Source organism: Shewanella sp. 10N.286.51.B8, assembly GCF_041469325.1.
GTDB lineage: Bacteria > Pseudomonadota > Gammaproteobacteria > Enterobacterales > Shewanellaceae > Shewanella.
In genome coordinates, this window is the sequence record NZ_JBFRKG010000010.1 from 57,672 (window position 1) to 115,342 (window position 57,671).

A 57,671-nucleotide genomic window follows, 5' to 3' on the forward strand; every position below is an offset into this window, starting at 1 on the left:
GGTATTTGATGAGATTGCTTGGTCCACAAACTTCTGCATCAAAGCGACTAACTGTAAGTAACCCTCATTATTTGGCATATTCCAAAGTAATTCATACTTATCTTTAAGTTCATCAAAGTCAGGTACAACTTGCTTTAATTGACCATCTTTACTGGCTTTAACACTGATCAGGCCACGTGGTGGTTCAATGCCATTGGTTGCATTAGAAATTTGCGATGATGTTTCAGACGGCATTAATGCCGAAAGAGTGGAGTTACGCAGGCCGTGCTGTTTAATATCGGCACGTAAACCTTCCCAATCCATGTGTAATGGCTCGTCACAAATTTTATCCAAGTCACGTTTATAGGTATCAATGGGTAAAATACCTTGAGCGTACGTTGTTTCATTGAACAAAGGACATGCGCCTTGCTCTTTTGCTAAATTGTTTGATGCTTTCAATAAGTAAAATTGAATTGCTTCAAAGGTTTTATGGGTCAAGTTATTACCTGAGCCATCAGAATATTTCATGCCATTCTTAGCAAGGTAATTAGCGAAGTTAATCACACCTATGCCTAGAGTACGACGATTCATAGAACCAAGTTGCGCTGAAATGATTGGGTAATCTTGATAATCAAGCAAGTTATCTAATGCACGTACTGCTAAGTCAGCTAATGGTTCTAGCTCTGATAAATCTTTGATAGCACCAAGGTTTAATGCTGATAATGTACAAAGGGCAATCTCACCATTTGGATCATCAATATTCTTCAACGGTTTAGTTGGCAAGGCGATTTCTAAACAAAGGTTTGATTGCTTAATTGGCGCAACTTGCGGATCAAATGGGCTGTGAGTATTGCAGTGATCAACATTTTGAATGTAGATTCGGCCTGTTGATGCACGCTCTTGCATCATCAATGAAAATAATTCAACTGCTTTAATCTCTTTACGACGAATGCTTAAGTCAGCTTCATACTGAAGGTATAGACGTTCAAATTCGTCTTGATCAGCGAAGAAAGCGTCGTATAAACCTGGCACATCAGATGGGCTGAATAGGCTGATGTTTTGACCTTTGATTAAACGTTGGTACATCAATTTGTTTAGCTGTACACCGTAATCAAGATGGCGAACACGGTTGTCTTCAACACCACGGTTATTTTTAAGTACCAGTAACGATTCAACTTCTAAATGCCATAACGGGTAGAATAGGGTAGCTGCACCACCACGTACGCCGCCTTGAGAGCACGATTTAACCGCTGTTTGAAAGTATTTGTAAAATGGTAAGCAACCGGTATGGAATGCTTCACCACCGCGAATAGGGCTACCTAATGCACGGATACGACCGGCATTGATCCCAATACCTGCGCGTTGACTAACGTATTTTACAATTGAAGATGCGGTCGCATTGATAGAGTCAAGGCTGTCGTCACATTCAATTAAAACACATGAGCTAAATTGACGTGTCGGAGTACGTACACCTGCCATGATTGGGGTTGGTAAAGAAATCTTAAATGTTGAAGCCGCGTCATAAAAACGTTTGATGTAATCTAAACGGGTGTCTTTTGGGTAACGCGCAAATAAACAAGCTGCCACTAAAATATACAGGAACTGAGCACTTTCATAAATTTCGTTAGTGACGCGGTTTTGAACTAGGTATTTGCCTTCAAGCTGTTTAACTGCAGCATAAGAAAAGTTCATATCGCGCCAGTGGTCAATATAACCATCTAAAATGGTTAATTCTTCTGACGTGTAATCTTCTAAAATATGCTTATCGTATTTGCCAAGTTCAACCAAGCGAGTGACTTGATCAACTAACTTCGGTGGCTCAAATTGGCCAAAAGCTTTTTTACGTAAATGAAAAACAGCAAGTCTTGCAGCGAGGAATTGATAATCAGGCGCTTCTGGTGAGATTAAGTCTGCTGCTGCTTTAATAATGGTTTCGTGGATTGCTTCAGTTGGAATACCGTCAAAGAATTGTAGATGAGAACGTAATTCAACTTCTGAGACTGAAACGTTTTTCAATCCTTTAGCTGCCCACTCGATAACGCGATGAATTTTGTCTAAATCGATTGTTTCGCGTTCGCCACTGCGTTTTGTGACTGTCATATTGCTGTTCATTAAAAAAGCCTTGATTGTAAAATAGTTTGCGTGATTTAAATTTTGGATCTTTTTTAATCGTCTCGTTTACGATCGCCATTAAATCACAATACGTTCCCTTGTAAGTTGATCATCCATAAGCACTAACAACGTAATATATCCAAGAAATACGAGTGTTATTTGAAGACCCAAAGCAGAAAAAGCCTTGTGTCTTGTTCTGATGTCACACACAAGATATGGTGTTTAATTAAAACTTACATACAAGATAGTGAGGTTTGGGGCGATTTGCAAGCAGCAATTTAGTGAATAAGTTGTGGATATCTTATGTATAGTGGCCAATGTTAGTGAAGGCTAACCTGCTAGGTCAAAATACACGATATTTTGTTGGTTAAGATTAATATTTAGCCGAAAAAAAACGTGAGCTCGATCGCTACAATATTCGGCGATCGATTGTTTTGTTAACAAAATTATTTGCTATTTATATTTAAGATTTGTTAAGGAAAGCCTGATGTAAGTCGGCAACCTTGCTGAACTGAAAATCACTCGGCCATTCATTGGGTTTATCTTGCTCTGACAAATAACCCCATAATGCGATAGCGCCTTTCATCCCAGCATTACGGGCGGCAATTAAATCCCTTTCAGCATCACCTATATATAGGATGTCCTGTGGCAGGCAATTAATTTGCTGGGCAGCAAGTAACATTGGCGCGGTATGTGGTTTGGAGTGCTGGGTGGAGTCACCACTGATAATCGCAGTGAGTTTGTGCTCGATGTTTAAGGCCTTAACCAATGGCCGAGTAAAACGGGCTTGTTTATTAGTAACAACACCATAAGGGATGTCACGTTGCTCTAATAACAACAGAAAATCATCAAAACCGCTAAATAATGATGCTTTTTCACCATTGACCCGTTGGTAATGCACTAACAAAGCTTGCTGAACTTCGATTTGTAACTCATGGGAAAGCTCAGGTATACCGGCTTTTACAAGCGCCAAACTACCATGGGAGGCAGCAGAGCGTAAGTTATCAATACTTTTACTAGCGATACCGCGCTCTTGCAAACTTAAATTTAATGCATGGACAAGATCTGGGGCTGTATCAGCTAATGTACCGTCTAAATCAAAGAGTACACCTTTAATCTTGTTCATAGTTATCCTAAGCGTGCTGAAGTTATTAGCGATTACTTAATCCGATTATGAATTAAGTGAAGGATTAAAGTAGTAATGTCATTGATTCACTGCAGTATTACTACTTTAATATTGTTCTACTATTTATGGCTGGCTATTAAAGATGACGATGTGATACTAATCAGCTTTTTGGGTGGCGATCATATAATTAACGTCAACTTTATTCGTGTACTTATATACACCCGTTAAAGGATTAAAGCTTATCCCAAGAGCATCACGGCAATGAAGCTCTGTTTGGTCAACCAAATTGATTAACTCAGACGGTTTAATGAACTTACTGTGGTCATGCGTGCCAACTGGCAGCATCTTTAAAACATATTCAGCGCCAACAATTGCTTGAATATATGACATCAGGTTACGGTTAATGGTTGAAAAGAACACATAACCGTTAGGTTTAATCATATCGCAGCATGCTTTAATCACTGATAATGGGTCAGGGACGTGCTCTAACATCTCCATGCATGTGACCACATCATAATAGCCTTGATGTTGCTGTGCATGTTCTTCTGCGGTCATGGTTTGATATTGGATATCGATGCCAGTTTCTAATGCATGCAGTTTAGCCACTTCAATTTGCGCTTCACCCATGTCTAAACCTGTTACATTGGCACCAATTTTAGCCATGCTTTCTGACAAAATACCACCACCACAACCGATATCTAATACTTGCTTACCAAAAATACCACCACTGGTTTGATCGATATAATTAAGGCGTAATGGGTTAAGTTGATGCAAAGGCTTGAAACTGCCATTAGGATCCCACCAAGACTGGGCCATTTGGGCAAATTTTTCTATTTCTTGATGATCTACATTTTGCGGCGTGGTTTGTTCTTGGTTAGACATGTCGAGAACCCATTAATTATTAGTATTTATTGCAGGTATTATAACCATTGGATTGAATAAACATAGTGAGATGAAGCAAGATTTCACTTTGGTTGACGGAATATTGCTCAATGTCTGCCCATAAAAACGACATCAGTATTTTATGGGGCAATTTATCAAAATGAAATACGCAAATAATGTAATAGAGATAGTTGAATTTAAAGATTTTTTGACAGCTTTTATCCTCGCGTTAATATTTCCTTGTTCTAGGGTCTAGCCTCTTTAAATATCTGTGTTAGAATGCCAAATCACGTTTTTGAGCTACACAATAAAATGGAATAATTATTGTGCGCTAATTTTAGGGGAACGAGCAGTTTATGACTGATCTGGCATCATCAATTTCGCCAATTAACATCGAAGACGAACTAAAGAATTCATATTTAGATTATGCAATGAGTGTAATCGTAGGTCGTGCATTACCTGACGTTCGTGATGGGTTAAAACCTGTTCACCGTCGTGTGTTATTTGCCATGAACGAGTTGAAAAACGACTTCAATAAGCCTTATAAAAAATCAGCTCGTGTTGTTGGTGACGTAATTGGTAAATATCACCCACATGGTGACACGGCCGTGTACGATACGATTGTTCGTATGGCACAACCATTCTCAATGCGTTACACGCTCGTTGACGGCCAAGGTAACTTTGGTTCTGTTGATGGCGATTCAGCAGCGGCGATGCGTTATACCGAAATTCGTATGCGTAAGTTGGCACATTCTTTATTAGCTGACTTAGAAAAAGAAACCGTAGATTTTGTACCTAACTATGATGGTACTGAATTTATCCCAGCGGTTTTACCTACTCGTGTACCAACATTATTAATTAATGGTTCGTCTGGTATTGCGGTTGGTATGGCAACAAATATCCCGCCACATAACATTTCAGAAGTGATTAAAGGCTGTTTAGCATTAATTGAAGAACCTGAGTTATCTATTGAGCAATTAATGGATTACATCCCAGGTCCTGATTTCCCGACAGCAGCCAGCATTAATGGTCGTAAAGGGATCATTGACGCGTATAAGACCGGTCGTGGCCGTGCGATTATGCGCTCAAAAGCTGAAATTGAAGACAATAATGGCCGTGAGCGTATTATTGTTACTGAAATCCCATATCAGGTTAACAAAGCCCGCTTGATCGAAAAGATTGCTGAGCTTGTTAAAGATAAAAAGATTGAAGGTATTACTGGTCTACGTGATGAATCTGATAAAGACGGTATGCGCATCGTTATCGAGATCAAACGTGGCGAAGTCGGTGAAGTTGTTTTAAACAACTTATATGCGCAAACTCAAATGCAATGTTCTTTTGGTATTAACATGGTGGCATTGACCAATGGTCAGCCTAAACTGTTTAACCTGAAAGAAATGCTAGAGTGCTTCATTCTTCACCGTCGTGAAGTGGTGACGCGCCGTACTGTATTTGAATTACGTAAAGCCCGTGAACGTGCTCATATTCTTGAAGCATTGGCTATTGCATTAGCTAACATCGATCCAATCATTGCACTAATTAAAGAATCGCCAACCCCTGCGGAAGCGAAAGTAAAATTAGTGGCACAAGGTTGGGATCTTGGTAACGTTCAAGGCATGCTTGAAAAAGCCGGTGATGATGCTGCTCGACCTGAATGGTTAGAGCCAGAGTATGGTATCCGTGAAGGCAAGTACTTCCTGACTGAGCAACAAGCACAAGCTATTCTTGAGCTACGTTTACATCGCCTAACAGGTTTAGAGCACGAGAAGATTCTTTCAGAATACGAAGAGTTACTTGAGTTCATTGCAAGCTTATTATTCATTCTTCGTAGTCCTGAGCGCTTGATGGAAGTGATCAAAGAAGAATTAGAAGAAATGCTTGAGCAATACGGCGACCCACGTCGTACTGTTATTAACCAAAACGAAGTTGATATGAGTCTAGAAGACTTAATCAATGAAGAAGATGTAGTCGTAACACTTTCTCATATGGGTTACGCCAAGTACCAACCGTTAACTGACTATCAAGCTCAGCGCCGCGGTGGTAAAGGTAAAGCTGCTACTAAAGTAAAAGATGAAGATTTCGTCGAAAAACTATTAGTTGCCAATACCCATGATACGATTTTATGTTTCTCTGATTTTGGTAAAATGTATTGGTTGAAAGTTTATCAACTACCACTGGCAAGCCGTACCGCTCGTGGTCGCCCAATCATTAACTTATTACCATTGTCAGATGGTGAGCGTATTACTGCAATTCTACCTGTTCGTGAATATGCAGATGACAAATATATTGTTATGGCTACCGCTCACGGCACCGTGAAGAAAACCGCATTAACGGCTTACAGTAACCCACGTGCGAACGGTATTATTGCCGTTAACCTTAAAGACGACGATCAACTAATTGGTGTTGATATTACTGACGGTAGCAACGACATCATGTTGTTCTCAAACGAAGGTAAAGTGGTTCGCTTTAACGAAAAAGTACGTGATTCAGAAACCGGTGAAGTGAAGAAAGATCCTGAAACTGGTGAAGACATGATTGCGATTCGTCCAATGGGCCGTACAGCAACAGGTGTTCGTGGTATCAAACTTGAAGATGGTCAGAAAGTTGTTTCGATGATCATTCCGAAAGTAGAAGGTGATATTCTAACTGTCACTGAAAACGGTTATGGTAAACGTACTGATTTAGCTGAATATCCAGCTAAGAGCCGTGGCACTAAAGGTGTGGTTTCAATCAAAGTAAGTGAACGTAATGGTGCTGTAGTAGGCGCAGTTCAAGTTACTGAAACTGACGAAATTATGCTAATTAGTGATAAAGGCACCTTGGTTCGTACACCATCTGCTGGCGTGTCGTTGATTGGTCGTAACACCCAAGGCGTAACGATTATCCGCACTGCAGAAGATGAGAAAGTCGTTGGCTTGCAGCGTATCGAAGAAATTCAAATGGATGAATCTGAACTTGATGCTGAAGCAGAAGGTCAAACAGTAGAAGGCGAAGTAGTTGCAACTACTTCTGATGCTGAAAACCCTGCAACAGATACACCTGCACAAGATGACGAATAAGTTATTCTAGTGACAAAAAAGGATGCCAATTGGCATCCTTTTTTATTGCTTGTCATTTATAGATGATAATGACGTCCGAATTAGTTTTGCTGTTTAAATACATCATGCCAAAAAGCAGAACTCAATTTAGCAATAACTCTCGACTCACCATTCAATAGCATTACCATGCCGATATTCAGCTCGGGAGAATAGGAAATTTCAGCAACATAACCCGCTACCCAACCAGCGTGATAAATTAATGGCCGGCCTTCAAACTCATATACCCGCCATCCTTTGCCGTAATAAGCATTATCAAGGTAGGTACGCCAATCTCGGCGGCGAAGCTCCTTGGTTGTTTTAACGCCTGGCGTCGTCACATCATTAATCACAGCGCTTGAAAGTACAGCAGGTTTCTCGCCTAAGTTGGCGATTAACCACTTGGACATATCAGTAATGCTCGCATTGACGCCTGCCGCTGGAGCCAGTTCATAGTAGTTTGGTTTTACTGATACTTTTTTAAAGCCTGATTTAGTCTTAATGTGTGGCTCTGCGCGATTTTTTTCCGCCATAAATGCTGTATAGCCTGTTGAGGCGTTATTCATCTCTAGTGGCTTAAAGATGCGTTTTTCAATGTAGTTCTCGTAGCTTAGGCCACTTTTTTGCTCAATGGCAGATTCGATAAATGAAAAGGCTACATTCTGGTAGCTATAGCAAACGCCAGGCCTGCACATTGGGGTTATTTCTGAAAACTTATTTAGAATTTTATCCTTGCTTACATTGGCATTGACTAAGTTATCGTAGCTATTTGGCATTAAGCCTGTGCTTTGACCGATAATATGGCCTAGGTTAATTTTCTGACTGGCTTTAGGATCAGCTAATACAAAGCTTGGAAGATAAGCATTTATCGGTTGTTGCCAGTCAAGTTTATTTTCCTGGACTAACATACTGGCCAGAGTACCTGCAAAGGTTTTAGATACAGATGCAAGTCGAAACACCGTATTGGCATTTACATTTAAAGCGCTACCTTTGCTGCGTTTACCGTAATAACTGAGCTTTAGAATCTTGTCGCCTTCGACAATAACAAACGCACCGCCCGGGACTTTGTTCTTTTTAAGTTGCTGATGAAATTTTTGCTTAAATTTATCAGATACGCCGTTATAAATTGAAGCATGTGTTGGCTTACTGACAAGGACAGTGCTTATTGCTAAAGAAAGCGTGCCTACGATAAAAGCCGATTTTGAAAACATGTAAATATCCATGACCGCGTTACGGTATTTATTATTCTAGTTAACACTGACACAAGGCCAATCTCCAAAGAGACTATAACCTAATGCTTTAGTATGACTATTGTTGTGTAATTTTTCTCACTTTACTAGTGATAAATAGCACTTAGTTTTTAAAATAGCGTTGTCGTTTATTGTCATTAACTAGCAATAAAGCTCGACAGAATGAGCATTGATGATTAATTTTCATTTTAGCTGCCAAACAGTTGCGATATACTGCTGAGAATTCGATACATTATGAATGTGTTAACTAAAAACGATATAAGGACAATGCTGTGAGCGCTATTTATAATTTCTGTGCTGGACCTGCCATGTTACCTCAAGCTGTGATGCAAAAAGCGCAGCAAGAATTAATTAACTGGAATGGCTTGGGTGTGTCCGTAATGGAAATTAGTCATCGTAGTAAAGAGTTTATGGCGTTAACCCAACATGCCGAGAAAACCTTACGTACCTTGATGGATATTCCAAAAAACTATCACGTTTTGTTTATGCATGGCGGCGGACGAGGTCAATTTACCAATGTTGTTAATAATTTCTTAGGTGACAACGGTAAAGCCTTGTATTTAGTTAATGGCCAATGGTCAACGGCTGCGGTAAAAGAAGCGATAAAACTGGTTGGTGAAAACAACATTGATCAAGTCAATATCATTGAAAATATCGATGGTTTAAATCAGGTGGTGCTGCCTGACTTTAGCGCGCATAGTGACGATTATCGTTATTTGCACTTTTGCGCCAATGAAACCGTTGATGGCATCGAAATTTTTGATGAAATTGAGTGTCCTTGGCCAGTCGTGGTTGATTTGTCTTCAACCATTATGTCGCGAAAAATCGATGTCAGTAAGTATGGTTTGATTTACGCTGGCGCTCAAAAAAATATCGGCCCTTCAGGCTTGTCTATCGTGATTGTCAGAGATGATATGTTGCAGCTACCCAGTTTGCCGCAGTCATCGATTATGGATTACCGTATCGCACAAGCCAATGACTCGATGTTCAATACGCCACCCACGTTCGCCTGGTACTTAGCTGCCGAAGTGTTTGACTGGTTAACATCAGTAGGCGGCGTAGCTGCAATGGAAGCATTAAATCAGCAAAAAGCGCAAATGATGTATGACTGTATTGATAACAACCCGTTTTATACCAACGGTGTTTGTAAGCAAAACCGTTCACGGATGAATGTGACATTCCAATTAAGCGATAGTAGCTTAGATAGTGAGTTTTTAGCCCAAGCTGAGCAAGCAGGCTTGGTCGCCTTAAAAGGTCATAGAGTAGTAGGCGGCATGCGTGCCAGTATTTACAATGCTATGCCGTTAGCGGGTGTGCAGGCGCTGGTTGACTTTATGCAAGCTTTTGCTAAGCAGCATAGCTAAAGCGATACCAAGTTACATTGTTGAGCTTTAGTTCTACAGAATAAAAAGCGAATAATGAGCAGTCATTATTCGCTTTTTTAAACGCAATTATTGGCTTACAACCAGATAGTTAAAGAATTATTGCGATTGATTTTGCAAGGTAATCAACATTTGTTTCGCTTATACCCGCAATACTCATACGGCTTGAGCCGACCATATAAATGCTATGTTCTTTTTTAAGGGTTTCAACTTGCTCAGCATTAATCCCTAAGAAAGAGAACATGCCTTTTTGGTTAGCAATAAAGCTGAAATCTTGTTTAACCCCTTGTTCTATTAATTTGTTGACCAACATTTGTCGATTGCCATTAATGCGGTTGCGCATAACGGTTAACTCATCTAACCATTGCTGCTTTAATTGTGCGTCACCTAAAATGGTTTCAACAAGGGCAGCGCCATGAGCTGGCGGCATTGAGTAAATACAACGCACTACATACAAGAGTACAGAAAAAGCAATATTCGCCTTAGTGCTATCTTTAGCCATAATGCTACAAGCACCAATTCGTTCACGGTATAAACCAAAGTTTTTAGAACATGAACTACATAAGATCATTTCTTCAACTTGAGCGGCCATTTGACGAACGCCGTAAGCATCTTCATCAACGCCATCACCAAACCCTTGATATGCCATATCAATTAATGGGGTAAAACCTTGCTTAGCGGTAATGCTGATGACTTCATCCCACTGGGCATTGGTTAAATCCATGCCGCTTGGGTTATGACAACATGCATGTAGTAGTACCACATCGTTACTACCGATCTTATTTAATGCCGCTTTCATTTCATCAAATTTTAGAGTTTTCGCATCGTAATCATAATATGGGTAAGTTTTTACAGTGATGCCAGCGGCTTCAAATAAGCCAGTATGGTTAACCCAGGTTGGATCGCTCACCCATAACACGGCATTAGGATTACAGCTTTTAATAAATTCAGCAGCAACGCGCAGGGCACCTGTGCCACCAGGCGTTGATACCGTTCGGATACGGTCAGCAATTAATGCACTGTGAGCTTCGCCAAATGCTAGTTCTGTCATCAAAGTATTAAACTGAGGAGAACCAGTAGGGCCAATATAAACCTTAGTCGTTTCAGACTCAGTGCGCAGTCGCTCTGCTGTCTTTACACAATCAAGAATAGGCGTATTGCCGATTGGGTCTTTGTAAACACCAACCCCGAGGTCAATCTTCTGTGGGTGAGTGTCTTGGCGGTACTGAGTAAGTAAACCAAGAATGGGATCTGCAGGCATTGCAGTTAACGCGTTAAACATGGCCATTGACCTTATAGTATTAAAAATAAAAGTAGGGTTTTGTTTAGCATAACGTGGTTTAAATACTGATTGAAATGGCTATTTCTAGAAACTACCTAAAATAAAGATTTTACTTAGTTTAAAGTTTACACTTTTACCAAAAAAGTCATTTATTTGCTTAATGAAGTTGGCTGTTTGGGTCATATAAATGGCCGAGTTGCGCTTTTTTTACGCAAATAATTCAAGTTCAGCGTAAAACTGTCATTTAATTTCAGTTATCCCTTGAATCATTGGCTGCAATCAGTAAATTTGTATTCAAGAATAATTTATTAAGTTTATACCATCTAATTCGTATAGATAAATTGACAAAGACGTCATTTTCTCTTTAGCCCATACACATTTATTCTTCCGTAGCAGGGAGAAGACATTTAAGAAGAACTTGTAATGAAACAATTGCGTCTTGATCCGATCCAAAAAGTAAATGGCGTTGTCAATATTCCTGGCTCTAAGAGTATTTCGAATAGAGCGCTGTTATTAGCAACCTTAGCCGAAGGCAGAACCACGCTAACAAATCTGCTTGATTCAGATGATATTCGCTATATGTTGGCATCATTAAAGCAATTAGGCGTTGATTACCAATTATCTGAAAATAACACCGTATGTGAGCTACAAGGCTTAGGTAAGCCTATTACGGCAGAACAAGCGCAAAGCTTATTTTTAGGTAATGCGGGGACAGCAATGCGGCCTTTATGCGCGGCATTAACACTGGGCAGTGGCGAGTTCACCTTAACGGGCGAACCTCGTATGGAAGAGCGTCCTATTGGCGATCTTGTTGATGCACTACGTCAACTCGGTGCTGAAGTGAGCTATCTTAAAAATGATGGTTTTCCACCGCTGACGATTAATGCCAATGGTTTAAATGGCGGTGATGTTGAGATAGCGGGGGATTTATCCAGTCAGTTCCTCACAGCTTTGTTAATGGTAGCACCATTAACCAAAGACACGGTTAATATCACCATTAAAGGTGAGTTAGTGTCTAAACCATATATTGATATCACTATCGCACTAATGGCCCGTTTTGGTGTTGAAGTGATCAATCATGACTACCGCCGTTTTGAAATACCTACAGGTCAGAAATATGTTTCCCCAGGTAAAGTGCTAGTTGAAGGCGATGCATCCTCTGCTTCATACTTTCTTGCTGCTGGCGCAATTCAAGGCGGTGAAGTCAAAGTGACCGGTGTCGGTAAACTCAGTATTCAAGGCGATGTTAAATTTGCTGATGTACTCGAAAAAATGGGCGCAGACATCGAGTGGGGCGACGATTTTATTATCGCGCGCCAAGCAAAATTAACCGCGGTTGATTTAGACATGAATCACATTCCAGATGCGGCAATGACCATTGCAACTGCGGCATTATTTGCCGAAGGCACCACACGTATCACAAACATTTACAACTGGCGCATTAAAGAAACCGATCGTCTTGCAGCAATGGCCACTGAATTACGTAAAGTCGGTGCAACCGTTGACGAGGGTCATGACTATATTACCGTTACGCCACCAGCTGTTTTAAATACAGCAGCAATTGACACTTACAACGATCACCGAATGGCGATGTGTTTTTCAATGCTGGCTTTTGCTGATTGCGGTATTACCATTAATGATCCAGATTGCACCTCTAAAACCTTCCCAGCCTATTTTACTGAATTTGCACGTATCGGTGAGTAAAGCGCTTGGTTTAAGTCTTAAATATGACGGCAGTCAATATACTGCCGTCATTTGATCTTGGATTGAATATCGTAAATTTTCTCCAGTATTTTGCTGTAAATTGTTGTACAATGCCGCCCGCTCATTTTGATGAACCTTTTTATATTCATGGAAGATTGTTTTTTTCGGAGGAATTTATGTCTGAACGTGCTCCAGTAGTCACAATCGACGGACCAAGCGGTGCAGGAAAAGGGACCATATGCCAACTCGTCGCTGAGCGACTTGAATGGCACTTACTAGATAGCGGCGCTATCTATCGTGTTTTAGCCCTTGCAGCCATTCATCACGATGTTGAATTAGAAAATGAAGAGGCGATCACCTTACTTGCTTCTCATTTAGACGTGCAGTTCTTAGCGGGCAGTGACCTTGTAAAAGTCATTTTAGAAGGTGAAGACGTTTCAACCAGTATTCGTACTCAAGAATGTGGTAATGCAGCATCTAAAATCGCTGCTTTACCTCGCGTAAGAGAAGCATTACTGAGACGACAACGCGCTTTTTGTACTGAACCGGGTTTAGTCGCCGATGGGCGTGACATGGGAACAGTGGTTTTTCCTAACGCACCCGCAAAAATATTCCTAACTGCATCCGCAGAGGAAAGGGCGCAGCGACGCTATAAACAGTTGCAGGACAAAGGCTTCGATGTTAATATCGATCGCCTTTTATCTGAAATCATTGAGCGTGATGAGCGCGATATTAATCGCTCTGTCTCACCTTTAGTGCCTGCAGATGACGCGCTAGTTATTGATACTAGTGGCATAGGTATTAATGAAGTGCTTGAGCTTGTGCTTGAACACATCAATAAAAACTTAAGGTAATTTCTTAATTCTGAGAATTTATCAAACAACATTTATATCACGGAAGATGTAAATCAATTAATTGACTCCACATCTAGGATGGATGGTGGTTTATAAAAGAAAGTAATCATAAAATGACTGAATCTTTTGCTGATCTATTTGAACAATCCCTAAATGAACTTGAGTTCCGTCCTGGTTCTATCGTACGTGGCGTAGTAGTACGCATCGAAAACGGTACTGTACTTGTTGACGCTGGTCTTAAGTCTGAAAGCCCTATCTCTGCTGACGAATTCAAAAACGCTCAAGGTGTTTTAGAAATCGCTGTTGGCGATGAAGTTGATGTTGCACTTGACTCTGTTGAAGACGGTTTCGGTGAAACTCAATTATCTCGTGAAAAAGCTAAGCGTCACGAAGCTTGGATTGTTCTAGAAAAAGCGTATGAAGATGCTGAAACTGTAATCGGTATCATCAATGGTAAAGTTAAAGGTGGTTTCACTGTTGAATTAAACGGTATCCGTGCCTTCTTACCAGGTTCTCTAGTAGACGTTCGCCCAGTTCGCGATACTGCTCACCTAGAGTACAAAGAATTAGAATTCAAAGTTATCAAACTTGACCAGAAGCGTAACAACGTTGTTGTTTCACGTCGTGCTGTTATCGAATCAGAAAGCAGTGCCGAGCGTGATGCTCTTCTTGAGAACCTTCAAGAAGGTCAAGCAGTTAAAGGTATCGTTAAGAACCTTACTGACTACGGTGCATTCGTAGACTTAGGTGGCGTTGACGGTCTTCTACATATCACTGATATGGCTTGGAAGCGCGTTAAGCACCCATCTGAAATCGTTAATGTTGGTGACGAAATCAACGTTAAAGTTCTTAAGTATGACCGTGAGCGTACACGCGTATCACTAGGTCTTAAGCAACTTGGCGAAGATCCATGGTTAGAAATCAGCAAGCGCTACCCAGAAAGCACACGCTTAACTGGTCGCGTAACTAACCTAACTGACTACGGTTGTTTCGTTGAAATCGAAGAAGGCGTTGAAGGTCTTGTTCACGTTTCTGAAATGGATTGGACTAATAAGAACATTCACCCATCTAAAGTTGTTAACTTAGGTGATGAAGTTGAAGTTCTAGTATTAGACATCGATGAAGAACGTCGTCGTATTTCTCTAGGTCTTAAGCAATGTAAGACTAATCCATGGGATGATTTCGCTACTCGTTTCAACAAGGGCGATAAAGTTTCTGGTAAGATCAAGTCTATCACTGACTTCGGTATCTTCATTGGTCTTGACGGTGGCATCGATGGTCTTGTTCACCTTTCTGACATTTCTTGGAACGGAACTGGCGAAGACGCTGTTTCTGAGTACAAGAAAGGCGACGAAATCCATGCAGTAGTACTTTCAGTTGACCCTGAGCGCGAGCGTATCAGCTTAGGCGTTAAGCAAACTGAAGACGATCCTTTCAATGCCTACTTGGCAGATAAGAAGAAAGGTACTATTGTAAATGGTGTAGTTACTGCTGTTGACGCTAAAGGCGTTACAATTGAACTAGCTGAAACTGTTGAAGGTTACCTTCGCGTTGCAGATATCTCTCGCGAGCGTATCGAAGACGCATCTACAGTATTCGCTGTAGGTGACAAAGTTGAATCTAAGTTCATGGGCGTAGATCGCAAGAATCGTTCTATCAGCTTATCTATCAAAGCGAAAGATGAAGCAGATGAGAAAGAAGCTATGGCAACTATTAACAAGCAAGAAGATGCTGTTATTAGTAATGCAATGGCTGAAGCGTTCAAGGCAGCTCGTAAGTAATATATCGCCTGTTGTTTGGGGAGTTCGCTCCCCATTAGGCGACTGTTTTGGCTTGATTATAGAGGGTAAAGGATGACTAAATCCGAACTGATCGAAAAGCTTGCCACTGGGCAGTCGCAGTTGTCGGCTAAAGAAGTGGAAAGTGCTATTAAAGAAATGTTGGAGCAAATGGCAACAACATTAGAAGGCGGGGATCGTATTGAAATCCGTGGCTTTGGTAGTTTTTCTCTTCATTATCGTGCACCACGTGTTGGTCGTAATCCAAAAACTGGAACCTCAGTTGACTTGGAAGGCAAATATGTACCGCACTTTAAGCCAGGCAAAGAACTGCGTGAACGTGTCGATGCGGTTAATGTTTAATTAACGCTTGATTAAAAAGCCTCCTTTTGGAGGCTTTTTTGTATCTATTGCACTGCAAAGCTGGTTACTTTAGCAAATATCTTGGATAATCAATTATATTGCGACGTTGAATGGAGACTCACGTGAAATCATTTATTGCCATTGTTATTGTTGGTTTATTCTTTGTCCTAGCTTTACTTTTTGGTGCTAAGAATGAACAAATTGTCACTGTAAGTTATTTTATTGCAGAAGGTCAGTATCGTTTACCCGTCGTACTCGCTGTTGTTTTTTTCAGTGGTTTTGTCATAAGCTGGTTATTTGCTGCTTATTATATTTTAAAATTCAAAATCATATTAAGAAAAAACAAAAAGCAAATTGCCCAATTAACAGAGCAACTGTTAGAACAACAATCTCAACCAATGTCACAGGATACTGTAGCGTAATATGCTTGAAATCCTCTTTCTGTTATTACCTATCGCGGCCGGCTATGGCTGGTATATGGGTCGAAGAAGTATAAGACAGAATCAAAAACAACAAAGTAAAAAACTAAGCCGTGATTATTTTACAGGGCTTAATTTTTTGTTGTCTAATGAATCAGATAAAGCGGTTGATTTGTTCATTACCATGCTAGATGTTGACGATGAAACCATAGATACCCATTTATCTTTAGGTTCATTATTTAGAAAGCGCGGTGAAGTAGACCGCTCCATTAGAATACATCAAAACCTCATCGCTAGACCAAGCCTGACCACAGAGCAACGCGATATTGCCATGATGGAGTTAGGTAAAGACTATTTAGCCGCTGGCTTTTACGATAGAGCTGAAGAAATCTTTATTAATCTTGTTAGTCAAGATGATCACAGCGAAGAAGCTGAAACTGCATTAATATCAATTTATCAAGTCACTAAAGAATGGCAAAACGCCATTAATATTACTAAACGCCTAAGTCGCAAACGCCAGCAAGTTTTAAAACATGTAACCGCTCATTTTTATTGTCAACTCGCTGATGAAGAATCTGGAAACGCTGAAAAAATCAAATATCTCCAACAAGCCATTAAATTAGATGATAAATGTGGCCGTGCCTGGTTAACGCTAGCGAAGATATATCTTGATGCTAACCAAGTAAGCCTATGTAAAAAAAGCTTAGTCGAGTTAAAACTTGCCGATATAGAGTTATTTGCTGATGCCATTGGTATTGCTAAGCAAGTCTACCGCGACAGTAACGATCTTGAAGGTTACCAAACCTTGCTTCAGCAAGCTTTACAAGAAGGCGCTAGCGCGTCAGTAATTATTGCGTTAGCTCAGCATAAAATTCAGCAAGGCTTTAGTGAAAATGCCGAAAAAATGGTGCTCGATCATTTGTATCGACATCCAACAATGAAAGGTTTCCAACATTTAATGCAATTGCATATCAAGCAAGCTGAAGATGGCCAAGCGAAACAAAGTCTTTCAATGCTTGAAAAGTTAGTAGAACAACAAATTAAATTTCGTCCTAGTTATCGTTGTAGCTCATGCGGTTTCCCTGCACACAGCCTTTACTGGCATTGTCCATCATGTAAAGAGTGGGGAAGTATAAAACGCGTAAAAGGGCTAGATGGCGAATAACTGATTTTTTATATTACTGGAGTGAACATGGCAGATAAACCGATTGTAGTGGCCTTAGATTATGACAATAAAAATGAGGCGCTTGCTTTAATCGATAAACTTGATCCTACTATGTGTCGTTTAAAAGTAGGCAAAGAGATGTTTACTTTATTCGGCCCACAACTGGTTAAAGATATCCATGACCGTGATTTTGATTTATTTCTGGATTTAAAATTCCATGATATCCCTAACACTGTGGCTAAAGCGGTATCAGCAGCTGCCGATCTCGGTGTTTGGATGACCAATGTCCATGCAAGCGGCGGTTTAGCCATGATGCAAGCTGCTAAAACGGCATTAGGGAATTATGGTAAAGATGCGCCATTATTAATCGCCGTGACAGTGCTGACTTCTATGAGTGATGAAGACCTCGCGCTATTAGGGATCAATGTGCCAGCTTCAGAACATGTTAAACGCCTAGCAGCGTTAACACAGCAAGCAGGCCTAGATGGTGTAGTGTGCTCAGCTCAAGAAGCAACTATGCTAAAACAAACATTTGGGGCTCAGTTTAATTTAGTCACTCCCGGCATTCGCCCCGTTGGCGCTGATGTTGGTGATCAGCACCGTGTTATGACGCCACCAAAAGCAATTGCGGCTGGTTCAGATTATTTAGTAATCGGTAGACCCATTACTAAAGCGACAGATCCATTAGCGTCGTTACAGGCAATCGTTAACTCGCTTAAATAGCAGTTAATAGCGAACATTTTCGCCAGCACTAGCCTATAGCAGCGCAACTTTTAAACTGATTAATAACACACATGCAGGAGCATAAAATGTTTAATTATCAAGGAAAGAATGTCGTTGTTGTAGGTGGCACCAGTGGTATCAATTTAGGTATAGCGTGTGCTTTTGCTAAAGTGGGGGCCAATGTGGCTGTTGCCAGTCGTAACATGGATAAAGTCAATACTGCGCTAGCTTTACTGCAGCAAACCAATCCCAAAGGTAAGCATATTGGGGTCAGTTTTGATGTCAGAGATTCAGACGCAGTTGCATCTGGTTTCAATAGCATCGCTGATCAATATAACACTATTGATATACTCATCAGCGGCGCTGCGGGTAATTTCCCTTCAAGGGCAAAAGATCTCTCCGTTAATGGTTTTAAATCAGTGATGGATATTGATTTATTAGGTAGCTTTCAAGTCATTAAGCAAGCTTACCCTTTGTTGACTAAAGGCAATGCGAGCGTGATACAAATCTCTGCACCTCAGGCTTACGTGCCAATGGCTTTGCAAGTGCACGTATGCGCTGCTAAAGCCGGCGTTGATATGTTAACTCGCACTTTAGCAATGGAGTGGGGCGTTGAAGGGATACGGGTAAACTCGATTGTACCTGGCCCAATCGAAGAGACAGAAGGTTTTGATCGCTTAGCGCCCAGTAAAGCTTTAAAATCAATGATAGCAGACAGTGTGCCATTAAAGCGCAATGGTCAAAAACAAGATATTGCCAATGCAGCGTTATTTTTAGCTTCTGACATGGCCAGCTACATCACAGGCACCATTTTGCCCGTCGATGGCGGTTGGTCTTTAGGTGGCGCAGGCGCTGCAATGGATGCATTAGCAAAACATTTACCACAGTAATATGAACAATTTATATAGGTGATTTAAATGGCAAACGCATTACAAGAGCAGCTGCTAAAAGCAGGACTTGCCAGTAAGCAAAAAGCGCGCGATGTGAAAACACAAAAGCGTAAACAAAAGAAAGCGAAAATTGATGATGGCAGTGCAGCGTTAAAGCAACAAATTGCCCAGCAAAAACTTGAACAAGCAGCGAAGGACAAAGCCTTAAACGAGCAGCGCTTTGCTGAAGCGTCAGAAAAAGGTCAGGTACGTGGTTTAATCACTGAATTTACTAAGTTTGCGATTAAAGCACCTGCAGGCGGCGAGATAAAATTTAACTTTACAGTTGAGAATAAAATTTTATCTGTTTATGTGGATGAAAAACTACAAGGCCAATTACAAACGGGTGTTGTTGGTATCGTGCGTTTTGAAGACAAAAGTTATATTGTGCCCCATAAACTTGCTGAACGAGTTAACTTGTTGGTACCTGAGTGGTGTGGGTATTTATGGCAAGAATCTGCTGATAATCAAGTTGAACAGGCCAGTGAAGAAAACGATCCTTATGCTGATTACGCTATTCCTGATGATTTAATGTGGTAAGGTTTTTTAACCCAAGCTAATGCTTGGGATAAAACAGAAATAAATGCCTCATGAAGAGGCATTTTTTATTGCAGATATTTACATAGCTGTAGAATAAATTTTGAGGTGATGTTTGTTAAAAACAGCCCGCTATTTTCGAAATGGAGCCGATTACCGCTCTGGTGAACAAGCTAATTTTATTGATATCAAACAGTGTTTTGGCCTCAATCATATCAGTGTGGGTAAATGGGTAACCAAAGAAGAATCTGATCTTGCCGCTAATTTAGTATTTGATTCAATGGCAGATTTATCGCAAATACTGCAAGTACCCACAGAGCTTATTGGCCTTCGTAAAACGCTAAATTTGTTATTCGGTCGTGGTGGTCAAAAAGGTGTGCAGGCCCATTATTCTCCGCTAACTCGCGAGTTAGCTCTTGCTAAAAATGCGGGCGCGGGGGCTTTAGCCCATGAGTTTTGGCATGCATTTGATCATTATATTGTCGATAAGGCTTTTGATGTATCACCCCGGTTTTCATTTAAAAAATATCAATGCGCCAGTGACTTGTGGCTAAATGATTCACCATTAAAGTCTCATAAGCTTAATGACAATTTATCTGCTTTGTTTAAAGTGGTGTTGTTGTCTGATGATGGCGAACAGCCCAGTGAGTATGTCACTAATGCAATCAAACTTGATAAGCAGCAAGGCTATTATTATTTTTCTAAGCCCACAGAACTGATGGCACGGGCATTTGAATCGGCGATTGAAGCTTGTAGTGATATACAAAACAATTACTTAGTCTCTGGTACATTAAAAAAGGATTTGGCGACACAATTGATGTATCCAGCAGCGCAGCACAGATCGCAAATATTCTCAGCGATGATCGATTATTTTGCTTTATTAGGCGCAGCCTTTGAGCGCAAGCTTAATAATTAAATCGCTTATTTGTAAGATCCAAATCTTTGCCTATAAATTGTACTCTTTGTAGGCGTTCTTTATACTAAGTTACTTATTTATCAGTATTTAATATGCTTTTATGTTTGTTCTATCACTAGAAATTAATCAATAACAATACTAGATTCATCTTGTATTTAGTGCGGTTTTTGTATAAATTGAAACAACTGTTTTAATTATCTGTTTAAGAGCATTCTATGAACCCTTACCAAGCCCCTTTAAAGGACATGCAGTTTTTGTTAGAAAACGTATTCGATGCGACGAATACTTGGCAGTCGATGCCAAATATCGCTGAGATGGTTGATATGGACACTGCTGTTGCTATTTTAGATGAAGCAAGCAAGATTAGTCGTGATTTGATTCATCCTATAAATAGAAGTGGTGATGAGCAAGGGGTTAGGCACCAAGATGATAAGGTCATCACACCAGATGGCTTTAAAGAAGTTTACCAGCAGTTTTCAGAAGGCGGTTGGGTAGGTTTATGTGGCGAACCTGATTTTGGTGGCATGGGAATGCCAAAAATGTTAGGTGTTTTGGTTGATGAAATGAATTACAGCGCATGTAACTCATTTACCCTGTATAGCTCATTAACTGCTGGTGCTGCGCTGTGTATTAATGCACACGCGACAGATGAATTAAAAGCTAAATATTTACCTAACTTGTATTCAGGTCAGTGGTCTGGTGCCATGGACATGACAGAGCCGCAAGCAGGTTCTGATTTACGCAATATTCGCACCAAAGCCGAACCACAAGATGATGGTAGTTACTCGATTACTGGTAGCAAAATTTTCATCACAGGTGGTGACCATGATCTTACTGAAAACGTTATCCACTTAGTGTTAGCGAAACTTCCTAACTCTAAAGGTATTTCATTATTTCTAGTACCAAAAATCACGGTTAACGATGATGGTAGCTTAGGTGGGGCTAATGGTGTGACGGTCGGCTCTATTGAACACAAAATGGGCTTAAAAGCATCAGCGACGTGTGTAATGAACTATGATGGTGCCAAAGGCTTCCTCGTTGGACGTCCTGATCGCGGCCTGGTTTGCATGTTTACCATGATGAATTACGAACGTTTAGCTATTGGTATCCAAGGCCTTGGTAGTGCTCAAGGCGCTTATCAGATGGCTGCTGATTATGCTAAAGAACGTGTGCAAGGTATTGCAGCAGGTGGTTCGCCAACAGGCAGTGCGGCTGACCCCATTATTGTTCATGGCGATGTGCGCCGCATGTTATTAACCATCAAGTCGGTTACCGATGCTGGCCGTGCGTTATCAGTATTTACCGGTAAACAATTGGATTTAGCAAAGCATGCTGAAGGTGATGTTCAGGCAAAAGCAGCCAAGTATGTGGGCTTACTGACACCGGTTTCAAAAGCGTTTCTAACTGACCGCGGATTAGACGCCACTATCATGGCGCAACAAGTATTTGGTGGGCATGGTTATATTCGTGAAACTGGTATTGAACAGTTTGTGCGTGATACCCGTATTGCACAAATTTATGAAGGTACGAACGGTATCCAAGCAATTGATTTCTTAGGCCGTAAAGTCACTGGTGATAACCTTGCTACTTTGAATGCGTTTGTGGCAGATATCAATGCTGATTTAGCGGGCTTTGAGCATGTTTCTGAAGCTGACAGAAAAGCTATCAGTTCACGCTTTGATAATTTGCTGACATTAGCAAACTACATCAATGACAACAAGCTTACTCAAGCAGCATTAATCAACGCCAGTGCGGTAGATTTCTTAGATGCCTTTGGTTATATCCTATATGGCTATTACTCATTACTCATGGCAGAGCGTGCAGTTGGTCATGATGACAGCAGCTTTAGTGAGCAAAAGCGTTATGTGGCTAAATTCTATATGGATAAAATTTTGCCAAAAGCAGATTTTCATATTGCTCAAGTCAGTCAAGGTGATGATGCAATAATGGCTATGCCAGCAGAGTTATTTTAAACACCAATTGGTTCAATTTTCTGCTTGAGAAAGAGAGTTAAAGCGCATAGTTTACAATGCGCTTTTTTATGGCTGTAAATCATATAATCTTCGCAGTAATAGCGCGCTAAAAGGGGCTAGTCTTGTTTGTTTTGCATCAGGAGTGAGTCCATTTTCTATAATCACAAAGGCATAGTGTTTACCATTTTTTGCCTGAATAAATCCCGCTAAGTTTTCAACCCCTAGCATGGTGCCTGTTTTTGCTGATATTGCTGCTTTCAAAGGCGGTTTATTGAAATGTTGTTGGTACTTTAAGGTGCCGCTTTTACCAGATATAGGTAAAAACTCAGTTAGGTATTGAAAACGTGTATCGCTGTCGATGAGTTGCAGCACAGATAACATTTGTGCTGAAGTCAGTAAGTTATAACGAGACAAGCCTGAGCCATCAACGAGATTGGCATCATTAAATGGTAAGTTCAATTCGATTAAAATCGATTGTAATGCTTTAGCGCCCATAGTAAAGCCGTTAATATCAAGACCCTCTATGTTATCGCTGTTAAACGTTTGCCGGTAAAAATCTTGGCCAATGTTTTTTAATAAGCTATCGGCAATTAAATTATCTGACTTTTCCAGCATGATCTTTAATAATTTGGGTAACTTTTCAGACTGATGCGTGGCTAACAACTGCGCGCTAGGCGGGATGCTTTGCTTACTTATGATCAAATTAGCGTAATTGACTTGCTTGTCATTGAGTATGGCTTTGATCACATCTTTGGCATAGCGAGACGGATCATTAACAGCAACGGCTAAACTTATAGTTTGATTGCCTGGGTAACAACCTGAAATTCGATAGCGATTGCCGTCAAAGCGTTGCATGTGTAACTCGCAAAATTGCGCCTTAGCTTGAGTAACGTCTATATTAGGTTTAAAAACCGCCTTGGTGCTGATTTCAACTGGGTATTGTGCATCTATTATGATTTCAGATGCGTTATCTGCTAGTGGACTTAGGCTTGCTCTGACACAGTTTTTATCAATAATAAAATCGGACACTGGCGCTGCGTAACAAATACCGAGGTCATCCCATACCCAGCCAGGTGCTCTAAGACTTTCACTGGTCGGTGATACTAAGATCACATTGCCATTTATATGTTGTATATCCTTAGTTTTAAGTGTGGTGAGTAGTTGTTTTAGTTGTTCACGAGTAAAGCTAGGATCACCACTAAATTTAATATACACATCACCATTGAGTTGCTGCTGTACTACAACTCCATCAATATATACTTGGGTTTCATAATAAAAATCAGTACCTAATTGCTTTGTAGCTGCAACGGCAGTAAGTAGCTTTTGGATGCTCGCGGGTTGCATTAATGTCTGCTCATTAATGCTGTAAACACTGCTGTTTTTTTCAATATCCCATATGTTTATAGCCAGTTGTGATTGAGGAGGCGCAATATGTTGCATCACATTGGCTAAGTATTCATCGGCCCACACAGGTAAGCTAAATAAAGAAACAATTAATATACGTATTAGTAAATACATAACTAGCCAGTAGTAAAAGTTTGAGTCTCTCTAAAATACGTGATCTAACGGATTATTACAGTAATGAAGCGATAAAAATTGATGTTAGACCTTAGCGTCAGTTTTTGTGTTTGTTTTTTGCTCAACATGATTGATTTTTATTTATTCAAATAAGATAGCGTAGGTTGTTTTTTCTACAGGCCTTAACAATCACTTTAAAAGTTTGATCCAAAATCGTTCACTTGAGCCTCATAAACCCATCAAATAGGGCTATAACATCAGAAAAGCCTTGCTCATAAGCCGCTAAGTCGGTAATTTCTATCTCCTAATATTTTTTGTTATTCAGTTAAAACGATGACAAAGTATAAATTTTAAAGTGACAGTATTTATTATTCAAAATTAGAAACAAACGATAAATACTTACCTAGTCAATTTATATCGACGTTAATAGCATTTAACTGTTTAAGTTCAAGGAGGTTGCCTTGCTGGATAAGCTTGGTGGTATCGCATTACAAAATGAATCGTTAAAGTGGTTATTAACCCCGGTTCAATTTAAACAAGAATTGTTAACTCGCATCGCGAATGCTACGAATGTGATATATATTGCTGCGCTTTATTTAGAAGATGATGAAGCGGGCCGAGAAGTTCTTGAGGCGTTACTTGCAGCTAAAGCTGCTAACCCAGAGTTAAAAATAGTTGTCCTAGTGGACTACCATAGAGCTAGGCGTGGCCTAATTGGCCATAAAGGTGATAGTGGTAATTACATCATGTACCGCAAAGCCATGGCTGCTGCGAAGGCACCTTTTGACATCTTAGGTGTACCAGTTAAGTCTCGCGAGTTTTTAGGGGTATTACACCTTAAAGGCTTCATCATTGATGATGCAGTAATATTCAGCGGCGCTAGCATTAATAACATTTACTTTAAACAAAACGATAAGTACCGTTTTGATCGTTATCATGTGCTGGAATCTGCTGAGCTTGCTCGCAGTATGGGTGAGTTCATTGAGCAACATCTAATTAGCGATCCGGCTGTTTGTCCGTTGACTCAAGACAGCAGCGACGAAAAATGCCCTGATAAAAATGACATGCGCACCTTTAAAACTCGCTTATCACGTTCAGATTATCAGTTTGAAAGTACCCGTATTGGCAATCGTGTTACGCCGCTTGTAGGCTTAGGCCGCAAGAAGAATAAGTTAAACGAAGTGGTGATAAAATTGGTTGATGAATCAACCGAGTCACTGTTTATCTGTACGCCGTATTTTAACCCACCAAACTCTTTAGTGAGAGCGTTGACGCGTCATTTACGTAATGGAAAGAGTATTGATATCGTGGTGGGTGATAAAACCGCCAATGATTTTTATATCCCACCAGAGAAAGATTTTTCTACCATTGGTGCATTGCCTTACATGTACGAACAAACCTTACGTAAGTTTGTAAAACGTCAGCAATGGGCGATTGAAAACGGTCAGTTACGGATCCACTTATGGAAAGACGGTATCAATAGTTATCATTTAAAAGGGATTAGTGCTGATGGCAAAAAGCATCTCATCACTGGTTCTAATTTAAACCCAAGAGCGTGGGCGTTGGATTTAGAAAATGGTTTGTTATTGCATGATGACAGTGGTGTGTGGAAGCAAAGTTTTGAGGCGGAACAAGAATTTATTCTGCAGCATACCGAAAAACTGTTCCATTATAGTCAAATTGAAACCGTGCAAAAGTATCCGGCTCCTGTGAAAAAGATTATGACCAGGATAAAGCGCTTAAAAGCTGACCTTTTACTAAAAAGAATTCTATAGTAACTTCATCACCCAATTGGGTGATGAATTTTTTTGAACGTTATAAACTATAACGTGTAACCGAGAATAATCCCATGTTGGCGTTACCTCCTGAGCAGCAACACGCAGTTCATCGTTTGTATCAATACCGAAAATCTATTTCAACTAAACCATTTGCTGCCAGAGGGAAAAAACTCATTCGCTGCCAGTGGTGTTTATTAGGAGAAATTTTCTGTACCTGTCAACATAGACAATATATCAATACTGAAGCCCACTTCATGCTAGTCATGTATGATGATGAAGTGCTAAAGCCAACCAACAGTGGCCGTTTAATTGCTGATTTAGTCCCTAATACTAGCGCTTATTTATGGTCTCGTACTGAGCCCAATAAACAAATGATTGAAGCGATCAACGACCCCAAATATCAGCCAATGCTGATATTTCCTGAGCAGTATGCCCAAGAAGGGCAAATGGTGGTTAGTCATCCTAGTCAATGTGACAATGCCGCCACTGGTAAAATACCGCTGTTAATTTTATTAGATGGTAGCTGGCGTCAAGCGATCAAAATGTTTCGTAAAAGCCCTTATTTACATAGATTGCCATTGTTTTCTTTTAGTCCTGAAACCTTAGCTAATTACGAATTAAGAAAAGGCAGCCATGATTTTCAGCTATCAACTGCTGAAGTGGCAGCTCTGGCCCTTGAAGCCATCGACGAGCCATTAAACTCCAAAGCATTGAGCTCGTGGTTTAATTTATTTGTTGAGTCGTCGTTACTGGGTAGAAATCGTCGTTTAAAAGAAGATATCATTCCGATTGAAAGTTATATTCAGCAGTTTGAACAAGCAATGCTAAACGCAGCGGCTAAATAGCGTTTAAATACCATCATAAAAGCAGCGGATGCGAGTGTTACTCTATGTTAGAAAGTAAGTTGATTGTGTTATATCGTCTAGAGCCCGGTTGTTTGGGCCCCGATGGTATGGAGCACATACAAATATTTTGTGATTTAGCACAGCAAATGCTGGCAAGCCTTGATACTGCAACATGTCAATGGTTTTTAGAGCCACGTTACAACAAACAACTCGATGAAATGGCGTACTGTCTAGCCAATAACATGTTATCTCGTGAGCAAGCCACTAAATTTATGGTTCGCTTTGGCGATGATTTAGAGCAAGCTCAAGAAGCCTTCGAAGACAAATTAACCTTGTTAATCAATCAATACCTATCACGTAAAGGCTAACCGACCTTGTTTATTTCAACTTTATGCTCCGATATTACTGTTTATTCTTTTGATGAATAAAGCCGTGTTCACCTCGGGTAAGTATTTTATAAGTTATTGTTTTATAAGCTTCAGAGTTTCAATTTTATTCGTGTTAGCGTATAATTGCCTTCGCTTTAATCATCAATCTAGGCTCCAGTATGCAAACTCCATCGTTTGATAGTCCTTCGCCATTACTACATGACAACGCCGATTTAATTCAAAAGCTCGAGCAGCAATTTGGATTTAATCAGTTTAGAGAAGGGCAAATTGATGTAATTAAACATATTTTGTCAGGAGCATCTTCTTTAGCCATTTTTCCTACAGGCTCAGGTAAATCACTGTGCTATCAATTTAGCGCCTTACAACTGGCTAATGTCACCTTAGTGGTATCGCCATTGCTTGCGTTAATGAAAGATCAAATCGCTTTTTTAAATGCTAAGGGAATAAATGCCGCCAGCATAGATTCAAGCTTAACCTTTGAGCAAACACAGCAGGTTATGCGTGATGTTCGCCGCGGGCATACAAAAATTTTAATGGTGTCAGTTGAGCGTTTTAAAAATGAACGTTTTAGGCAGTTTCTTAGCAGTATTGATATTTCATTATTAGTCGTTGATGAAGCTCATTGTATCTCTGAATGGGGCCATAACTTCAGGCCTGATTATTTAAAAATCCCATCTTATGTGCAGCAATTTAGTATTGCCCAAGTGTTGTTATTAACCGCCACAGCCACTGAAAAGGTAAAGCTGGATATGGCCAACCGTTTTGCTATTTTGCCTGAGCAAGTGGTACAAACGGGTTTTTATCGCAGTAATTTAGATATCAGTATCAAACCTGTTGTTGAAGCCGCTAAGCAATTGGAATTAGTCAACACAGTATCGCAATGCACAGGTGCTGGGATTATCTACGTGACCTTGCAAAAAACGGCAGAAGATATCGCGGCTTTTTTAAGTGCTAACAATATTCAAGCCACCACTTATCATGCAGGACTTGATTCAGAGCTCAGAAATCGCATCCAACAGCAATTTATGGACGGCCAAATCAACGTAATTGTTGCCACAATTGCCTTTGGTATGGGAATAGATAAAAGCAATATCCGTTTTGTGGTTCATTACGATTTACCGAAATCTATCGAAAACTACAGCCAAGAAATCGGCCGTGCAGGCCGAGATGGGCAATTGTCTCATTGTATTACGCTAGCTAACAAAGATGGCTTAAATACCATTGAAAACTTTGTTTATGGCGATACGCCAGAACCCTCAGCGATTACCAACTTAATAGAACATATTAGCGCTGAAGTTGAACATGGCCGCTGGGAAATGCAAGAGTATGCGATTTCAACTAGCTGTAACATTAAACAGTTGCCGTTAAAAACCCTGTTAGTTCAACTTGAATTAGCCAACGTGGTGCAACCAAGCTTTGCTTATTTTGCTGAGTTTAAGTATCAATTTTTGATTGATAAACAGCAGTTGCTGGCCAGTTTTGATCCCCAGCGCCAAGCGTTTCTGCAGCAAATATTTGAGCATACTCGTTTTAAGAAAATATGGGGTCAACTAGATTTCGATAGCTTATATCAGCAATATGGTGCAGACAGGCAACGGGTAGTTTCGGCGTTAGACTACCTAGCAGACAAACAATATATCCAGTTAGAAACCAAAAAAATAACCCAAGTGTTTAATGTTGATATCAATGCTTTAAGTAATCCAAACCTTATTGTAAGTTTGTCTGATTACTTCCAAAGTAACGAAGTCAAAGAGATAAAACGTTTAAATCAGCTTATTAGTTTTTTTGAATCAACTGAGTGTATTACTGCTAAATTGGCGCGTTATTTTGATGATCAGCAAGCACCTAGTCATTGTGGTCATTGTAGTGTCTGTCGTGGGCAGATAGCATTGTTGCCGCAACAGGCATTAGCGCCAATCACTCAATTAGCGTCATTGCAGCAGTATCTTAATGAGTTTTGCACTCATATGAACGCAAAAGGCATTATGCCGATATCTGTAGCGGTTCAAACTAAATTTTTAGCAGGTATTAGTGTGCCGATTTTTACCCGCAACAAAGTAAAGCAACTGTCAGGTTTTGGTTATTGCAGTCAGTATCGATATCAAGACATCGTTGATTATATCAATCACATAAACGGTAATAACTCAGATATGGGACCAGGTTAATATGAAGAAGAAAGCCGTAGATGCATTACTTAAAAAGCATGAAAAACTTAACCATATTGAAGGGGTTAAAGTTGTTTCCCATACTCAGCGTGAAAAAGAAGAGTGGGTTTACCATACCTTGATGTTAGCGGGTTACGATGTAGCATTTAAATTTAAGCGTACTAAAAAATATAAGAGCTTGCAGGATCAACTTGTGAGTTTAGTGTATTACCCTGAAGAGCATACTGTGGCTGGATTTAGCGTAGAGATTATGCAGGTTGTTCGGGTTAAACGTTGTTAAATTATTACCTTGGATCCAGTTAAATATTAAACAGCGTTAGCAGATGCATCATGGTTATTTGGGTTCTCTGCTGACGCTTTGTTATAACGCTGTTTAGCCATGGTCCCACACATTAATTTGAATAGTGGTAATCACCTTTAGCTTGCCAAATACGGTATCTTAACGTTGCATCTTCAGGTAGGTAAAATATTTTTGGTAAACGGCTATCATAATTGATGCTCAAGCTTTGTCCCATTGGCACAAATTTAGCCGTTTTAGGTTCATTACACATCATCATCGTACTTGGCCCTACCGTTATACTATCGACGCTATAAAACGGATATCCCCAGCCTGATAAATTCTGCTCGACCAATTTGCCACTTAGTCTATGGTGATTACAATCTACCAGCTTATTTTGGCCAATTTGAATTTCAATTTTATAACTCGCCTCATCATCACGCTGTGCTAATTCGAGTATATGTTGCACTTGCTTAGTCGCTGGCTTTGGAAACATCTTTATATTGTCAATTAGCTGATAATTTTCATGAGTATTTTTATGCATGGTTATCATTGCGGGTTGACTAAATTGGTTAGGCACAGGGCTAGTGGCATAAGCGGGTACTATTACTGTCGCCGATACGCTTAATAACGTTGCCATAGGTAGTTTATTTAATTGGTTTTTTAGTAAAATTTTCATATGGTTTCTCTTATGTAAAATGTTATTGTTATGCTTGTTATTGTTTTAAACGTATCAAATGCGTAAAAGGGTTATATTTTTTAAATTTAATTTTTTAGCATTTAAGTATAGCGTTACCTTTGCTGGGCTTACATTGACTTATATAAATCATAGGACGTGAAATTGAAGACGAGTTTAGAAAATTCTGCACAAATACTAAGAATGGCAGTGCCGCAAATGTCCGCGCTGCATATACCGGTTACCCCAGAAAATTATGCCATTTGGTATCAGTATTATGCGGAAACAAATTTAGACTTAAAACGTGCGATCGATGGTTTAATTGCCAATAAAGTTGAGTTTACCGCCGCGGTCAATCAAGGCCTTTATAACAACTTTATTCAAGAGCAGTCTCCAGAAGTCATTGATAATGTTCAAATTGAAACCAAATTACTCATCAATAGCTTATACAGTAAGATCCGTCAGCTTTCTTCTGGTACTAGTGACTTTTCATCGAGCTTACATTCTTTAAACGAGGAACTGCAGTCAAATCCAAGTCCACAATTACTTAACGAGTTAATCGTCAATATTAGTTTTGAAGTGGAGAAGGTGCTATTAAACAACGATTTAATGAAAGCCGACATAGACTCTCTGGGTAATGAATTAACGACTTTAAAAGATGAAATGACCAGTTTAAGTAAAGTGGCAATGACCGATGAATTAACCTCGTTAAATAATCGCCGTGCCTATGAGGTGTTTGCTTTAGAGCAAGTCAGTTTGTTTAGCCATAGCAATATACCTTGTTGCCTATTAATGATAGATATCGATTTCTTTAAAAAATTCAATGATACTTATGGTCATCTAGTTGGCGATAAAGTGCTGGCATTTGTGGCTTTTGCATTAAAACAAACGGTAAAAGGTAATGATTTCGTTGCCCGCTATGGCGGTGAAGAGTTTGTGATTTTATTGCCTAATACTGAGCTACAAGATGCCTTAACGGTGGCTGAGCAAATTAAAAATCGTATTGCAGATAAGCAGCTCACCATTGGTAAAGAAAAAAAGCAGCATTTAGGCAATATCACAGTATCGATAGGGGCTGCTGAAATCCACCCTGGAGATGATAGTGATACCTGGTTAAGTCGCGCTGATGAAATGCTGTATCAAGCGAAATCATCAGGTCGCAACTGTGTTAAAGGCTAATGTTTATCGGCAGAGTCTATACCCGCTTTAGCTTGCGGGTTAGCTTCACATTGGGGCAAGTCCATATGCATCTTAATCAGGTGCTCATCCATATCAAAAGATACCGTAAAGCCAAGCCCTTTGGCGAGGTTTGCCATACTGCGGTTTTCAAACATGGTAAAGCCCGCTAACACAGGAGTATTAGTGGTTTTATAATAGTTAATCAGTTTTTCTAATAGCATTTTACCTAAACCAATTCCTTGATAGTCGCCGCGCACCGCCATAGCAAATTCTGCTTCTGTATTATCAGGATCAGTCGATGCTCGCACCGCACCTAAGGTGATTGCCTCACCATTTTCATCTTCTGCAGTGGCGATAAATGCCATTTCTCTGGCGTAATCTATTTGTGTTAAAACCGCCATTTCCTCATGGGTCATTTTCGAACGAACGCCAAAGTAGCGTTTATAGCGATCTTCATCACTGAGTGAGTTATCAAAGGCTAAATGCTTTGGCTCATCCTCAGGAAGAATGGGCCTGAGCATGACCTTCAAGCCATTTTTCAAGGTGGCCTTTTGTTCTAACTCTTTTGGGTATGGCATGATCGCTAAGCGCGCTTTGGGATCAATATCTGTACAATTGAGCTTCATGTTAACGTCAAGCAGGGTAATGATTTCACCTGCGGCGAGCACTGGGTTAAGGTCTAAAGAAGCGATTTCAGGGCAATCGATAATCAGGTGCGATATTTGGGTTAGCATCACACACAGTGCGTTCATGTCTAAACCAAGGGGTAAATGTCTGTCTCTAAGTTTGTGAGTTTTCAACGCCTGAATGACCATATAGCGCGCCAGTGCCATATTAAGTGGCGGTAGGGCAACTGCAGCATCACGTGTCGGGTCCCATTCTGAGCCGCCTTCACCAAGGCAAATTGCAGGGCCAAAAACAGGATCATTAATCACAGAGACCCGCACTTCTTGAGCGCCAGCGGTTAATGCCATTTTTTGCACTATCATGCCATTGATTTCAGCGTCAGGGTTGGTGTCCTTAACTCTGGAAGTAATGGATAGCGCTGCCTGATACACTTCTTCAGCATTATTGAGGTTTAGTACCACACCGTGCACATCAGATTTGTACATCAAGTCAGGGGATTGGACTTTTAGTGCCACAGGAAAGCCCAACTTGGTGGCGATATTAACGGCTTGCTCTGCGCTACTGGCAAACTCTGTATCTATGGTATTTAAACCGTAAGCTTTTAAAATGTCACTGGCTTCATGGGTTTCGAGAATAAAACGATTATTGGCTTGGGCTTTTTGTAATAAATTCCGCGCTGTATTAGTGTCAGTGGGAATATTATCGGGAATAGATTGCGGCACTTCTTGCAATAGTTTTTGATTACGGCGGTATTCGACCATATGCATAAAGGCTTTTACTGCGCCTTCAGGGGTTCGATAAGTCGGAATCCCGGCTTTACTAAATCGCTTTCTTGCGGTGTAGGCTGAATCCTCACCACTCCAATTGGTTAAAATATTTAACTTGTTTCGATTTGGATGGCCCTTGATGACATCAATTAAACTCTGGGCGATTTGGTCACTTTCTTCTAATGCTGATGGTGAATGCAGCACTAAAATAGCGTCCATTTCTTGGCTATCCATCAATATAGTTAGTGCTTGGCTATAACGTTTACTGTCAGCATCACCGACAATATCTATTGGATTTTGACCAGACCAGGTTGTTGGCAATATGCGATTTAATTGAGTGATGGTGTCATCTGACAACTGTGCCAGTTTACCGCCTTTAATAATGAGTTCATCAGCGGCCAATACTGCAGGGCCGCCGCCATTACTGATTATGGCGACTCGCTCACCTTTTAATGGCGTGGAGTGGGCCAAACTTTCAACTGCGGCAAACAGTTCAATTAAGTCATGCACCCGCAACATACCACCACGCTTAAAGGCGGCATCGTAGACGGCATCATTGCCGCCTTTACCGCCTGTGTGCAACATAGCGGCCTTAACGCCTTCAGCACTGCGACCCGATTTAATCACAAATATGGGTTTATTACGGGCTGCTGCGCGCGCTGCGGATAAAAAATGACGCTTTTCACTAATAGAATCAATATAAAGCATAATGGCGCTGGTGCGGCTATCACGACCTAAATAATCGAGCAATTCATCAAAATTTATATCAGATGCATCACCTAAAGATATAAACGATGAAAAGCCGATGTCTTTATTATTAGCCCAATCCAGCACCGTAGTACAAATGGCGGCAGATTGTGACACAAACGCAATTTTGCCTTTTTTAGCGCCGGTATGCGCTAGGCTCGCATTAAGACCAATGGTGGGAATAATCATCCCTAAACTATTTGATCCCAATATTCGCATGCCGTAACGTTTTGCATTTTGCAGCGTTTGAGTTAACAGGCTAACACCATGTTCATCAAACTCATCAGCCATGCCTGAGGCCATAATTATCGCGATTTTACAGCCAAACTGCGCCAATGTTTCGACGATATCAGGTACGCGACTGGCGCGAGTACATATCACGGCTAAATCGGGTTTAATGGGCAGCGATTCAATATTGGGATAAGCCAATACGCCCATAACGGCGGAATATTTAGGGGTTACGGGCATAATGGGCCCTGAAAAGCCGCTGGCCAATAAGTTTTTCATCAACACGCGCCCCGCGCGCTTTTCACTATTTGAGGCTCCAATAACGGCGATGGAAGTGGGTTTAAATAATGTGTGAATACTTCTTTGGCTCATAATACCCTCAGCATAATCATTAACGCGTGGTAATTGCTTGTAATAAGACGTTTTTACATATCTCTGATAGCCATACTATTTTAGCTTCATGGCGCCGCGATGAGCTACAAATAATCGCCATGTCTATGGCGACTTCTTTTTTGTGCAATTCAGCATCGATTTTAAAATTATAGGAGTAATGATCGGCCAGTAATTGGCGATGTAAACTATAGTTGTCGGTAATGATTGTCGGATTATGGTTTTCATTTAATTCACGAAAATATTCAACATGTTCATTTAAATCATCAACTAATAGCTTTACAAATTCCCCTTGCTCATTGCCCACTTTAGTAACATAACCAGAAGCCACTTTTTTCTGATACAGCTGCTGCGGTCTGTCTCGCAATGATTGCACGCCGATATCAATGGAGCCATCGATCAAGCCATCATTACTGGATTTTCGCCATTGTCTTAACTCTATGGTGGCATTGGTTTGTTTGCGTAATTCATTGATTAGGCTTTTACCCATTAATACCATCAAGGGTTCGCCTAAGTGCACCGAAATGAACTGCAGGTTTTTAGGGTCAAAGTATTCTGGTTCTAGGGCTAAGCTAATTTGCTCGATAGAACTTTGGATTTGCGGGGCGATTTTATCGGCATAACTGGTGGGTTGTAGGCCATTAGCGGTGCGAATAAATAACGGGTCGCTTAGTTCTTCACGTAATTGAGCCAATACTTTTGAGACAAATGATTGTGAGCGGCCCAGTTGCTTGGCGGCTTTTTGGGTCGAGCCTGATCTATACAGGGTGACAAACACATTCAGTGCATTCAAATCCATGAGATACCGATAAATAAGTGCAATTTAACAATATATTACACTATAAATTCGAAGCGTACATTGGGACTAAAGTAAATAGTTCATTTGGAATATCGGTTATTCCGTTATCACAGTGAGTTATTGCTAGTATTCAGCTCATATACAGCGAGACATTGTTACTCTCCCTGTTAAATATCTCATGTTTTTAGGATCTTTATGACTGAATTACCTGATATCGACACGGTTCAACCATCATTGAGCAATAAGTTATCTTTCTATGTGCGAAAAATGACCACATTTATTTTATCGTTATCGGTTATCGGACTTTTAAGTTATGGCTTCTCATTACTCACTCAAATACACGGTAAGCAATTACCTGAAGGCTACTTTGTTAATGGCTACCCCAGCATTTTAACCCTATTAGATTCTGAATTTTTTATGGGCTTTGTGTTTGTGGTCACCATTTTGATCATTTGCTATGTACTGCTGTTATTTTGGAAATTACATGAAGTTGCAGTTCATAAGGCAGAAGCCATGTCGAGTGCCCATACCCAAATTGTGTTTGCTTTATCTTTATGTGGTTTGTTTATTGATAAGACCTGGTGGGTACTGGCGATAATCATTGCTTTTGGGCGCTGGGATGTCCTATCTAAACGGTTATCAAGCATCATTAGTAATGGCATCAAAGGAGTTAAATCATGAAAGAGATCATGTTGCCTTATGTGTTAATTATATGGCTCTTAGTCAAATTAGGGGTCATTCAATGGAACCTTACTAATGCGGTACGCACCATTGGTTTAGGAATGTTTATTGCTTTTTCATTGTTTACTGGCCATCGCTTTTGGTCACCCGCTGATTTAACCGATAGCTCAACCATTAAAGCGCCTCATGCAGTGCTAAGTCCACTCATTGGTCAGGAAGTTGAAAACGTCTATGTGACTCATAACCAAATCGTTAAAAAAGGGGACTTGATTTACACCTTAGTATCAGTGGATAGCACGGAACAAATCAAAGCCCTTGAAGCCAGTAAAAATGCAGTACAAGCGCAGCACGCTGCCGCAATCCAACAAATTAACGCTTTAAATGTCAGTATCAATAATGATGAGCGTAATTTAGCGCGTCTAACGGCCTTAAAAGAGCATGCAAGTCAGGTGGACCGCGATAATTTACAAGCGCAGATTGATGCCAATCGTGCCCAAGTGGCTGCCAATATTGCCCAGTTGGGCGCGCAAACAGCGCAAATGCAAGCTATTGAGGCTGATATTGAATCGGCTAAATGGACAGATTCACGTCGTGAAATACGGGCTCAATATGATGGGCAGCTTGCCATTACCAATGTAACTGAAGGCACCCGCTTGGGTAATATGCACTTGTTTGATACCAGTAAGAAATTTTTAGAAATGCGCATCGCCGATCAATCATATCGCTATATAAAACCTGGGCAGTTTGCCGAGTTCTATGTGGATGCTTATCCGGGAGAAATCTTTAGAGGCAGAGTGCACAGCATTACTTCAGGTACGGGCGAAGCCATGATTAACCCCATGAGTGGCAGTCAACATGTGCGCCAGCATGTGGGTAACAATGGCGGCTCTCATGGTCGTACAGTCGTTATTGAGTTTGAAGAACCTGAAGGTTATTCATTACCGATTGGGGCAACCGGCTCAGCTTGGATTTCTGCTGAGAAACCCCATCCAGCATTGGGCTTTATGGATATCATTGGCGCGGCGACTGTTAGGCTTAAAGCGTTAAAGTCGTACCTTAATGCGCTTTAGTGAATGCGTTCTAGTGAATGTGCTTTCGTTGCGAGTCATTGGTATTAGCATTAGCAGAGTGAGTAATATGACTCGCTCTTAATTGCTTATTACCACAGGGTTTACTCATCCTAACTGAATTGATTCAAGCTAATTACTTTAACCTTTAGACAATGCCACTTGTGTTTCATTACAGCTTTCAAGGGCACTATTTTGCTCAAAGTTTTGGTTGAGCTGGTCGTTATAGTAGTCGCTAAATTCGCGCATAAGCCCTAGTGCCAATATTGCTATTGTCATTACTTGGTAGAGTATTCCTGACCATGACATCAAATATATTGAAAGCATCAGGTTTAATCCATTACTGGCAACCATAGCTAACCTTAGTTGACTGCCCGCTAAGAAGAATAAACTAAAGCTCATTACGACTGCAGCGATAACCGCGCACCATTCACTCCAATGCTCAGCCCATAGAAAACCCTGCGTCATGGCAATAATACTAAAGCTGAGTGACATGGCTAAAGGTGATGTTAACCAGGCAGTCGATGCAAGATTTTGCTGGTTATTGCTATTCAAACTTTGACATAAACGAAAGCGAATAACATTAACTAGTTGGTTGGCCATGCCGAGAAAGCTGCCTAATAAGCCTAAATGGATTGCGGTAAGTACTGACGCTATCATATTGCCATGAATAAATTTGCAGTCTTGTTGTTGGCTATTTGCCCACCAGCCAATGGCCATTGAGACAAAGCCAATAAGCTGAAAGTAAAATAGGGGTTCGGCAATAAACTGAAAATCAAATGCGGAAAAATCTAACACAGGCAAGCACAATCCAAGAAAATTAAGGATGCGTATTGTCGTTTTTTTCAGCAATAACACAATGGCTAAAATCGCATAATAGCCTCGCTCATGTGATTAGATATAAAACTGTGAACTGGAGAGTGTTTTTTGAACAGCTAGAGTTGGCTAAGTTGTATTTTTGTTGAGCTTAAGATCGATTAATGTACTGTTTGGGTTTGATATTAGTTGTCCATTTTACGCTAATTTAAAGCCACAACTAAACCTGAACCAAGTCAGAATAAAAACCAGCACACGCAAATCAATTTATCACCAATTTAGCCACAGTGGATTTGCGGAATATCTTGCCAACAGCTGGTGTATTGCGGGGTTAATAGCTCACGGCGCATATGCCATTTACCTCCAATACCTTGGGCGGCGACAAATATTGCATCACTACCGTAGCGTTGATTTAACTTATCAAAAACCTGCATCAAGGCAGGATCTTTTACTGGGGCAAACAAGTCTGTTTGCAAATGTTTGACCGGTGATAAATCTAACAATCCAATCCCGATTTTATAGTAGCGAGTATTGGGGTTATAAAGCTTACGGGCAATTTCTGCTGCGTAACTGATGATTTCACGGTTGTCATTAGTTGGATATGCACAGCGGTAATGATATTTAAAGCCATTAGGCTGTTCATCATAAGGGGAGTTACTGGCAAAGATCAGTATGGTGCTAGCCACAGAGCCTTGCTTTCTGGCTTTGGCTGCCGCGATACCAGCATGCTTACTGAGCGCCTGTAATAATGAGTCTATATCGCTAATACGTTCACCGACACTACGAGTTGAAAAGATCTGCTGTTTATCTGCTCTGGCGCTATCCCAGCCTTTACAAGCCTCGCCATTGAGCTCTCTGACTGTACGCTCGATTTCAATACTAAATTGGCTACGAGCAATGCCTGGTTGTAATTTAGCCAGATCCAGTGCGGTGGTGATCCCCATGGCATGTAATTTGTTACCGATCCGCGAACCGATCCCCCACACATCGGTGACTTTCATTGTCGCTAAAATGGCATTTCTTTGCTCAATGGATTGGATATAACATACCCCGTTATAGCCCTGGAGCTTTTTAGCGGCATGATTGGCCACTTTGGCAAGGGTTAAGGTGGCAGCAATACCGACACACACAGGTAAACGGGTTTCTTTCCATACCGCGCGGCGGATCATAGCGGCATGGCTTAATAAACACGGGATCGCAGGGTAACAATGTTTAAATGACAGAAATGACTCATCAATAGAGTAAATATGTTGCTCAGGTGCAAAGCGGCCAATCACTTCCATCATAGAGTGAGACAAAGAGGCATAAAGCTCATAATTGGAGGAAAGCGCAATCACGCCTGCTTTTTCACAAAAATCGCGCACTTCAAAGTAAGGACCAAATTTACCCACTCCTAATGCTTTTGCCTGGCGGTTAGCCGCCACAATGCAACCATCGTTATTGGACAGCACCACGATAGGACGGCCACGCCACTCTGGGCGAAACACTTGCTCGGCGCTGCAATAAAAAGAGTTGGCATCAACGAGTGCATACATAATTTAACTGTCCGTTAGTCGTTAGTTTAATCCGCTAACATTAGTTATTAACTAATATAGGGCTTTGGCGATGACAACGGATTGAACGGATCACCACGCCTTCAACACTGAAGTTGTCATACTCTTGTATCGTGACACTCTGGTGAAGATCATTTGCCGATAATAATAATCGCCGCTTGATATCAATGAGCTTACAGACAAAGTTGCCGTTATAGTTTGCCACTATCACATCATGGTTTTCGACACTGACATGGCGATCCACAATGAGAATATCCTTATCAAAAATGCCGATTTTCTCCATAGAGTCGCCGCTAGCTTGGCCAATAAAAGTGGCACTGGGATGTTCAATCAATAGCTCATCTAAACTTAATGGCAGTTGCCGATATTCAGCAGCAGGACTTTCAAAACCAGTAATACCGGCACAAGCAAAAATAGGAATAACCTTCATAACAATCGACACTCAACAGTACTGTATGTTTATACAGTATTATAGCTGTCCCCGTAAAATTGGCAATAAATTCCGTAAGGTTGTCGAATAAGTGTGCGAATTGTTGGTTATTTAATCTGCTATGGGTCATTGAGGGAATGCTTTGCTGAGTGAGCTGAACTAAACAGCATTGCTAAGTACTAAATTATGAGCAAGGTAAGCGTGAGTGTTTAAGATTGAGTGGCGACTATTATCGAGCTGCTGTCGAACCATTAGCCGAAAATAACCTAATAAGCATTCTTTAAGGAAAAACGTTAAAAGTTAATTGTTTGTTCAGCTTACGTTTAGCTTACGTAGGTAAAATAGAGGCAAGTTTAAAGCTTATTATCAGTATCAGAATTCAGTTGTTCATCAACGGGAGTAAACATAATGAAAAAAGTATTTATCATTTCAATGTTAGCAATATTATCTTTTGACGCGAGCGCTAGCCCATCGACTCAAAAGCCCGTTGTCATTCAAATTCAGGATTCATTCACGCAAATCAATAGTGCTTTAAGCTGCTCAATTGTATATGCCCACACTCCGATGACTTCACAGGCCGATTATTATAAAGGAGTAGTCTACGAACGCTATTCAGATCTTGTTGAACAACTCGTGTTATCAGGCCAGTCAGAAGAGGGCGCAAGACAAACAGCGATTGAAAAAATTGTCATGCAAACACAAACCATTGAACAACAAATCAATGATACTAAAAGCGGTGGAAAAACAGAGTTAAAACAACTGCTGCAACAAACGGCTAAAAAGAATGATTGTGTCCACTACGCAAATAATTAAGATGTACGGTCACAATTAAGATGTACGGGCATAGTTAATATTCATAAAGCGATTAATATTTACCACGAATAAAGCAGACATTTTACCGTGGCAGGAACTTCTAGTTCTGAACAGAGTAGTGGTCTGCTAAACTGCCTTTGTCATTTCTAATCAATTAAAATTTTTTATGCAAAGTAAGCCACTTCGTCAAGCCAAAACAATCGAGAATGTTTTCAACAGTGCCTATTGGCACCTTGGTCAGCAAGATTTTACTATCAATGAAATTCGCACCAAGCTTGAGCGTAAAACCGATAACCAGCAATGGATTGACACTGTTCTCGCTAGACTCATTGAAAGTGGCTATTTGAAAAAAGATTTTGATTTTGCCGTTCGCTATTGCGAACTGGCCTTTAGTCATGAGACGGGTAAAGGCGCTATCAAACGTAAATTACAATTAAGAGGCGTATCAGTTGCTGAAATTGATACCGCAATTGAACAAGTCATGCATGAGCAAAATGTCGATTCATTTGAAATGGCGACAGCGCGATTGCAAAACAAATTTGAACACTTTCATGGCACTAATAAAGAAAAAGTTTATTCACAGATGACCACCAAAGGGTTTTCTCGCGCTGAAATTGATTACGCACTATCACAACACCCTCAAGTTGACACCCTGCGCAGTAAATTAGCCATAAAAGCAGACAAGGCTGACCTGAAGTCTGAAATTATCAAGTTGTATAATAAAGGCAAAGGCAAAACGCTGATCTTGCAAGAATTAAAACAGCGGCTTCTTGATGTCAGTGATTTCGAAGAGCTGATATACCAACTAAGCCTAACAGAAGAGTTAGACTTTTATCTCAGTTGTAAAAGTCAGCTGGCTAAAAAGCGTTATGATTTATCCGACTATAAAGAAAAGTCCAAAGCCTATGCTTACTTATCTCGAAAAGGCTTTGATAGTGATGAAATAAAAGAGGCCATGACTTTAGATGATGATGCATAGCTTCTGTCTATTTAAACTATTTGGAGTTTTAAAGCTACTTACTAGCTTGTCGTTGTGCTAATTCAATCTGTTGCCAAATACTCTCTGCTGCAGAGGAAAGGCTAGCGTAACTTTTTATATCCCCCTTTCTTTGTGCCTGCATGGCTTGTTCTTGCGTTAAATCATATTGCTTGCGTAAGTTTTTAATGGGATCTCGTTTGAATATGCCAAACATAGGTGAATCCTGTTAGAAAGAAGATGCATAGTTATACGCCTCAACGAGGAAATAGTTTATAAAAGTGCAATTTTAATGGTCGTAAGTTTATATATTGGCTGTTAAATTAAATTGCTGTTGGTCATGCTTGCTAACAGTGTTTGAGCCCCTAGGTTCGCTTTTTATTCGGCACATCAAAAAGTCGTGAAAAAAATTCAACCTAAGAATCATTGCAGTAAAGAGATTTTTTAATAAGTTTACGTTTTTAAGTTGTTAAGGTTAAATTTTTTGATATGAATATAATGAGTAAATTAAAACAAGAATGGTTTTTAGTCGCTATGGTTGCAGCGATTGCATTGGCTATGGTGTCAGCTGATGTGGGCAAGTCTGGCGGGATATTACAGCTTGATCAAGTAACGGCTATTGGTATTGCCATGGTGTTTTTTTTACATGGGCTTAACCTGTCACCTAAGGCAATAAAAGCGGGCGTTACTAACTGGCGACTACACCTTTATATTCAATCGGCCACTTTTATTGCTTACCCGATCCTGTGGCTACTTTTTGGGGATTCACTTTTAGCCTTTATGCCTGCAGCGCTAGCGTTTGGTTTTTGCTATTTATTCGTATTGCCAAGTACCATATCTTCTTCAGTAGCAATGACAAGCGTAGCCAAAGGCAACATACCTGCGGCAATTTTCAATGCATCGCTTTCAAGTATTATAGGCGTTTTTATAACGCCATTATTTATTCAGCTGTTTATGAATCTCGATGGCGCTGAATTAAACCTGATGGATTCGGTGTTTTCTATCGCCAAACTATTATTAATTCCAATGATTGTTGGCCAGCTTTTAAGGCCGTTATTACTGCGCTTTATAGAGAAACATAAATCCGTGATAAACAAAGTAGACAAAATCGTCATCATCTTGATTGTTTACAATGCCTTTTGTGATTCGGTTATTAATGGTATTTGGAGTGAATTTTCAGCTTGGTTACTGCTGTATTGTATTGCCATTTGTACCCTAGTGCTGTTGTTTATGGTGCATGGGATCCAATGGGGCGCTAAGCGATGTCAATTTAATAAGGAAGATGAAATCGCCGCGGTGTTTTGCGGCACTAAAAAAACCTTGGCAGCTGGTGTACCGATGGCGCAGGTTATTTTTGGATCTGATCCCGCATTGGGAATGATTTTGTTACCCATCATGCTGTATCACCCAATACAGATTTTTTATTGTGCACTGTTAGCTAATCGCTATGCAAAGCGATTAGCAAAATAATGTAACTGATTAAATTCAATGCATAAGGATGGGTAATGACAATTTTAAAACTAATTAGCTGCACTGTAGATGATGATAATGTTGCCGCTTTTACAGCAAGCCAATGTGCTTGGCAGCAATTAGAAAATTGTAGCGGATTTTTAGCACAAGCGGGTGGCTGGCGCGCTGATTTAAATAAACTACCTTTGCAAAATTATGCTGCACCGTTGCATGATAAAAACATAAATACCGCCGTGGTTTTCGGGTTTTGGCAGTCAGTTGAAGATGTTACTGCCTTCATGCAAACTACGCACGATCAAATATTTACCACTAATCATCAGGGTAAAACCTACCAAACCTGCCAGGTTAAGTATTTTGAAATGTTGCCAACATCGTCAAACTTAGTTGTGGCTCACCTCAACTCAGAGATTATCAGCATTAGTCATTATGTGGCTGATTTAGCGCAAATGGCGCAACTGCAGCAACTTTACTTTGACAACTACTCATCAAAGGGGTTGATTGATTGCCAGCTTTTAAGGCTTAGTCGCTCACTTAAGTCACAAGCTAGTGCCCAAGAAGATACAAACGTAGAAGTAAAAGTTGAGTTCATGCTGGTTTGCTGGTGGAGCAATTAACAAAAAGTTGTTTTTATGCAAAATAAAATCCAGCCAAAGCAAGAACAACAAGGGCAGTTAACAGCGTTATCTGAACAGGTTATTAAGCTAGAGGCGAAATGGAATGTGCAAGCAAGAGCTATTGAAATAGCTAAGGATATAGCAGACTGATATTCAACAGCCTGCTTAATTTTAATAAAAAGTCACCGGTAAATAAAAAGTCTATTTGTATTCAATAATACGAGCGATATAGCTAAATTTACCAGAGTCATTGCGATAGTTTCGGTACAAATCAACTGAGAATGCCTTTGGTTTATCTTGATCAATTTTTACGGCAATTTTATCACTTAACTTATCTATATTAGATTCATTAAAAACATAGAATTTGTTCACTTTTTCAAGCCCAAGCTGTTTAGCTTTGTGGCTTGTGGTATAAATTTCGCTATAAACGTCTTTGACAAATCCTTGATAGGTAACGCGTTCAAAATTAGCATTTTTATCAACAGTGATAAGAATATCAGTTTGCTCATCTAATGTTATTAACTGCTCCATTGCTGAGTCTAATTTATGATGGGCTGCTTCTTTCAATGTCTCTGCAGAAACACCTGCAGATAGTGAAATAAGTAATGCTGCAACCAATGTCTTTTTCATTCTATTACCCTAAATTTTTAATTCGTAAAATATGTTTAAAATCACCTAAAATTAGGCCGATAACTACTGTTTTAAGTTTTTACGATGATTTGTTTAAATACATCATAATCAATCATTAACGCTGTGCTGAATGCCATATGAAGGATTGAATCCTACATATATAGGCTGTGTTTAATGAGCTGGTTGATATTTAGACCATAGGAATTAAACGTTAATGATGTTGGAGCTGAAATAACCATGAATGTTGACTTAATTTTAAAGCTTTGAAAGCAAGCATGATGAAGCTAAGGTTTTACTATTTAACCTATAAAAACAATGCTATCGTGTCAAAATGAGGTGATATTAGATATTGGAGTAGTAGTTAAATGGATTCAAAAATTAAGCTCGTTGCTTTTAGCGTGTTGTGTTTGAACCTTGGCGGTTGTGATCTCATCGACGGTATTTTACATCCCGGAGACGATGATGAAGACTCAAAAATAGATAAAAACTTTAGCAGTAATGCTCAACAACTAGGTTTATCAGAGACAACGGTTAAACGTTTATGTAATGCTACCGACAACATAAGCATTCATTGTGTCAGCAATTACAATGACGAAAGTGCCCTTGAACTAAGAGTAGAATACACGTTTAATGATGTGTTATTAAAAAATAGTTATGCCAAAAGTACCAATGCTAGCCGAGTAATTTTTCATTTGCCTGCTGATGGTGCGATAGCAAAAATCGAGTTTGAAAATAGTCGAATTTATGATTTTGATAGTGGTTATAGCTACACATGGTCTGAGCCTGAAGATTATAAAATCGCAAACTTAGCAGACTCAAGTGAAGATTCAGTACTTGCCTTAGACAATGCCACAAGTATAGAAGAAGTTTCAGATTCAGAGCTATCGATTTTGTCTAATGCCGCATTCTCTAATGATGAGTATTCACTAACGGAAGCACAAGATATCGTAATCAAATCTAAAACGATGTTGTTTCCAACTTTAAATGTTGATGTAACGAGCACAGGTATTGTAGAACCTATAGATGCTTCTTTTGCCATGTTTACCGCTGGACACTCTGCAATTTTATCAAGTTACTCTTCTGCGTTATCGACCGCAATTGAACAAAGCTGGAATTAAACGAGTTATTTGAAGCGATTATTGGCAATTGTATTAGGACCTTATGCGTTTAGATAAATTTGTATTAAGAAGTACTGCACTGACTAAAACTCAGGTGATAACCGCAATTGAAGCAGGGCAAGTTTGTGTCAATCATGGGGTTATCAAGGATGTAAAACACCAAGTCCATGAGAATAACCTCATACAGTTAAATAGTCAGACGTTAACTCCAAGGCCATTTCGATATCTACTTTTGCATAAATCGGCAGACAAGATTTGTTCAAATGTCGATGGACATTATCCTTCATTGTTTAACGATATTGATATCGATAATAAAGACGAATTACATATTGTTGGCAGGCTTGATGCAGATACAACGGGCTTAGTGCTCATTACTGATGATGGCAGATGGTCTTTTAATATTACTCGCCCTGAAATGAGCTGCGCGAAACTATACCGGGTACATTTAGCTAAATCGCTATCAACTCAAGCGATTAAACAGTTAGAGCAGGGGATTTTACTGGACGGTGAAACCAAACCGACATTGCCAGCTAAAATCACAACAGTAAACGAAAGCCAGGTACTACTAAGTATTACTGAAGGTCGCTACCATCAAGTTAAACGTATGTTTTTTGCTGTGGGCAATAAAGTAACCCAGCTTCATCGTGAGCAAATAGGTGAGATAAAATTAAATACTTCCAGTAATCAATGGCGTTACCTTACTGAAGCTGAGGTCAATTCATTCAATAGCTGATGGATGTTTCATCAGCTTGGCTTGTCAATGATAAAACATCACTAAATTGAGTCTTTAAATGACAATTGCGATAGTGAATAACACTTCGTTAAGCTATTATCCGCTGTATATTTAGGTTTAACACTCTATGCTTTACCAAAACGTAAAACATAACCTCAAAAGCCACTTCAAACTTGCCATTACTTATAAGCTGTAAATTATGACTATTGATATCACGACCATTGTTGATCCAGAAATCACCTGTTCAAGTTGCCAAGCATGCTGCTGCAAACTTGAAGTGATGATTATTTCTGACACCGGTGTACCAGAGCAATACATCAGTGAAGACAGCTGGGGTAGCCAAACCATGAAACGATTAGATGATGGATGGTGCGCTGCAGTAGATAGAGAAACGTTAATGTGTACTATTTATGAAAATAGACCGTGGATTTGCCGTGAGTTTGAAATGGGGTCTTATGAGTGTGAACAAGAAAGAACCCATATTGTTAAGCTAGACAAATAACTTAATTATAGCTTACGAGGCGGTCACAGCCTCAATGAGTGGGGTTGATTATATAAAAAGACAATACTTTTCAATGAGTAACCCGAAGTTCTTCTATGTTTCTAACTTGCCTTAAAAATGATATAACCCTTAACAACAATCACAGATTTTATTGTTACAGCTGCTAGATTTTTACAAGTGTTAAAGTCAGTTCTTAAAATAAACCTCTATCAATCAGGTGCTCATTAAAAGCTAACAAAAGCTTTAATTATGCGTAAAAGCTGCTAAATTTAATTATACTCACAATAAACTAAGGGGTTTATTATGTCATCTGTAAAAACACATGGATTGAGTATTGGTATAGAACGGGTTAACGACGATGTGTACTTATCATTAAAGGCGACTGGCACTTTAACTCATAACGACTATTTAGTCATAACGCCATTACTCGATGCGGCGTTAGCTGAGGTAAAACACCCGAAAGTAAACGTGTTTATTGATGGAACTGAACTTGATGGCTGGGAACTTCGAGCAGCCTGGGATGATTTAAAACTTGGCCTGCAACATAATAATGAATTTAAAAAAGTGGCTATTTGGGGTAATAAAAATTGGCAAAATTATAGTGCTAAAGTTGCAGCTTGGTTTATGAGTGGTGAGGTACAGTTTTTTGAAGAAAAAGCAAAGGCGTTAGCATGGTTAGAAAAATAAATGTTTAATAACATGCAGTTATTAATAATGATTATTTAAAATTCGTTAATTAATTTAAAGAATACTCGGGTATGTTTGCTGCCTGTAAAATACTAAAAATATAGAAATTAGTTTATCTACCTGTTTTGTTTAAGTGGTCTATACTCATAGTAAGAAATGGACATTCGATGGGTGAAATCTGAGTGAAAAAGCACATTAACTCAATTTTAGTAGTAGATGACCAGCCAATAGTTAGACGAATTTTCACAAGAAGTCTAGAACAACTAGGGACTTATGAAATTATCGAGGCGGCTGATGGATTAGAAGCATTTAATTTAATCAAACAAAAACATTTTGATTTGATATTTTGTGACTTAAATATGCCCGTAAAAGACGGATTATATTTACTTCAACGACTCATAGAAATTCAATATACCAGTGCTATTGTATTATTCAGCGGAGAAGGTGAAACTTTACTTAATTCTGCTAAAGTATTAGCCACTTATTATCATCTTAATATTCTTGGTGTAGTTCGTAAACCCATCACCGCAACAATGCTGAGTGAGTTTTTGGTTAAAGCCACTAATGCTGATAGCATGCCTCAAACACAAGTCATAGCAACCCTCACATCTAAACAATTAGAGTATCACTTAAATAAAGGTAATGTTCGCGCTTACTTACAACCACAATATAATCTTGACACCATGCAAATTTGTGGCTTTGAAGCATTAGCTAGAATAGTTGATGGTGATAAAGTGATTTCGCCTTCTCAATTTATACATGCAGCAGAAGAAAATAAATTTATTCTAAGTATTACCAAAGCTGTTGTTGAAGATGCCATAAAAAACTTTGCTAAATTGGATGTAAAATATCGTTCGTTGAGTTTATCAATTAACATCTCAGGTAAAGTGCTTGATGAAGAGGACTTACCTTTTTGGTTAGAAGAAGTAACCAGTAAAAATAAAATATCTTGCAATTCGATTACTTGCGAGCTAACTGAAACTGCAATCCCTTCAAACCCATCAGTGATGATTGTAGCTTTACTGAGATTACGCATGATGAAATTTAAACTATCAATCGATGACTTTGGTACAGGCTTTGCCTCACTAGAACAATTACATATGTTACCTTTTCATGAACTGAAAATAGACAGATGCTTTGTTGAAAATATTGTTACAAATACTAAGTCTCAAGCTTTGTTTACACGAAGTATTTTACTTGCCAATGATCTTAAAATGACAGCGATTGCAGAAGGTGTTGAATCAAAAGAAACTGTAGATGTAATTAAGAAACTGGGGTGCAATATTGCTCAAGGATTCTATTTCTGTAAACCTTTTCCAGCCAATAAAATAATAACGGTTATTAATAAGGAGGGGCTTGATTACGGGGTAAAATTTCAAAGGGAATTAACATGTGAACGGACTTAAAAGGGTTGGTTCCATTTTTATAATATATGGGGTTTTGTTACTTGCTGCTATTGTTGTTTTAGCTGGCCATATGATAACACTCACTTTTTTCGCTACATGTTGGCTGCTAATCCTTTATCTACATTTAAGTAAATTGAATAAGCATGAGCTAGCTATTATCGAAACTCCAACTACCCATTGTAGGAAAGAAGTCATTCCTGAAAAACCGAATAACGACCTAATAGAGAAAATATTTTATGTTTTTAATAAAAATGTTTTATCACAATTAAGTAAAGACGGTTATATTCTAATAGACAAAGACGGTGTTATTTTGAATGTTAGTGAACGAGTGGAAAGGATTTTGGTCTGTTGTAAAGACGACATAATAACAAGCCATTTATCACTATTTTTGTTTTTTACGGAACCTACTCATCAAAAATCAACTGACACTATGATTGAGCGGATTAAAAAATTAGTGAGTAAACCTGAAAAGTTATATTTTTTAAATAAAGTTGGATTATATATCCCTATAGAAATTTCAATTAGTAAACTACCACATGAAAATGAAACATTGTACCTCGCACTAATAAGAGATATCACCGCGGAACAAGAACAATTACAACGCGAAATAGATTTGTATGTAAAACTATTTAATAAAGAAATGATTTACAAATCAGCTTTTAATCAAGCTGCAATTGGTATCGCAAGAGTAAATGTTGATTCATACATTGTTGAAGTTAACCCAATGCTATGCAAAATTTTTGGTTACAGCGAGAAAGAGTTTTGTAAGTTATCAATAAAAGACTTGACTGTTGATACTGATATAGAAAAATCAGAGATGCTAATTAGGCAACTGCTTCGTAAAGAAATTTATTTTTTTAACCTAGATAAACAGTATGTTAGGAAAGATAAAAGTGAGTTTTGGGCTAACATATCAGTATCATTAGTGTGTGATAATGTCACAAACCAACCTATTTATATGATCGCTGTAATTGAAGATATATCAGATAGAAAAAATATAGAAACAGCGCTAATAAATATAAGTAAAGAAAGAGAAGAGCTATTAGCCGGACTCACTATCGCATCAGAGGCAGGAGGTGTAAATAATTGGTCGTTAGATTTAGTTACGAATAAATTAAAGTGGGATGAAGGTACGCGACTGCTATATGGGATCAATTTAGACCAACAGCTTGTTTACCAAGATTGGCTTAATGCTGTTCACCCAGAAGACGTTGAAGAAATTAAACATCATATCTTAGCTGCTATTCATAACATCTGCTCTTTTAAAATTGAGTTTAGAGTTTTTAACCTTGAAACCAATGAGTTAGTTTGGGTTCGGTGCGCGGCGAATGTATCTTGTAATGAAAATAATAAACCCACAATGATGTTTGGCATCAATATTGATATTACCCATGAAAAATTAATTCAAATCGAGTTAGAAAAAGAAACCCAAGCGGCAAAACATGCTAACGAAGCCAAATCTAGATTTCTAGCAACTATGAGTCATGAGATCAGAACACCAATGAATGGTGTAATCGGTATGATTGATTTACTCAGACAAACTCACTTAGATACAGAACAAAAGCGTATGACGGCAACCATAAAGGATTCTTCGTTTTCGTTATTAGATATTATTAATGACATTTTAGATTTTTCAAAAATTGAATCGGGACAAATTGAACTAGAACTGACATCAGTAAGCATTCTTTCTTTAATAGAAAGAGCTGTAGATGCACTCTGTATCAATGCAAATAATAAAAATATACAGCTATATATTTGTCCTGATTTAAAAATCCCAGATAAAGTTAAAATTGATGCCGTACGCTTCAGACAGATAATTCTTAACTTGGTAGGCAATGCGATAAAATTTTCAAGCTTAGAAAGAAAAGGTGTTGTGATTATAAAAACAAGATTTGATTGGATTAGTGTTTCTTTGGTTGTTGATGTCATAGATAACGGTATTGGGATCTCAGAGTTACAACAAAAAAAATTATTTACACCTTTTATTCAAGCTGACACATCGACTACAAGAAAATTTGGTGGCACAGGTTTAGGGTTAAGTATTTGTAAATCATTTAGTGAATTAATGAGTGGTGAAATTAAATTAACAAGTCAATTAGGAAAGGGCAGTTGTTTTAGACTGTCAATCCCTATAACTAAAAATAAAAATACGAAATATGAATTTGAACATTTAGATTTTAGTGAATACCGTTTTTATATTATTCATGAATCAAAAGAACTTTCGAAGTGTTGTCAGGACATTATAGCCCAATTAAACCCTTTACATGTCAGCCAAGTTGGAATTGATAAGCTAGAGAATTTGTGCTCCATAAAAGATGAACAAGTTGTAGTGATTACATCTGCAGTCGATAAAACTAATATTTTAGAATCAACAAGCTTAAAAACAATAATTTTAAATCCACATCAGATAAAAAATAATGGCTACATTGATCCACTGACCTATGTCGTCAAGTGTGAGCCGTTAAAACCCAGCGACTTAATCCATGGTTTAGCTATTTTATGTGAACTTGAAAGCCCAACACTAGATCTAAACAAAGAAATAGAGGAAAACCATAGGGTAGAGGTAGCGCTTAAAGTAGATAAAAAGCGAAATCGTAATCTGATTTTACTCGCAGAAGATGAGCCAACGAATAGATTAGTATTAAGTAATCAATTGGAAAGTCTAGGATATGAACATGAAATAGCAGTAGATGGAAATGCTGCATATAAATTATGGATAACAGGCAGGTTCAACTTAATACTTACTGATTGTCATATGCCTAATATGGATGGATTTGCGCTAACAAAAAAAATCCGTAAAGAAGAAAGTCGCAAAGGGCTAAGCCCAACGACGATTATTGCAGTAACTGCCAATGGGCTTGTAGGTGAATTTGAAAATTGTATTAGGGCAGGGATGAATGATTATATTGCTAAGCCTGTTGAATTAAAAATGCTAAAAATTGCCCTAAGTAAATATATGAGTCGGAAAAAAAACACACAAGCTATAGGGGAGGTTGTAGATTGTACTGAGCGTCATAAGGCTAATGATAGTATTGATTTTAAGCACTTAATTAAAATTATCGGTACCAATGATAAAACAATAACTGACGAAATTTTATTAATGTATTGGAATAGTGTTACCCAAGACACTAAAAAATTGATTGAAGCAGTAGAGGAAGGGCAATCTGATTTGATAAGAACCAGAGCGCACGCATTGAAAGGGATATCGTTTTCGACAGGTGCTGCTGTTATTGGGGAAACGTTTAAATGGATTGAGCAAAACGCATCAAAAATTGACGATATCAAACAAAAACTGCATACAATTGAGAGTGAAACACTAAGAATAAAGGACTTATTAGTTAAACGTGGAATTTTACAAATCAAAGATTCGTAAGCAAATAATGGGATTGTAGTAGTAAAATATTGATTTTAATGCCGATAAATAACGTTATCGGCATCATGATAATGCTAGAATAAGTACATGTTTTAATTAGATATAAAATATATGGATTACACTCTACCACCAGTATTACCGCTTTTTGACTCTGCTGACTTCTTACTTGAAGGTAATAGTGTCGTTAATCAATACATCACTCAAATTTCTCTTGATAATGTAACTGATGCCGGTTTAATTATTGAACATTGCTCTGATTGGTTATATGAGCAACGGCATAGTGAAAATAACTATAAAGCCTACCGAAGTGAATTAACCACATTTCTACATTGGTGTTTTGATGTGGCTGTAATATCGCCAATAATGGTAACTAGAAAAGATATCGCCAGGTATATTGCATACTGCGAAACACCTCCCAACGAATTTATTGGTTATTTTAATGTGCCACAATTTAAGCTAGAAAAAAGCATAAATGAAAGAATACCAAATCCACAATGGCGGCCATTTGTAGGTAAAAAAATACTTGGAAAACCACAACCATATAGTTTGAGTGATAACGCACTAAAAACCAAAATAGCAATAGTATCATCTATGTATAGCTATTTAATTAGTGAAGAATACACAGAGAAAAATCCTGCACAATTATGGCTCAAATACAGTCGTTTTGCTGTTAAGAAAAAATACATAAAAGATGACGATGATAATCATCATGCTTTTACTGAACTACAATGGTCATACGTGGTTTCTACAGTTTCTGAGTTAGCAATATCGCAGCCAGAAAAACATCAACGTAGCTTGTTTTTAATTAATTTACTCTATAGTTGCTATCTTAGAATTTCTGAAATCAGCGCTAGAGCTGGATACTCGCCATTAATGAGTCAATTTAAAAAGAATCCGCATACTGGTATTTGGTATTTTTATGTACCATTTTCTAAAAGTGGCAAAGCAAGAAATATTGCTATTTCGAAATCACTACTAACAGGTCTTAAATCCTATAGAGAATATCTAGGCCTGTCAGCATTACCAAGTGCCAATGAAACGCATCCGATTTTTGTTAGACATAAAGCCGCTGGTCATGGTCGAGATTCTGGAATGCTAAATGCTAACCTAGGGATAAGACAAATTCGTGAAGAAATTAATACCTTAATAAATCTCGCAGCAGATAAAGCGTTTGAAGATGGTTTTGATTATGACAGTCAACTCATGAGGAAACTAACCGCACACAATATTCGTCATACCGGTATAACTCATGACATCAATTTAAACCAAAGACCATTATCACATGTTCAAGCTGATGCAGGCCATGAAAGTATTGATACCACGTCACAATATTTACATACTAGCCAGACAGAACGTGATCAAAGTGCACAAAATAAACCATTTAATCATTTAGCTAATTAATGTCATCAAATATGCATATTTAACAGGCAACGCTATGTGAAATCTGAAGATATAATCAAGGTAATATGGCTCAGAATTTAAAATAAGGTCATATTTAAAAGCTATGTTAGTTGTCTAATGTAGCTTTAAAAGCATATAAAAATACCCACACACAACTACGCACAATGTATATTATGTTAAATGGTCTATGCCTTTAAGGATTCGAAAGTTCGTACATGATCAGGAACCTTTAACTTGAGATTTCAGGTCTATATGAGAATTTGTTCTTTATTATCCTTCTCTATTAAGTAATGTGACTTATACAGTTAAATTGTGTTTTCACGGCAGTATGAGATTTTCCTTTGCCCATGTATCAATAACTATGTGCTATATAGGATAACTGCCGTTTGAACTGAAACCAGTATGTCGCGTCAATTAGTATGTCTGTTATTTGAACTGTACGGATTATGAACTTCACAGGGTGATCCATTCACTTCATACTAAGCCAATCTTCTTCAGGCCTTATATTGACAAGGTTGCGAGCGCAGTGAGTGCCAGTATAGCTTGTCCTTGATGATATAAGAGCCTGATGAAATAATAGCTTATGGGTGTATTCAAATTAAAGCCAAGTTTGCTTTCTAGTTGTCGTCTTATAAACCAGATTGTAAGCTTTTAACTCTAGTTCCATTTATTGATTCACTACACCTAAACATACACTCGTTCTATAGAAACATGTTTTCAAGTGAATTTTGTAAACTCTATCACCATGACCCATTTTTATGTGAATTACACAAGGTATTGAATAATATCGATAAAATTTATAGTGCTTAACCTTTTAATGAAAGTATTATGATTTTCAAACGACCTCTAATGATTAAATGCTCGCTTATTGGGCGTCGCTACGTGAAATCTGAGACTTTGTCTAAGGCGTTGACCTATAGAATTAAAGCTGGGACGTATAAATTGTCCTGGAACAGCTTAAAAATTTATGAAGTTCAAAAATCAGTTTGTTCGTTTTTACCGTGATTAAGATTACATGTATTATCAATGTGCCAATTCGGAAACACTTCAAGTTTTACTTCTATAAATTTATCGAAGGCCTCATCAAAGCAATGCATTGCCAGTAGAGTTAATAATGATTTGGTGATATTGAATGAATCTACATTGAGAAATTCCTATTGCGAGTTTGATGTTTTGTTCAGTTAACTATATACAAGGACATGGAAGCTTAAATTTGCAGTAATTTGAGTTGTCATAATTTAAAATGAATAGTCAAAAGAACAGATAAGTCCCCTAATCCATTTTGTTTATACTGGGTCCATTCCTGCGCATAAACTGGCCACTGCCTCAGTGGTTGTCTAACGTGTTCCAGGACAATAACACTGTACGAAGTTCTGAAAGCTTCCATATTTCAGATAACCTCAGCTATAACAAAGCACAAGTTTCACCTACAAACTAGTGCCTAGTTACAGCCTCCAGTAATACGAAGTTTACTTTGTATTACTGGCTTTTTTATCTTCCCTTTAAATTTGAATAGCTTGTCTAAATATTCTAAATCATCATCAACTGTACTGGTCAAATTCAAACAACCTGTCGGGTTAATCACTTCTCTATATTATGTTAAGTCGATAACAACAGCCTTTCTGTAAAACACAATAATAAGTCGATTCAGTAATGCTTTTACTTGGTGTTTTTAGGCGGTCCAGTAGGTGCCTCATCTGCCGTGATGTAACCATCTTTATTTTTATCAAAATGATTAAAGCGCTTTGTGCCAGCTTTAAACTCTGAAGCCGATACTTTTGCATCGCCATCTTTATCAAATCGATTAATAAATTTATTACTTTGAGTACTGCTTTTGATTTTGTTGTTTTGTTTTTGAGTCGTTGAACCCGTCAGGTTACTTGCCCTTGCATATTCGTTAATATATTCAGTCAGAGGCTGCTCATATGTTTGGGCCGCTAAAACGACATTGCCATCTCGTACACTGCGTACATAATTCTCAACTCGAATAAAATCGCCTTGTGGCCCACGAGACATCGGTGCACCTGTTTTAGGGTCGCTGCGCTGAGAACCCGCGCCATGAACATCCATTGTTATGCCACGCATTTCACCTAAGGCTTTACCAAAGGCCACATAAACCGCTGCAGATTCTGGCACTGGCCCATCAAGATGAGTTGTTGAACTCCAGTAATAAGGATAATCTTTTTCGCCAGATTCATTCTTTATCGAAGATGTGTAAAAAATCGGGTCGATTGCCGCTGAATTAGAGGTTTCAGGTGAGCGGGTATAATCCACGATGCTTTGTAACTCTTTTGCATCTGGTAAACGCCAATCGCTATGGCCAGCTAAAGTTAGATCCTCAGAATATTGCAGTGCTTGTTGCCAATTCAAACCTTTGTTACTGTCTGTCTGTTGCCAAGTTAAACCAGTCGCCAAATCAGTGGTGGTACCATCCTTATTGTCAATGAAGTTGTTTTTACCATAGGCTTTATTTCCCCTCACAAACCTAAAGTACATTTTATTCGGCGTTTTAGTGCGTGGATTAAACTTTGGGTAACCTTTAATACGGCCATCAACAAAATTCACCCCAAAAACCGTATCATCACTTTTCATTGTTTTGCCGACATACTCGGTACTCGACCATGTTTGGGCATCAATCTCTCGTTCTCCAGCTTTAGTATTACCAAGAGGTTGATTGAAGAAACTGGTGTCGATGAAAGGGGTGAGCGCTTTTTCTCCTTTAACGCTGCCTGTAAATTGAATGAGAGAATAGAGCTCTTTAATGGTGGGAATTCGCCAGTCACCATAACCTGCTAATTTTAGAGTGTTTATTTTTAAAAGTGCTTCATCATAACTCAGTTTATCCCCCATCTGTTTTTGCCAGATTAAACCAGTGACATTATCGGTGATAGTGCCATTGTTATTGTCGGTGTAAGAAGGAGGGTTAGTGCTATAACTGGCATCTTGACCATAAAAATCATTGGCATTGTCTGGTAATGGTATTACTGCATTGTTGCTGTAGGATTTTCTTTGTCCGGTATCGACGATTGGGTAACTTGCTATCTTTTGTGATGTTTTGACTATGCTTTCCTTCACTGCAGTATTAACGGCCATAAGATCTTCACTGAAAATGACATTACCACTATAATTTTTATGAATTTCTTTTAAGCTCGCTTCAGCATCAACTTCCCCCGCAGTAAAATGGGTGTAGACCAGATTTTTGACATTAGCTTTTTGGGCAAGTGTACTGGAGTCGTTTAAATTAAGGTGAGCACGATTTTTTTTATTACCGCTCTTTTTATTTTTGTTGTTCGAACCTTTATTTATGCTTTGATCATTAGATTTTTTGTTTTTATTCCGTCCACCTATCATTACCATTCCGCCAGAATCGATAATCATATAATCTGCATTGCTCGCGAAGGTGGGCAGTGCTTCTGAATAAGTCAGATCTCCAGTAATGGCAATCGATTGGCCATTGTAATCGAAGCGGTAAGCAACAGTATGAATGGTGTGTGGAACTTGAAGCGTGGTGACCTGTATATCACCGACCTTAAAGGATTCTCCGCCTTGTATATCTGTAACATCAAAAGCCTTGATACGATCGGCAAGGTTTCTCTTAGTTTTGCCTAGTCGATATGTAATATCAGCTTCATACAAATCCAAATTTGTTTCCGTGAGTTTCTTCGTATTGGGTGGACCAACAATGGTGAAGTTATTTCGCCCTAGTAACAGACGAATTAACATGGGTACAAATTCTTCATTATGATCAAGATGATGATGGGTAATAAGTAGGCTAGATAAATGACGAATATCAACGCCGAGTTTAGACAAATTAGCTTGAGTGCCATTACCCATATCAACCAATATATGAGTGTTTCCGGCAGAGATTAACGTACTCGCGCTCGCACGGTTTTCATTATAGATAGGCGAACCAGAACCAATAATAGTGGCCGTTAATTGATCTGCTGCATGAGCAGTAGCAGCTAGCAATGAACTGAACATAAAAAAACCAAATATTATCTTTTTCATAGAAACCTTTTTATGTCTATTGGATGCTATCAACAACGAAAATAGGGTAAATCAAGTCGTCATTATTGTTGCTTGGATATTTAAAATACCAATAAAAAAACCAACAAAAATAAAATTTACTTAACTTTAACAACTTTACATAACGGGCTTTAGTTTATAGTTTTATCCACATAAAGGTATCTCGATGCTGTTAAACGCTAAGGAATGTAGCGCTGTGATTAGGGTGAATTGATGTTAATACAGACATATTAAAGGTAAAGCTGGGGCAGGGGTTTAACTCAGAAATGTAAAAATGTATTGCTTCGTTTTATGTGGAGAAATACGCTAAATAGTTTGAAGTCGTGGCCACTAATACATAGCCACCCATTATTTTGAAGTTATAACATAACGCCTTTCATTTTGAGTTGCCACTAATACATAGCCACCCATTATTTTGAAGTTATAACATAACGCCTTTCATTTTGAGTTGCCAACACCAACATTCATTTACTGATGGGATTATTCCTGCCAAAGGACTGAATATTTCATCATTAATCACCAAAATTCACTCATAAACTAAA

48 protein-coding genes (1 of these 48 only partly in view) are annotated in these 57,671 nt (G+C 39.0%); 33 read left to right on the plus strand and 15 right to left on the minus strand.

Annotated features, from left to right (window positions below; all coding sequences use genetic code 11):
- From nrdA to ubiG, 3 genes are all read right to left on the minus strand, one after another.
- Positions 1-2,091 carry the 5' portion of a class 1a ribonucleoside-diphosphate reductase subunit alpha gene (nrdA, locus tag AB4160_RS05910; protein ID WP_102476837.1) on the minus strand. It extends 198 nt beyond the left edge of the window, so 2,091 of the gene's 2,289 nt are visible here — the first part of the coding sequence; the start codon lies at positions 2,089-2,091; the stop codon falls past the left edge of the window.
- 463 nt (positions 2,092-2,554) lie between these two features.
- A complete protein-coding gene (locus tag AB4160_RS05915) occupies positions 2,555-3,223 on the minus strand; it encodes an HAD family hydrolase (protein WP_102476836.1) in 669 nt (222 codons plus the stop codon).
- 150 nt (positions 3,224-3,373) lie between these two features.
- Complete coding sequence (gene ubiG / locus AB4160_RS05920) at positions 3,374-4,099, minus strand: bifunctional 2-polyprenyl-6-hydroxyphenol methylase/3-demethylubiquinol 3-O-methyltransferase UbiG (RefSeq protein ID WP_102439817.1); 726 nt, start codon at positions 4,097-4,099, stop codon at positions 3,374-3,376.
- A 356-nt stretch (positions 4,100-4,455) separates the two neighbouring features.
- On the opposite strand from ubiG, the gene gyrA reads away from it, so the two are divergent.
- Positions 4,456-7,158: a DNA gyrase subunit A gene (gyrA, locus tag AB4160_RS05925; RefSeq protein ID WP_102439818.1), complete on the plus strand. Its 2,703-nt coding sequence runs from the start codon at positions 4,456-4,458 to the stop codon at positions 7,156-7,158.
- A gap of 80 nt (positions 7,159-7,238) precedes the next feature.
- On the opposite strand, the gene AB4160_RS05930 is transcribed toward gyrA, so the two are convergent.
- The gene (locus AB4160_RS05930; protein WP_102476835.1) at positions 7,239-8,384 is read right to left on the minus strand and encodes a serine hydrolase; all 1,146 of its coding nucleotides are present in this window, start codon (positions 8,382-8,384) and stop codon (positions 7,239-7,241) included.
- 311 nt (positions 8,385-8,695) lie between these two features.
- Between AB4160_RS05930 and serC the strand changes: the two genes are divergently transcribed.
- Positions 8,696-9,787: a 3-phosphoserine/phosphohydroxythreonine transaminase gene (serC, locus tag AB4160_RS05935; protein ID WP_372003876.1), complete on the plus strand. Its 1,092-nt coding sequence runs from the start codon at positions 8,696-8,698 to the stop codon at positions 9,785-9,787.
- A gap of 109 nt (positions 9,788-9,896) precedes the next feature.
- On the opposite strand, the gene AB4160_RS05940 is transcribed toward serC, so the two are convergent.
- Positions 9,897-11,087 (minus strand): amino acid aminotransferase, encoded by a 1,191-nt coding sequence (locus AB4160_RS05940; protein ID WP_372003878.1) that lies wholly within the window; start codon positions 11,085-11,087, stop codon positions 9,897-9,899.
- A gap of 423 nt (positions 11,088-11,510) precedes the next feature.
- Between AB4160_RS05940 and aroA the strand changes: the two genes are divergently transcribed.
- From aroA to AB4160_RS05995, 11 genes are all read left to right on the plus strand, one after another.
- Positions 11,511-12,791: a 3-phosphoshikimate 1-carboxyvinyltransferase gene (gene aroA, locus AB4160_RS05945; RefSeq protein ID WP_102439822.1), complete on the plus strand. Its 1,281-nt coding sequence runs from the start codon at positions 11,511-11,513 to the stop codon at positions 12,789-12,791.
- A 176-nt stretch (positions 12,792-12,967) separates the two neighbouring features.
- Positions 12,968-13,645, plus strand: coding sequence for a (d)CMP kinase (cmk, locus tag AB4160_RS05950; protein ID WP_102439823.1), 678 nt, complete (start codon positions 12,968-12,970; stop codon positions 13,643-13,645).
- 92 nt (positions 13,646-13,737) lie between these two features.
- On the plus strand, positions 13,738-15,426 hold the full coding sequence (rpsA, locus tag AB4160_RS05955) for a 30S ribosomal protein S1 (RefSeq protein WP_277869102.1): 1,689 nt from the start codon (positions 13,738-13,740) through the stop codon (positions 15,424-15,426).
- Between the two features lie 72 nt (positions 15,427-15,498).
- Entirely contained in the window at positions 15,499-15,786 is a 288-nt protein-coding gene (ihfB, locus tag AB4160_RS05960; protein WP_076536501.1) for an integration host factor subunit beta, read from the plus strand.
- 122 nt (positions 15,787-15,908) lie between these two features.
- Positions 15,909-16,208, plus strand: a complete 300-nt coding sequence (locus AB4160_RS05965) for a LapA family protein (protein ID WP_102439825.1) — start codon at positions 15,909-15,911, stop codon at positions 16,206-16,208.
- Position 16,209: 1 nt separating this feature from the next.
- Positions 16,210-17,370: a lipopolysaccharide assembly protein LapB gene (gene lapB, locus AB4160_RS05970; protein ID WP_102476829.1), complete on the plus strand. Its 1,161-nt coding sequence runs from the start codon at positions 16,210-16,212 to the stop codon at positions 17,368-17,370.
- 27 nt (positions 17,371-17,397) lie between these two features.
- A complete protein-coding gene (pyrF, locus tag AB4160_RS05975) occupies positions 17,398-18,093 on the plus strand; it encodes an orotidine-5'-phosphate decarboxylase (protein ID WP_372003880.1) in 696 nt (231 codons plus the stop codon).
- An 86-nt stretch (positions 18,094-18,179) separates the two neighbouring features.
- Positions 18,180-18,983: an SDR family oxidoreductase gene (locus tag AB4160_RS05980; protein ID WP_102439828.1), complete on the plus strand. Its 804-nt coding sequence runs from the start codon at positions 18,180-18,182 to the stop codon at positions 18,981-18,983.
- A gap of 27 nt (positions 18,984-19,010) precedes the next feature.
- The gene (locus tag AB4160_RS05985) at positions 19,011-19,562 is read left to right on the plus strand and encodes a DUF2058 domain-containing protein (RefSeq protein WP_102439829.1); all 552 of its coding nucleotides are present in this window, start codon (positions 19,011-19,013) and stop codon (positions 19,560-19,562) included.
- A 112-nt stretch (positions 19,563-19,674) separates the two neighbouring features.
- Positions 19,675-20,475 carry a CLCA_X family protein gene (locus AB4160_RS05990; protein ID WP_372003882.1) on the plus strand — a complete coding sequence of 267 codons (801 nt, stop codon included), beginning with the start codon at positions 19,675-19,677 and terminating at the stop codon, positions 20,473-20,475.
- A gap of 215 nt (positions 20,476-20,690) precedes the next feature.
- The gene (locus AB4160_RS05995; RefSeq protein WP_303412717.1) at positions 20,691-22,448 is read left to right on the plus strand and encodes an acyl-CoA dehydrogenase C-terminal domain-containing protein; all 1,758 of its coding nucleotides are present in this window, start codon (positions 20,691-20,693) and stop codon (positions 22,446-22,448) included.
- 66 nt (positions 22,449-22,514) lie between these two features.
- On the opposite strand, the gene dacB is transcribed toward AB4160_RS05995, so the two are convergent.
- The gene (dacB, locus tag AB4160_RS06000; protein WP_372003884.1) at positions 22,515-23,966 is read right to left on the minus strand and encodes a D-alanyl-D-alanine carboxypeptidase/D-alanyl-D-alanine-endopeptidase; all 1,452 of its coding nucleotides are present in this window, start codon (positions 23,964-23,966) and stop codon (positions 22,515-22,517) included.
- 461 nt (positions 23,967-24,427) lie between these two features.
- On the opposite strand from dacB, the gene pssA reads away from it, so the two are divergent.
- The 5 genes from pssA (at position 24,428) to AB4160_RS06025 (ending at position 29,423) form a co-directional block, all read left to right on the plus strand.
- A complete protein-coding gene (pssA, locus tag AB4160_RS06005; RefSeq protein WP_372003886.1) occupies positions 24,428-25,741 on the plus strand; it encodes a CDP-diacylglycerol--serine O-phosphatidyltransferase in 1,314 nt (437 codons plus the stop codon).
- 77 nt (positions 25,742-25,818) lie between these two features.
- Positions 25,819-26,589 carry a tRNA-uridine aminocarboxypropyltransferase gene (locus AB4160_RS06010; protein ID WP_102439847.1) on the plus strand — a complete coding sequence of 257 codons (771 nt, stop codon included), beginning with the start codon at positions 25,819-25,821 and terminating at the stop codon, positions 26,587-26,589.
- Positions 26,590-26,633: 44 nt separating this feature from the next.
- Complete coding sequence (locus AB4160_RS06015; RefSeq protein WP_102519894.1) at positions 26,634-26,957, plus strand: hypothetical protein; 324 nt, start codon at positions 26,634-26,636, stop codon at positions 26,955-26,957.
- A gap of 179 nt (positions 26,958-27,136) precedes the next feature.
- Positions 27,137-29,143 (plus strand): ATP-dependent DNA helicase RecQ, encoded by a 2,007-nt coding sequence (locus AB4160_RS06020; protein WP_372003888.1) that lies wholly within the window; start codon positions 27,137-27,139, stop codon positions 29,141-29,143.
- A gap of 1 nt (position 29,144) precedes the next feature.
- Complete coding sequence (locus AB4160_RS06025) at positions 29,145-29,423, plus strand: hypothetical protein (protein WP_102439836.1); 279 nt, start codon at positions 29,145-29,147, stop codon at positions 29,421-29,423.
- Between the two features lie 112 nt (positions 29,424-29,535).
- On the opposite strand, the gene eco is transcribed toward AB4160_RS06025, so the two are convergent.
- Positions 29,536-30,099, minus strand: coding sequence for a serine protease inhibitor ecotin (gene eco / locus AB4160_RS06030; RefSeq protein ID WP_102439837.1), 564 nt, complete (start codon positions 30,097-30,099; stop codon positions 29,536-29,538).
- A 201-nt stretch (positions 30,100-30,300) separates the two neighbouring features.
- Between eco and AB4160_RS06035 the strand changes: the two genes are divergently transcribed.
- Positions 30,301-31,275 carry a GGDEF domain-containing protein gene (locus tag AB4160_RS06035; protein ID WP_372003909.1) on the plus strand — a complete coding sequence of 325 codons (975 nt, stop codon included), beginning with the start codon at positions 30,301-30,303 and terminating at the stop codon, positions 31,273-31,275.
- Here the strand turns inward: AB4160_RS06035 and AB4160_RS06040 are convergent.
- Positions 31,272-34,016: a bifunctional acetate--CoA ligase family protein/GNAT family N-acetyltransferase gene (locus AB4160_RS06040; protein ID WP_303412728.1), complete on the minus strand. Its 2,745-nt coding sequence runs from the start codon at positions 34,014-34,016 to the stop codon at positions 31,272-31,274. The genes AB4160_RS06035 and AB4160_RS06040 overlap by 4 nt on opposite strands.
- A gap of 19 nt (positions 34,017-34,035) precedes the next feature.
- Complete coding sequence (locus tag AB4160_RS06045; protein ID WP_102439839.1) at positions 34,036-34,833, minus strand: LysR family transcriptional regulator; 798 nt, start codon at positions 34,831-34,833, stop codon at positions 34,036-34,038.
- Between the two features lie 195 nt (positions 34,834-35,028).
- On the opposite strand from AB4160_RS06045, the gene AB4160_RS06050 reads away from it, so the two are divergent.
- A complete protein-coding gene (locus AB4160_RS06050; protein ID WP_102439840.1) occupies positions 35,029-35,514 on the plus strand; it encodes a magnesium transporter in 486 nt (161 codons plus the stop codon).
- Positions 35,511-36,584 carry an HlyD family secretion protein gene (locus tag AB4160_RS06055; RefSeq protein ID WP_102439841.1) on the plus strand — a complete coding sequence of 358 codons (1,074 nt, stop codon included), beginning with the start codon at positions 35,511-35,513 and terminating at the stop codon, positions 36,582-36,584. Before AB4160_RS06050 ends, AB4160_RS06055 begins: the two co-directional genes overlap by 4 nt.
- Positions 36,585-36,722: 138 nt before the next feature.
- Here AB4160_RS06055 and AB4160_RS06060 read toward each other — a convergent pair whose 3' ends face one another.
- The 3 genes from AB4160_RS06060 to AB4160_RS06070 all read right to left on the minus strand — a co-directional run bounded on the left by AB4160_RS06060 (position 36,723) and on the right by AB4160_RS06070 (position 39,380).
- Positions 36,723-37,379 carry a YgjV family protein gene (locus tag AB4160_RS06060; protein ID WP_241901023.1) on the minus strand — a complete coding sequence of 219 codons (657 nt, stop codon included), beginning with the start codon at positions 37,377-37,379 and terminating at the stop codon, positions 36,723-36,725.
- 296 nt (positions 37,380-37,675) lie between these two features.
- Entirely contained in the window at positions 37,676-38,932 is a 1,257-nt protein-coding gene (locus AB4160_RS06065) for a Y-family DNA polymerase (RefSeq protein ID WP_102439842.1), read from the minus strand.
- 40 nt (positions 38,933-38,972) lie between these two features.
- Entirely contained in the window at positions 38,973-39,380 is a 408-nt protein-coding gene (locus AB4160_RS06070; RefSeq protein ID WP_102476820.1) for a LexA family transcriptional regulator, read from the minus strand.
- Between the two features lie 408 nt (positions 39,381-39,788).
- On the opposite strand from AB4160_RS06070, the gene AB4160_RS06075 reads away from it, so the two are divergent.
- Both AB4160_RS06075 and AB4160_RS06080 read left to right on the plus strand, forming a co-directional pair.
- Entirely contained in the window at positions 39,789-40,193 is a 405-nt protein-coding gene (locus AB4160_RS06075; RefSeq protein ID WP_372003890.1) for a hypothetical protein, read from the plus strand.
- A 166-nt stretch (positions 40,194-40,359) separates the two neighbouring features.
- Positions 40,360-41,172, plus strand: a complete 813-nt coding sequence (locus AB4160_RS06080) for a RecX family transcriptional regulator (protein WP_303502946.1) — start codon at positions 40,360-40,362, stop codon at positions 41,170-41,172.
- A gap of 34 nt (positions 41,173-41,206) precedes the next feature.
- On the opposite strand, the gene AB4160_RS06085 is transcribed toward AB4160_RS06080, so the two are convergent.
- A complete protein-coding gene (locus tag AB4160_RS06085) occupies positions 41,207-41,386 on the minus strand; it encodes a DUF6435 family protein (protein WP_102476817.1) in 180 nt (59 codons plus the stop codon).
- 281 nt (positions 41,387-41,667) lie between these two features.
- On the opposite strand from AB4160_RS06085, the gene AB4160_RS06090 reads away from it, so the two are divergent.
- Genes AB4160_RS06090 through AB4160_RS06100 form a run of 3 tightly spaced genes read left to right on the plus strand, consistent with a single transcriptional unit; the run spans position 41,668 to position 43,403 of the window.
- Positions 41,668-42,639 carry a bile acid:sodium symporter family protein gene (locus tag AB4160_RS06090; protein WP_241905018.1) on the plus strand — a complete coding sequence of 324 codons (972 nt, stop codon included), beginning with the start codon at positions 41,668-41,670 and terminating at the stop codon, positions 42,637-42,639.
- Between the two features lie 35 nt (positions 42,640-42,674).
- On the plus strand, positions 42,675-43,253 hold the full coding sequence (locus tag AB4160_RS06095) for a DUF4937 domain-containing protein (protein ID WP_372003893.1): 579 nt from the start codon (positions 42,675-42,677) through the stop codon (positions 43,251-43,253).
- A gap of 15 nt (positions 43,254-43,268) precedes the next feature.
- Complete coding sequence (locus tag AB4160_RS06100; protein ID WP_372001182.1) at positions 43,269-43,403, plus strand: hypothetical protein; 135 nt, start codon at positions 43,269-43,271, stop codon at positions 43,401-43,403.
- A 51-nt stretch (positions 43,404-43,454) separates the two neighbouring features.
- Here AB4160_RS06100 and AB4160_RS06105 read toward each other — a convergent pair whose 3' ends face one another.
- A complete protein-coding gene (locus AB4160_RS06105; RefSeq protein WP_372003895.1) occupies positions 43,455-43,883 on the minus strand; it encodes a hypothetical protein in 429 nt (142 codons plus the stop codon).
- 365 nt (positions 43,884-44,248) lie between these two features.
- Here AB4160_RS06105 and AB4160_RS06110 point away from each other — a divergent pair, with 365 nt between their 5' ends.
- From AB4160_RS06110 to AB4160_RS06140, 7 genes are all read left to right on the plus strand, one after another.
- Positions 44,249-45,001 carry a hypothetical protein gene (locus AB4160_RS06110; protein WP_372003897.1) on the plus strand — a complete coding sequence of 251 codons (753 nt, stop codon included), beginning with the start codon at positions 44,249-44,251 and terminating at the stop codon, positions 44,999-45,001.
- Between the two features lie 43 nt (positions 45,002-45,044).
- Complete coding sequence (locus AB4160_RS06115; protein ID WP_102438621.1) at positions 45,045-45,734, plus strand: pseudouridine synthase; 690 nt, start codon at positions 45,045-45,047, stop codon at positions 45,732-45,734.
- Between the two features lie 199 nt (positions 45,735-45,933).
- On the plus strand, positions 45,934-46,236 hold the full coding sequence (locus AB4160_RS06120; RefSeq protein ID WP_102438623.1) for a YkgJ family cysteine cluster protein: 303 nt from the start codon (positions 45,934-45,936) through the stop codon (positions 46,234-46,236).
- A 303-nt stretch (positions 46,237-46,539) separates the two neighbouring features.
- Positions 46,540-46,923, plus strand: coding sequence for an STAS/SEC14 domain-containing protein (locus AB4160_RS06125; RefSeq protein ID WP_102476814.1), 384 nt, complete (start codon positions 46,540-46,542; stop codon positions 46,921-46,923).
- Positions 46,924-47,105: 182 nt separating this feature from the next.
- Positions 47,106-48,329: an EAL domain-containing protein gene (locus AB4160_RS06130; RefSeq protein ID WP_303446176.1), complete on the plus strand. Its 1,224-nt coding sequence runs from the start codon at positions 47,106-47,108 to the stop codon at positions 48,327-48,329.
- Positions 48,316-51,702, plus strand: a complete 3,387-nt coding sequence (locus AB4160_RS06135) for a PAS domain S-box protein (protein ID WP_372003899.1) — start codon at positions 48,316-48,318, stop codon at positions 51,700-51,702. The genes AB4160_RS06130 and AB4160_RS06135 overlap by 14 nt, the downstream gene beginning before the upstream one ends.
- A gap of 111 nt (positions 51,703-51,813) precedes the next feature.
- The gene (locus AB4160_RS06140; protein ID WP_102476811.1) at positions 51,814-53,103 is read left to right on the plus strand and encodes a site-specific integrase; all 1,290 of its coding nucleotides are present in this window, start codon (positions 51,814-51,816) and stop codon (positions 53,101-53,103) included.
- A gap of 1,659 nt (positions 53,104-54,762) precedes the next feature.
- Here the strand turns inward: AB4160_RS06140 and AB4160_RS06145 are convergent.
- Positions 54,763-57,111 carry a DUF1566 domain-containing protein gene (locus tag AB4160_RS06145; protein WP_372003901.1) on the minus strand — a complete coding sequence of 783 codons (2,349 nt, stop codon included), beginning with the start codon at positions 57,109-57,111 and terminating at the stop codon, positions 54,763-54,765.
- Positions 57,112-57,671 lie beyond the last annotated feature (560 nt).

What these genes read in the sequence shown, in the direction of transcription:
- pyrF (WP_372003880.1), top strand. Translation starts at nt 17,398, where the DNA reads ATGGCAGATAAACCGATTGTAGTGGCCTTAGATTATGACAATAAAAAT.
- AB4160_RS06015 (WP_102519894.1), top strand. Translation starts at nt 26,634, where the DNA reads ATGTTAGAAAGTAAGTTGATTGTGTTATATCGTCTAGAGCCCGGTTGT.
- AB4160_RS06050 (WP_102439840.1), top strand. Translation starts at nt 35,029, where the DNA reads ATGACTGAATTACCTGATATCGACACGGTTCAACCATCATTGAGCAAT.
- AB4160_RS05995 (WP_303412717.1), top strand. Translation starts at nt 20,691, where the DNA reads ATGAACCCTTACCAAGCCCCTTTAAAGGACATGCAGTTTTTGTTAGAA.
- AB4160_RS06075 (WP_372003890.1), top strand. Translation starts at nt 39,789, where the DNA reads ATGAAAAAAGTATTTATCATTTCAATGTTAGCAATATTATCTTTTGAC.
- AB4160_RS06145 (WP_372003901.1), bottom strand. Translation starts at nt 57,111, where the DNA reads ATGAAAAAGATAATATTTGGTTTTTTTATGTTCAGTTCATTGCTAGCT.
- AB4160_RS05940 (WP_372003878.1), bottom strand. Translation starts at nt 11,087, where the DNA reads ATGTTTAACGCGTTAACTGCAATGCCTGCAGATCCCATTCTTGGTTTA.
- AB4160_RS05930 (WP_102476835.1), bottom strand. Translation starts at nt 8,384, where the DNA reads ATGTTTTCAAAATCGGCTTTTATCGTAGGCACGCTTTCTTTAGCAATA.
- lapB (WP_102476829.1), top strand. Translation starts at nt 16,210, where the DNA reads ATGCTTGAAATCCTCTTTCTGTTATTACCTATCGCGGCCGGCTATGGC.
- AB4160_RS06110 (WP_372003897.1), top strand. Translation starts at nt 44,249, where the DNA reads ATGGATTCAAAAATTAAGCTCGTTGCTTTTAGCGTGTTGTGTTTGAAC.
- AB4160_RS05985 (WP_102439829.1), top strand. Translation starts at nt 19,011, where the DNA reads ATGGCAAACGCATTACAAGAGCAGCTGCTAAAAGCAGGACTTGCCAGT.
- ubiG (WP_102439817.1), bottom strand. Translation starts at nt 4,099, where the DNA reads ATGTCTAACCAAGAACAAACCACGCCGCAAAATGTAGATCATCAAGAA.
- ihfB (WP_076536501.1), top strand. Translation starts at nt 15,499, where the DNA reads ATGACTAAATCCGAACTGATCGAAAAGCTTGCCACTGGGCAGTCGCAG.
- eco (WP_102439837.1), bottom strand. Translation starts at nt 30,099, where the DNA reads ATGAAAATTTTACTAAAAAACCAATTAAATAAACTACCTATGGCAACG.
- AB4160_RS06125 (WP_102476814.1), top strand. Translation starts at nt 46,540, where the DNA reads ATGTCATCTGTAAAAACACATGGATTGAGTATTGGTATAGAACGGGTT.
- AB4160_RS06035 (WP_372003909.1), top strand. Translation starts at nt 30,301, where the DNA reads ATGGCAGTGCCGCAAATGTCCGCGCTGCATATACCGGTTACCCCAGAA.
- AB4160_RS06020 (WP_372003888.1), top strand. Translation starts at nt 27,137, where the DNA reads ATGCAAACTCCATCGTTTGATAGTCCTTCGCCATTACTACATGACAAC.
- AB4160_RS06115 (WP_102438621.1), top strand. Translation starts at nt 45,045, where the DNA reads ATGCGTTTAGATAAATTTGTATTAAGAAGTACTGCACTGACTAAAACT.
- AB4160_RS06090 (WP_241905018.1), top strand. Translation starts at nt 41,668, where the DNA reads ATGAGTAAATTAAAACAAGAATGGTTTTTAGTCGCTATGGTTGCAGCG.
- AB4160_RS06045 (WP_102439839.1), bottom strand. Translation starts at nt 34,833, where the DNA reads ATGGATTTGAATGCACTGAATGTGTTTGTCACCCTGTATAGATCAGGC.
- cmk (WP_102439823.1), top strand. Translation starts at nt 12,968, where the DNA reads ATGTCTGAACGTGCTCCAGTAGTCACAATCGACGGACCAAGCGGTGCA.
- AB4160_RS06065 (WP_102439842.1), bottom strand. Translation starts at nt 38,932, where the DNA reads ATGTATGCACTCGTTGATGCCAACTCTTTTTATTGCAGCGCCGAGCAA.
- AB4160_RS06055 (WP_102439841.1), top strand. Translation starts at nt 35,511, where the DNA reads ATGAAAGAGATCATGTTGCCTTATGTGTTAATTATATGGCTCTTAGTC.
- AB4160_RS06070 (WP_102476820.1), bottom strand. Translation starts at nt 39,380, where the DNA reads ATGAAGGTTATTCCTATTTTTGCTTGTGCCGGTATTACTGGTTTTGAA.
- AB4160_RS06140 (WP_102476811.1), top strand. Translation starts at nt 51,814, where the DNA reads ATGGATTACACTCTACCACCAGTATTACCGCTTTTTGACTCTGCTGAC.
- AB4160_RS06080 (WP_303502946.1), top strand. Translation starts at nt 40,360, where the DNA reads ATGCAAAGTAAGCCACTTCGTCAAGCCAAAACAATCGAGAATGTTTTC.
- AB4160_RS06085 (WP_102476817.1), bottom strand. Translation starts at nt 41,386, where the DNA reads ATGTTTGGCATATTCAAACGAGATCCCATTAAAAACTTACGCAAGCAA.
- AB4160_RS06040 (WP_303412728.1), bottom strand. Translation starts at nt 34,016, where the DNA reads ATGAGCCAAAGAAGTATTCACACATTATTTAAACCCACTTCCATCGCC.
- AB4160_RS06025 (WP_102439836.1), top strand. Translation starts at nt 29,145, where the DNA reads ATGAAGAAGAAAGCCGTAGATGCATTACTTAAAAAGCATGAAAAACTT.
- AB4160_RS06100 (WP_372001182.1), top strand. Translation starts at nt 43,269, where the DNA reads ATGCAAAATAAAATCCAGCCAAAGCAAGAACAACAAGGGCAGTTAACA.
- gyrA (WP_102439818.1), top strand. Translation starts at nt 4,456, where the DNA reads ATGACTGATCTGGCATCATCAATTTCGCCAATTAACATCGAAGACGAA.
- AB4160_RS06105 (WP_372003895.1), bottom strand. Translation starts at nt 43,883, where the DNA reads ATGAAAAAGACATTGGTTGCAGCATTACTTATTTCACTATCTGCAGGT.
- aroA (WP_102439822.1), top strand. Translation starts at nt 11,511, where the DNA reads ATGAAACAATTGCGTCTTGATCCGATCCAAAAAGTAAATGGCGTTGTC.
- dacB (WP_372003884.1), bottom strand. Translation starts at nt 23,966, where the DNA reads ATGTATTTACTAATACGTATATTAATTGTTTCTTTATTTAGCTTACCT.
- AB4160_RS05980 (WP_102439828.1), top strand. Translation starts at nt 18,180, where the DNA reads ATGTTTAATTATCAAGGAAAGAATGTCGTTGTTGTAGGTGGCACCAGT.
- AB4160_RS06095 (WP_372003893.1), top strand. Translation starts at nt 42,675, where the DNA reads ATGACAATTTTAAAACTAATTAGCTGCACTGTAGATGATGATAATGTT.
- AB4160_RS06120 (WP_102438623.1), top strand. Translation starts at nt 45,934, where the DNA reads ATGACTATTGATATCACGACCATTGTTGATCCAGAAATCACCTGTTCA.